The 57671-nt window shown below is 61.1% G+C and carries 42 protein-coding genes and 2 pseudogenes (2 of these 44 running past the window's edge); 25 read left to right on the top strand and 19 right to left on the bottom strand.

What is annotated here, in order from left to right:
- From ACSQ8V_RS26335 to ACSQ8V_RS26350, 4 genes are all read left to right on the top strand, one after another.
- Nucleotides 1-893: the 3' portion of an efflux RND transporter periplasmic adaptor subunit gene (locus ACSQ8V_RS26335; protein WP_436207646.1), read on the top strand. Its footprint begins 295 nt before the window's first position; 893 of the gene's 1188 nt are visible here — the last part of the coding sequence; the start codon falls outside the window, past its left edge; it ends in the stop codon at nt 891-893.
- A gap of 21 nt (nt 894-914) precedes the next feature.
- The gene (locus tag ACSQ8V_RS26340; RefSeq protein ID WP_436207647.1) at nt 915-4187 is read left to right on the top strand and encodes an efflux RND transporter permease subunit; all 3273 of its coding nucleotides are present in this window, start codon (nt 915-917) and stop codon (nt 4185-4187) included.
- Nucleotides 4188-4197: 10 nt separating this feature from the next.
- On the top strand, nt 4198-5709 hold the full coding sequence (locus tag ACSQ8V_RS26345; RefSeq protein WP_436207648.1) for an efflux transporter outer membrane subunit: 1512 nt from the start codon (nt 4198-4200) through the stop codon (nt 5707-5709).
- 88 nt (nt 5710-5797) lie between these two features.
- Entirely contained in the window at nt 5798-5977 is a 180-nt protein-coding gene (locus tag ACSQ8V_RS26350; RefSeq protein WP_436207649.1) for a hypothetical protein, read from the top strand.
- 267 nt (nt 5978-6244) lie between these two features.
- Here the strand turns inward: ACSQ8V_RS26350 and ACSQ8V_RS26355 are convergent, their stop codons facing one another.
- Nucleotides 6245-7156: a LysR family transcriptional regulator gene (locus ACSQ8V_RS26355; protein ID WP_436207650.1), complete on the bottom strand. Its 912-nt coding sequence runs from the start codon at nt 7154-7156 to the stop codon at nt 6245-6247.
- Between the two features lie 342 nt (nt 7157-7498).
- Here ACSQ8V_RS26355 and ACSQ8V_RS26360 point away from each other — a divergent pair, with 342 nt between their 5' ends.
- Nucleotides 7499-7960, top strand: coding sequence for a hypothetical protein (locus ACSQ8V_RS26360; protein ID WP_436207651.1), 462 nt, complete (start codon nt 7499-7501; stop codon nt 7958-7960).
- A gap of 140 nt (nt 7961-8100) precedes the next feature.
- Here the strand turns inward: ACSQ8V_RS26360 and rhaS are convergent, their stop codons facing one another.
- The 6 genes from rhaS to rhaM form a co-directional block, all read right to left on the bottom strand.
- A complete protein-coding gene (gene rhaS, locus ACSQ8V_RS26365) occupies nt 8101-9126 on the bottom strand; it encodes a rhamnose ABC transporter substrate-binding protein (protein ID WP_436207652.1) in 1026 nt (341 codons plus the stop codon).
- A gap of 80 nt (nt 9127-9206) precedes the next feature.
- Nucleotides 9207-10211: an ABC transporter permease gene (locus tag ACSQ8V_RS26370; RefSeq protein WP_213765636.1), complete on the bottom strand. Its 1005-nt coding sequence runs from the start codon at nt 10209-10211 to the stop codon at nt 9207-9209.
- Nucleotides 10204-11244, bottom strand: coding sequence for an ABC transporter permease (locus ACSQ8V_RS26375; protein WP_213765759.1), 1041 nt, complete (start codon nt 11242-11244; stop codon nt 10204-10206). Before ACSQ8V_RS26375 ends, ACSQ8V_RS26370 begins: the two co-directional genes overlap by 8 nt.
- The gene (locus ACSQ8V_RS26380) at nt 11244-12767 is read right to left on the bottom strand and encodes a sugar ABC transporter ATP-binding protein (RefSeq protein ID WP_436184570.1); all 1524 of its coding nucleotides are present in this window, start codon (nt 12765-12767) and stop codon (nt 11244-11246) included. Before ACSQ8V_RS26380 ends, ACSQ8V_RS26375 begins: the two co-directional genes overlap by 1 nt.
- A gap of 10 nt (nt 12768-12777) precedes the next feature.
- Complete coding sequence (locus ACSQ8V_RS26385) at nt 12778-13668, bottom strand: amidohydrolase family protein (RefSeq protein ID WP_436207653.1); 891 nt, start codon at nt 13666-13668, stop codon at nt 12778-12780.
- Between the two features lie 38 nt (nt 13669-13706).
- Nucleotides 13707-14021: an L-rhamnose mutarotase gene (gene rhaM, locus ACSQ8V_RS26390; RefSeq protein WP_213765633.1), complete on the bottom strand. Its 315-nt coding sequence runs from the start codon at nt 14019-14021 to the stop codon at nt 13707-13709.
- Nucleotides 14022-14169: 148 nt separating this feature from the next.
- Here rhaM and ACSQ8V_RS26395 point away from each other — a divergent pair, with 148 nt between their 5' ends.
- The gene (locus tag ACSQ8V_RS26395; protein WP_213765632.1) at nt 14170-15120 is read left to right on the top strand and encodes a LysR family transcriptional regulator; all 951 of its coding nucleotides are present in this window, start codon (nt 14170-14172) and stop codon (nt 15118-15120) included.
- On the opposite strand, the gene ACSQ8V_RS26400 is transcribed toward ACSQ8V_RS26395, so the two are convergent.
- From ACSQ8V_RS26400 to ACSQ8V_RS26415, 4 genes are all read right to left on the bottom strand, one after another.
- Nucleotides 15107-15889, bottom strand: coding sequence for an SDR family NAD(P)-dependent oxidoreductase (locus tag ACSQ8V_RS26400; protein ID WP_436207654.1), 783 nt, complete (start codon nt 15887-15889; stop codon nt 15107-15109). The two genes, ACSQ8V_RS26395 and ACSQ8V_RS26400, sit on opposite strands and share 14 nt — an antisense overlap.
- A 25-nt stretch (nt 15890-15914) precedes the next feature.
- Nucleotides 15915-17093 (bottom strand): L-rhamnonate dehydratase, encoded by a 1179-nt coding sequence (rhmD, locus tag ACSQ8V_RS26405; protein ID WP_414968958.1) that lies wholly within the window; start codon nt 17091-17093, stop codon nt 15915-15917.
- Between the two features lie 61 nt (nt 17094-17154).
- Complete coding sequence (locus tag ACSQ8V_RS26410) at nt 17155-18462, bottom strand: MFS transporter (protein WP_436207655.1); 1308 nt, start codon at nt 18460-18462, stop codon at nt 17155-17157.
- 59 nt (nt 18463-18521) lie between these two features.
- Nucleotides 18522-19274: an SDR family NAD(P)-dependent oxidoreductase gene (locus ACSQ8V_RS26415; protein WP_213765629.1), complete on the bottom strand. Its 753-nt coding sequence runs from the start codon at nt 19272-19274 to the stop codon at nt 18522-18524.
- A 386-nt stretch (nt 19275-19660) separates the two neighbouring features.
- Here ACSQ8V_RS26415 and ACSQ8V_RS26420 point away from each other — a divergent pair, with 386 nt between their 5' ends.
- Nucleotides 19661-19930: a GlsB/YeaQ/YmgE family stress response membrane protein gene (locus ACSQ8V_RS26420; RefSeq protein WP_213765758.1), complete on the top strand. Its 270-nt coding sequence runs from the start codon at nt 19661-19663 to the stop codon at nt 19928-19930.
- Nucleotides 19931-20284: 354 nt separating this feature from the next.
- On the opposite strand, the gene ACSQ8V_RS26425 is transcribed toward ACSQ8V_RS26420, so the two are convergent.
- The 4 genes from ACSQ8V_RS26425 to ACSQ8V_RS26440 all read right to left on the bottom strand — a co-directional run bounded on the left by ACSQ8V_RS26425 (nt 20285) and on the right by ACSQ8V_RS26440 (nt 26317).
- Nucleotides 20285-21328, bottom strand: a complete 1044-nt coding sequence (locus tag ACSQ8V_RS26425) for a substrate-binding domain-containing protein (RefSeq protein ID WP_436207656.1) — start codon at nt 21326-21328, stop codon at nt 20285-20287.
- Nucleotides 21329-21473: 145 nt separating this feature from the next.
- The gene (locus ACSQ8V_RS26430) at nt 21474-22745 is read right to left on the bottom strand and encodes an SfnB family sulfur acquisition oxidoreductase (protein WP_436207657.1); all 1272 of its coding nucleotides are present in this window, start codon (nt 22743-22745) and stop codon (nt 21474-21476) included.
- 1093 nt (nt 22746-23838) lie between these two features.
- Nucleotides 23839-25671: an FUSC family protein gene (locus tag ACSQ8V_RS26435; protein WP_436207658.1), complete on the bottom strand. Its 1833-nt coding sequence runs from the start codon at nt 25669-25671 to the stop codon at nt 23839-23841.
- Nucleotides 25672-25879: 208 nt separating this feature from the next.
- A complete protein-coding gene (locus ACSQ8V_RS26440; RefSeq protein ID WP_213765625.1) occupies nt 25880-26317 on the bottom strand; it encodes a hypothetical protein in 438 nt (145 codons plus the stop codon).
- 883 nt (nt 26318-27200) lie between these two features.
- On the opposite strand from ACSQ8V_RS26440, the gene ACSQ8V_RS26445 reads away from it, so the two are divergent.
- Complete coding sequence (locus ACSQ8V_RS26445) at nt 27201-29306, top strand: phosphocholine-specific phospholipase C (RefSeq protein WP_436207659.1); 2106 nt, start codon at nt 27201-27203, stop codon at nt 29304-29306.
- 87 nt (nt 29307-29393) lie between these two features.
- Here ACSQ8V_RS26445 and ACSQ8V_RS26450 read toward each other — a convergent pair whose 3' ends face one another.
- Nucleotides 29394-31061, bottom strand: a complete 1668-nt coding sequence (locus ACSQ8V_RS26450) for a hypothetical protein (RefSeq protein WP_436207660.1) — start codon at nt 31059-31061, stop codon at nt 29394-29396.
- Here ACSQ8V_RS26450 and ACSQ8V_RS26455 point away from each other — a divergent pair.
- Entirely contained in the window at nt 31060-31410 is a 351-nt protein-coding gene (locus tag ACSQ8V_RS26455) for a hypothetical protein (RefSeq protein ID WP_436184579.1), read from the top strand. The genes ACSQ8V_RS26450 and ACSQ8V_RS26455 overlap by 2 nt on opposite strands.
- A gap of 1003 nt (nt 31411-32413) precedes the next feature.
- Nucleotides 32414-33265 carry a PA4780 family RIO1-like protein kinase gene (locus ACSQ8V_RS26460; RefSeq protein WP_436207661.1) on the top strand — a complete coding sequence of 284 codons (852 nt, stop codon included), beginning with the start codon at nt 32414-32416 and terminating at the stop codon, nt 33263-33265.
- Between the two features lie 1093 nt (nt 33266-34358).
- Here the strand turns inward: ACSQ8V_RS26460 and ACSQ8V_RS26465 are convergent.
- On the bottom strand, nt 34359-35213 hold the full coding sequence (locus ACSQ8V_RS26465) for an NAD-dependent protein deacetylase (RefSeq protein ID WP_436208018.1): 855 nt from the start codon (nt 35211-35213) through the stop codon (nt 34359-34361).
- A 225-nt stretch (nt 35214-35438) separates the two neighbouring features.
- Here ACSQ8V_RS26465 and ACSQ8V_RS26470 point away from each other — a divergent pair.
- Nucleotides 35439-35642 (top strand): annotated as a pseudogene (locus ACSQ8V_RS26470) (ArsR/SmtB family transcription factor); the annotation flags it as partial.
- A gap of 229 nt (nt 35643-35871) precedes the next feature.
- Here the strand turns inward: ACSQ8V_RS26470 and ACSQ8V_RS26475 are convergent.
- Nucleotides 35872-37182: an MFS transporter gene (locus ACSQ8V_RS26475; RefSeq protein WP_436207662.1), complete on the bottom strand. Its 1311-nt coding sequence runs from the start codon at nt 37180-37182 to the stop codon at nt 35872-35874.
- Between the two features lie 107 nt (nt 37183-37289).
- Here ACSQ8V_RS26475 and ACSQ8V_RS26480 point away from each other — a divergent pair, with 107 nt between their 5' ends.
- From ACSQ8V_RS26480 to ACSQ8V_RS26535, 12 genes and pseudogenes are all read left to right on the top strand, one after another.
- Nucleotides 37290-38210: a LysR substrate-binding domain-containing protein gene (locus tag ACSQ8V_RS26480; protein WP_436184583.1), complete on the top strand. Its 921-nt coding sequence runs from the start codon at nt 37290-37292 to the stop codon at nt 38208-38210.
- A gap of 117 nt (nt 38211-38327) precedes the next feature.
- The gene (locus ACSQ8V_RS26485; RefSeq protein ID WP_436207663.1) at nt 38328-39863 is read left to right on the top strand and encodes an FAD-dependent oxidoreductase; all 1536 of its coding nucleotides are present in this window, start codon (nt 38328-38330) and stop codon (nt 39861-39863) included.
- Between the two features lie 7 nt (nt 39864-39870).
- A pseudogene (locus ACSQ8V_RS26490) lies at nt 39871-40489 on the top strand (UdgX family uracil-DNA binding protein).
- A gap of 15 nt (nt 40490-40504) precedes the next feature.
- Nucleotides 40505-40876 (top strand): DUF3175 domain-containing protein, encoded by a 372-nt coding sequence (locus ACSQ8V_RS26495; RefSeq protein WP_213768796.1) that lies wholly within the window; start codon nt 40505-40507, stop codon nt 40874-40876.
- Between the two features lie 185 nt (nt 40877-41061).
- Nucleotides 41062-41511, top strand: a complete 450-nt coding sequence (locus ACSQ8V_RS26500) for a hypothetical protein (RefSeq protein WP_436207664.1) — start codon at nt 41062-41064, stop codon at nt 41509-41511.
- Nucleotides 41512-41683: 172 nt separating this feature from the next.
- Nucleotides 41684-44071, top strand: coding sequence for a phosphoketolase family protein (locus tag ACSQ8V_RS26505; protein WP_213768794.1), 2388 nt, complete (start codon nt 41684-41686; stop codon nt 44069-44071).
- Between the two features lie 4 nt (nt 44072-44075).
- On the top strand, nt 44076-45218 hold the full coding sequence (locus ACSQ8V_RS26510) for an acetate/propionate family kinase (protein ID WP_436207665.1): 1143 nt from the start codon (nt 44076-44078) through the stop codon (nt 45216-45218).
- Nucleotides 45219-45372: 154 nt separating this feature from the next.
- Nucleotides 45373-46362 carry a cytochrome c oxidase subunit II gene (gene coxB / locus ACSQ8V_RS26515; RefSeq protein WP_436207666.1) on the top strand — a complete coding sequence of 330 codons (990 nt, stop codon included), beginning with the start codon at nt 45373-45375 and terminating at the stop codon, nt 46360-46362.
- Between the two features lie 20 nt (nt 46363-46382).
- The gene (ctaD, locus tag ACSQ8V_RS26520) at nt 46383-48353 is read left to right on the top strand and encodes a cytochrome c oxidase subunit I (protein ID WP_436207667.1); all 1971 of its coding nucleotides are present in this window, start codon (nt 46383-46385) and stop codon (nt 48351-48353) included.
- The gene (locus ACSQ8V_RS26525; protein WP_436207668.1) at nt 48346-48945 is read left to right on the top strand and encodes a cytochrome c oxidase subunit 3; all 600 of its coding nucleotides are present in this window, start codon (nt 48346-48348) and stop codon (nt 48943-48945) included. The genes ctaD and ACSQ8V_RS26525 overlap by 8 nt, the downstream gene beginning before the upstream one ends.
- Nucleotides 48946-48955: 10 nt before the next feature.
- A complete protein-coding gene (locus ACSQ8V_RS26530; RefSeq protein ID WP_436207669.1) occupies nt 48956-49351 on the top strand; it encodes a hypothetical protein in 396 nt (131 codons plus the stop codon).
- A gap of 5 nt (nt 49352-49356) precedes the next feature.
- Nucleotides 49357-50646, top strand: coding sequence for a c-type cytochrome (locus ACSQ8V_RS26535; RefSeq protein ID WP_436207670.1), 1290 nt, complete (start codon nt 49357-49359; stop codon nt 50644-50646).
- A 34-nt stretch (nt 50647-50680) separates the two neighbouring features.
- On the opposite strand, the gene ACSQ8V_RS26540 is transcribed toward ACSQ8V_RS26535, so the two are convergent.
- Nucleotides 50681-54868: a CheR family methyltransferase gene (locus ACSQ8V_RS26540; RefSeq protein ID WP_436207671.1), complete on the bottom strand. Its 4188-nt coding sequence runs from the start codon at nt 54866-54868 to the stop codon at nt 50681-50683.
- Between the two features lie 354 nt (nt 54869-55222).
- Here ACSQ8V_RS26540 and ACSQ8V_RS26545 point away from each other — a divergent pair, with 354 nt between their 5' ends.
- Together ACSQ8V_RS26545 and ACSQ8V_RS26550 are read left to right on the top strand one after the other, a co-directional pair.
- Nucleotides 55223-57541 carry an ATP-dependent DNA helicase gene (locus tag ACSQ8V_RS26545; RefSeq protein ID WP_436207672.1) on the top strand — a complete coding sequence of 773 codons (2319 nt, stop codon included), beginning with the start codon at nt 55223-55225 and terminating at the stop codon, nt 57539-57541.
- Between the two features lie 82 nt (nt 57542-57623).
- On the top strand, nt 57624-57671 hold the 5' portion of the coding sequence (locus ACSQ8V_RS26550; RefSeq protein WP_436207673.1) for a recombinase family protein. It continues 567 nt past the right edge of the window; the window shows 48 of its 615 coding nt (coding positions 1-48); its start codon is at nt 57624-57626; its stop codon lies beyond the right edge, outside the window.

Below are 57671 nucleotides of genomic sequence, written 5' to 3' on the forward strand. Positions count from 1 at the left end.
AGAAGGGCGACCCGCTCTTTACGATCGATCCGCGCCCCTACGTTGCGGAAGTCGACCGCACAGCCGCGCAGCTAGCCGCTGCTCAGGCGCGGGCCACCTATACCTCGACTGACGCGGCGCGCGCTGACCGGCTGCTGGCGGATAACGCAATCGCCAAGCGCGACTACGACGAGAAACAAAACGCCTCGCGCGAAGCCGCGGCCGGTGTGAAAGCAGCGAAGGCGGCACTCGAAGCCGCGCAAGTCAATCTCAGCTACACCACGGTGAACGCGCCCGTATCCGGGCGCGTTTCGCGTGCCGAACTGACGGTGGGTAACGTGGTGTCGGCAGGCGCCAACGCCCCGCTGCTGACCACGCTCGTCTCCGTGTCGCCGATCTACGCATCGTTCGATGTCGATGAACAAACATACTTGCAATATCTCGGCCGTGACCGCAATGCCAAAGTGCCGGTCTCCCTGGGTCTTGCGAACGAAGACGGCTATTCGCGCCAGGGCACGGTCACATCAGTCGACAACCGGCTGGATACCTCGTCAGGCACCATCCGCGTGCGCGCCAGCATCGACAACGCCGACGGTTCGCTCGTTCCCGGCCTCTATGCACGCGTGAAGGTTGGCGGCGGTGAAGCGCACCCCGCCATCCTGATCGACGACGCGGCGGTCGGCACGGACCAGGCGAAGAAATACGTGCTGGTGGTCGATGGCGCGGGCAAGGTGCAATACCGTGAAGTCCGCCTGGGCGGCCTGCACGACAACCTTCGCGTGGTCATCTCGGGCTTGAAACCGGGTGAGCGCATTGTCGTGAACGGTCTTCAGCGCGCCCGGCCGAACGACACCGTGCGGGCCAACCTGGTCAACATGGCCGACGCCGCGAAGTCAGCCGCGTCAGCGACATAACAGGCTACGGAGAAGCTCATCATGAACATCTCAAAGTATTTCATCGACCGGCCCATCTTTGCGGGCGTGCTGTCGGTGGTGATCTTGCTGGCCGGCATTATCGCGCTGACGAAATTGCCAACGGCGGAGTACCCGGAAGTCGTGCCGCCTTCAGTGGTCGTCCGTGCGCAGTATCCGGGAGCCAACCCGAAGGTCATCGCGGAAACGGTTGCTTCGCCGATTGAAGAACAGATCAACGGCGTCGAAAACATGCTGTACATGCAGTCGCAGGCGAACAGCGACGGCAACATGACCACGACCGTTACGTTCAAGCTCGGCACGGATCCGGACAAGGCGCAGCAGCTCGTTCAGAACCGCGTCTCGCAGGCCATGCCGCGTTTGCCGGAGGACGTTCAGCGACTCGGGGTGACTACCGTCAAGTCGTCACCGACGCTGACCATGGGTGTGAACGTCGGCTCGCCGAACGGCCGCTACGATCTGAACTACCTGCGCAACTACGCGCTCATCAACATCAAGGACCGCCTTGCACAGGTTCCCGGTGTGGGTGAGGTCGTGATGTGGGGTGGTGGCGATTATTCGATGCGTGTCTGGCTCGACCCGACCAAGGTGGCCAGCCAGAACATGACCGCTACGGACATAGTCAAGGCGATCCGCGAGCAGAACGTCCAGGTTGCGGCCGGTATTGTCGGCGGCGCGCCGATGACCACGAACGTGCCGCTGCAGCTCAGCGTGAACGCGCAAGGCCGCCTGAAGACCGAAGACGAGTTCCGCAAGATTATCCTGAAGACATCGCCCGATGGTGCGGTGACGCATCTGAGCGATGTTGCCCGCGTGGAAATGGGCGCGGCGGACTATGCGCTGCGTGCGAGCCTCGACGGCAAGCCCGCCGTGCAGATCATTATCTTCCAGCAGCCGAACGCGAACTCTCTGCAGATCTCGACCGACGTGAGACGGATCACGGCGGAACTGCAAAAGGATATGCCGGACGACGTCAAGGCCGAGATTGTCTACGACCCGACGCAGTTCGTGCGCGAAAGTATCGACGCGGTGATCCACACGCTCTTCGAGGCGATCGTCCTCGTGGTGATCGTGGTGATCGTGTTCTTGCAGACGTGGCGCGCGTCGCTGATTCCGCTGCTCGCAGTGCCGGTGTCGATTGTCGGCACGTTCTCGCTGATGCTCGCGTTCGGCTTCTCGATCAACGCACTATCGCTCTTCGGGATGGTGCTTGCTATCGGGATCGTGGTCGACGACGCCATTGTGGTGGTCGAGAACGTGGAGCGGAACATTGCTGCCGGGCTCACGCCTCTGGAGGCATCGTATGAAGCAATGCGTGAAGTCAGCGGACCGATTGTCGCTATCGCGCTCACGCTGATTGCCGTCTTCGTGCCGCTCGCCTTCATGTCAGGCCTGACCGGTCAGTTCTATAAGCAGTTCGCGATGACCATCGCGATTTCAACGGTCATCTCCGCGTTCAATTCGCTCACGTTGTCGCCCGCGCTGTCCGCGCTGCTGCTGAAAAGCCACCACGCGCCGAAGGACTGGCTCACGCGGTTCATGGACCGCATCCTCGGACCGTTCTTCAACGTGTTCAACAAGGTCTTCAATCGCGGCTCGGAAGCCTACGGGCGTGGCGTGGGTGGCGTCATCAACCGCAAGTTTGCAATGATGGTGGTGTATGGCGTACTGCTCGGTGGCACGGTCCTTCTCGGCAAGATCGTGCCCGGTGGTTTCGTTCCCGCACAGGACAAGGATTACCTCGTGAGTATCCTGCAGTTGCCGAGCGGCGCATCACTCGACCGCACGGCGAAGGTCGTTCATCAGATGGGCGAGATTGCCCGCAAGCAACCGGGTGTCGAGCATACGCCGGAATTTCCAGGCCTCAACGTGACCGGCCTGATGAACTCATCGAGCAGCGGTCTCGTGTTTCCGGTGATGAGTCCATCCAAGCATCGCGGCAAGGACGAATCGGCGAATGCCATTGTCGGCAACCTGAACAAGGAATACGGCGGCATCAAGGACGCCATGATTGCGACGTTCCCGCCTCCGCCGGTTTCCGGCCTGGGCACGATCGGCGGCTTCAAGCTGCAGATCGAGGACCGCGGCGCGTTGGGTTACGAAGCGCTGAACAAGGCTACGCAAGCATTCCTCGCGGCCGCTGCGAAAGCGCCGGAACTTGGACCGTCGTTTTCAAGCTATCAGATCAACGTGCCGCAACTGAATGTGGAACTGGATCGTGAGAAGGCCAAGCAACTCGGCGTCAGCGTGACCGACGTGTTCGACACCATGCAGATCTACCTCGGCTCGCTGTACGTGAACGACTTCAACAAGTTCGGCCGGGTCTATCAGGTGCGCGCTCAAGCCGATGCGCCGTTCCGCGCAACGGCCGACAGCATCCTCGAGTTGAAGACGCGCAATGCCGCCGGCGACATGGTGCCGTTGTCGTCTCTCGTGAAGGTCACGCCGACCTTCGGCCCGGAAACCGTGATTCGCTACAACGGTTTCCTTGCAGCCGACATCAACGGTGGTCCGGCACCCGGCTATTCCTCCGGGCAGGCCATGGCCGCAGTCGAGCGCATTGCCGCACAGACGCTGCCGCGCGGCATCAAGTTCGAGTGGACCGACCTCACCTATCAGCAGATCCTCGCCGGCAATGCAGCGCTGTGGGTGTTCCCGATCAGCGTGCTGCTCGTGTTCCTGGTGCTCGCTGCAATGTACGAGAGCCTGACGTTGCCACTCGCAATCCTGCTGATCGTGCCAATGAGTATTCTGTCGGCGCTGTTCGGCGTGTGGCTAACACAAGGCGATAACAACATCTTCACGCAGATCGGCCTGATGGTACTCGTGGGGTTATCGGCGAAGAACGCGATCCTGATTGTCGAGTTCGCGCGCGAGCTGGAAATACAAGGCCGCACGATTGTCCAGGCTGCCATAGAAGCATGCCGCTTGAGGTTGCGCCCGATTCTCATGACGTCGATCGCTTTCATCATGGGCGTGATTCCTCTCGTGGTGTCGACGGGCGCGGGTTCGGAAATGCGTCGCGCCATGGGCATTGCCGTGTTCTTCGGCATGCTGGGCGTCACCCTGTTCGGTCTTCTGCTGACTCCCGTTTTCTACGTGCTTCTGCGTAAGCTCGCCGGGGGCAAGCAACTCAAGGACAAGCATGGCAAGCGCCCGCATATCCATGGCCCCCACGATCATGGTCCTGACGGCGGCGGCACGGGCGGCTCGCATGGCACGGCTGTGACGCCAACGCCCCTGCCCGAGATTCCCGAACCCGCACTGCAGGACTAAGGAGACCATCATGCATAGATTTCTTTCGATGAAAAAAGCCTTCACCGGCTCGGTCCTGCTGGGCGCGTTGCTGGTCCTCGCCGGCTGTTCGCTGGCTCCGACGTACGAGGTGCCGTCGACGCCTGCAATCGCGACGTTCAAGGAAGCGCCGCAAGCAGAATTGAAACCGGATGAGCGCGGTACGTGGAAGGTCGCGCAGCCGTCTGAAGAGGTAGCGCGCGGTCAATGGTGGACTGTCTTCCAGGACCCGAAGCTGAACAATCTGGAAGAGCAGGCGCTGGCGGCAAACCAGAACCTCGCAGCGGCGGCCGCACGCGTGAAGGAGGCCCGTGCGATGAACCAGGCGGCACGCGCGGGGTTCTTCCCGTCGCTGGACGCCGGCTTCGGTCCAACGCGGCAGAAGGTATCCGCTGCGTCGCTCTTCGAGCCGGACGGCACCAACGTGCCGCAGCAGACCCTCTGGCGCGCACAGGCGAGCGTGTCGTATGAGGTGGACCTGTTCGGTCGCGTCACGTCGACGGTCGATGCGTCGAAGGCCGACATGCAGCAGAGCGAAGCCCTCTTCCGCTCGGTGCAGTTGGCGCTTCAGGCGGACGTCGCGCAGAACTACTTCGCGCTGCGTGAACTGGACGCGGAGAGCCAGGTGTTTGCGTCGGCGGTCGACTTGCGGGAGCAGGCACTCAAGCTGGTTCAGCGCCGCTACACCGAAGGGGAGATTACCGAACTCGATGTGTCACGTGCGCAGTCCGAGTTGGCAACGGCCCGCTCGGACGCGATGACGGTCCAGCGCTTGCGGGCGACATCCGAACACAGCCTCGCCGTGCTGCTTGGCAAGGCCCCTGCGGAGTTCTCGATGGCCGCTGATCCACTCAAGCCGGTGACCCTGCGTATACCGCCTGGTTTGCCGTCGTCGCTGCTCGAGCGTCGACCGGATATCGCCGCCGCCGAGCGTGCGATGGCCGCGGCGAATGCCAGGGTTGGTGTGGCGAAGGCCGCGTTCTTCCCGTCCCTCACGCTCACGGGCGCGGGCGGTTTCGAGTCAGCGACAATCGGTGATCTGTTCAAATGGAGCAGCCGTGCGTTCCTGCTTGGGCCGCTTGCGGGCACGTCGCTCAACATCCCGATCTTCGATGGCGGCCGCCGCAAGGGCAACCTCGCGAACGCGCGCGCCGTTTATGACGAGGACGTGGCGAACTACCGTCAGCAGGTGCTGACTGCGTTCCGCGAAGTGGAAGACAACCTGTCCGATATGCGCATTCTCGAGGACCAGACAAAGACGCAAGCAGAAGCCGTCAATGCCTCGGCTCGCGCGGCGCAGTTATCGCGGACGCAGTACACGGAAGGTGCGGTCAACTACCTCGACGTAATAGACGCCGAGCGTACGGTGCTGCAGTCCCGTCGCGCCGCGGTGCAGTTACAGGGCGTGCAGGCTGCGGCGACGGTCAACCTTATCCGCGCGCTGGGTGGCGGATGGGGCGATGCAATGGCCGCCACCGATGTTCCGTCGCTCGCCCAGAAGTAGTAGTGGACGTGATGTCATTGAGCAAACCGAGCGCCCATCCGGAGTATCGGATGGGCGCTCGGTCACTTGAAGTATCGGGAGTAGAGAGATGAAGATTCAAATGCCTCACCAGAGCCTGACAACGCCGCTTCACTGGCTTCATCGTGCGATCTGCCGACAGGTGAGAAGCCGGCTTCGCATCGGCTCCCTTGCGCTGGCGCAGGCACGAGTCCTGAAGGTCGCCATTGCGCTCTTTGCGGCCGTCACGAGCGCAATCGGGCGTACATGACCGCTTTAGTTACACAGAGTGCGTCCGCGAATCGGACAAAGTTCAAGTGGGGATAGCTGCGTACCGCCGCAATTTAATCGGGACTCCGCTTGATGAGAGCGAAGTCCCTGGCCCAGGGTGTGGCAACATCGAGGAGATAGGGTTGGGCATAGATTACCCGCGGCGCGTTGCGCGTTAAAGCCCTTATCGGCGAAAAGTCTTTTCGCTCTTTTTGAACAGAGATCGCGCCCTCCTGATCATGCTGCGCGAGAGCTTGCGACAGCGGTCTTATCCCGCGGTTTGCTGCAGCGTTTCCGCCAGATGATTCACGACCGCGCGGGTCTTGGCTGCCATCTTCTGACCGAGAGAAATGATCGCGTGCACCGGTGGTCCATCGACGTCTGCTTCCGGAAGCAAATGAACCAGCTTGCCCGACTTGACGTACGGCAAAGCCACCCGGTCCAGGATCTGCGTGATCCCGAAACCGGTCACCGAAGCTTCCACCAGGGCCTGACCATCGGCAAGCACAAGTATGGGCACGGGGGACAGTTCGCGCACGGTGTCGCCGTGCCGGACCGTCCACCCACGCAAACGCCCGGTTGGTCCCCGGAAGACTATAGCGTCGTGGCTGGCCAGATCCGCCAGCGTCTTCACGTCGCCGCTACGCTGCAGATATGCAGGAGACGCGTAAAGTCCGAGCCGCAAATCACACAGCTTGCGTACGGTCAGCTCACTGTCCTCCGGGAGTGCGCCTATGCGCACGACAACGTCCCAGCCCTCGCCGATGGGGTCGGACATCCGGTCGGTCAGCGCTATCTCCAGCGTAAGCTTGGGATGCTTCGCGCGAAGATCGATGAAGCTCGGCAGCAGCAGTCGCCCGAAACCCGCCGGCAAGTCTATTTTCACGCGGCCCACAGGCTCGGAGCGCCTTGAAGCGAGTTGCTGCTCGGCTTCGCGAAGGCCGCACAGTGCTTGCTGTGCGGCAAGCAGGTAGGTCTCGCCGTCTTCGGTCAGCCGCACGGCGCGCGTCGTGCGCTGGAAGAGCCGGGTGCCGAGCCGGGCCTCGAGACGCTGCACGGCCTTGCCGACGTTGGACTTGCTGCTGCCGATCTCTTCTGCAGCGCGGGTAAAGCTGCCGCTCTGCGCGACCGCCACAAAAACCGCGATCTCGGCCATGGGTGCATCGACGCGCTCACTCATCACTTAACCCGCTTAGAAAAGTTGAAAAATAATAACCTGATTAGTGGCAGACATCTTGCCGGTTGCTCAAGATAAAAGGGCCGCCTCACCCTGAGACGGCCCCTCAACTCGTGCAACGTGGAATCTGTCAGGCGTTCACCGCTACATCGACAACAGCTTTCTTTTCGGAATTTGTGTTTGCATCCGGTTCGTCGTCCTGCGCCGGCGTGCGGCTCAGAAAGGCAAACGTAGTGAACGCGGAGAGCAGCGTGATAACAATCAGTACGTGCAGCAGGCTCGTGAACGCGTCCGCGTAGCTTGTCGAGAGTGCGTGACGGCTGACTTCAGGCGGAAATCCGTCGCATGGCGGGTCCGGACTTCGCTGTCTCGCTGCGTATCTCACAGTGGAAGGTTCAGGACTTCCAAGCGAAGAACTTCAACACGCCGGCGGAACTCGAAGAATTCGCCCGCATCATGGTCGATGCAGGCGTAGACGTTTTTCATTGCTCGACGCGCCGCTTCTGGGACACCGAGTTCGAGTCGGACCAGAACCTGACTGCCTGGACGAAGAAGCTCTCGGACAAGCCGACTATCACGGTTGGCTCCGTCGGTATGACAGGCGAGCACATTGACACGCTCATGGGCGAAGGTAGCAACGTGGCTTCGCTTGACCATTTGCTGCAACTGATGGACCGCGGTGATTTTGACCTCGTTGCGGTCGGACGCGGCATGCTGGTCGATGCCGACTGGGCCAACAAGGTTCGCGAAGGCCGTATCGATCAACTGAACAACTGGAACCCGGACGTACTGAAGTCGTTGGCGTAAAGCGCTATATGAATTGCAGCCTTCGCAGATTCAATCCTGCCGGCGTAAACCGCAGACGGGTACCCAATCCACGATTGGGTACCCGTCTTTAACTACGCCTTTCTTCCCACCCATACTTTCGTTCTTCGGCAGACTTCGCTCTAGAAATTGAAGTTGTCGATATTCGAAGAATCAAACGTGGTCGGCGGTCCAAGCACGACTTCGCCACTCTTGCCCACCGTGCGCTTGCCCAGCTTGCCTGCGTCGAAGCTGTCGCCTTCCTTGCCCGTGATCGTGCCTGAAGCAAGATTAGCCGCCGCGTACGCCGCGAGGTAGCCGAGTTGACCCGGGTCCCACAACTGGAACGCCTTCACCGTGCCGTTCTTGATGAACGCGCGCATCTGGTTCGGCGTGCCGAGTCCGGTGACCATGACCTTGCCCTTGGCCGGCGACGTCGAGATATAACGCGCCGCCGCTGCAATGCCCACGGTCGTGGGGGAAATGATGCCCTTCAGGTTCGGATACGCCTGCAACAGACCCTGCGTTTCAACAAACGATTTCTGGTCGTCGTCGTTACCGTAGGCAATCTTCACCAGCTTCATCTTCGAATATTCCGGCTTCTTCAGTTCCTCCTCCATCCACTTGATCCAGGTGTTCTGGTTCGTGGCGTTCGGCGTAGCCGAGAGAATCGCGAACTCACCCTCACCGCCAATCAGCTTCGACATCAACTGCACCTGCCCCCGTCCGATCCCTTCCGAGTTCGCCTGATTGACGAAAATCTGGCGGCCGTCGGGCGCGGTATCCGAGTCGAACGTGACGACCTTCACGCCCTGCGCCATCGCTTTCTTCAGGTACGGAACAACCGCGTTGGCATCGTTCGCGGCAATCACGATCGCATCCTGGCGCTGCGTGATCAGCGTGTTGATGTACTGAACTTGCGACGACGCACCCGCATCCGACGGCCCGACCACCTTGCCCTGGCCGCCCATCTCCTTGATCGCCGCCAAACCGCCGTCATCGGCAATCACTTCGTACGGGTTGTTGATCTGCTTGGGCAGGAACGCTATTTTCAGGTCTTTTTTCAAGTCCGCGGCGTTCGCGCTGACCGGAATCAACGCCGCCGCGGACACCGCGATCAGCGCGGCGCATAACGCCGGACCGCGGATGGACTGGAAGGGTTTGAACATGCTTGTGTCTCCTGATGTCGCGCGCTGCTCCGGTTCAATGAATGGCCGGAGTCTTCACGCTGGTTTTAAAAAGCCAAGCTTCAGATAAGCGTCTGCGTCATCAAGCGCTTTTCGCGCATGACACGCCAACGTGCAACAAGATTCGGAATCAGCACCGACGACAACAACAAACCACCCGTCACAATGGTCAGCGTCTCGCTCGATACATCCGAGAGCGTCAACGCATTGCGCAACACGCCAATGATCAGCAACGACAGAAGTACGCCGATCATGGACCCGCGTCCGCCGAAAATACTCACGCCGCCGAACAGCACTGCCGCGATCACCGACAGTTCGAAGCCCTCGCCGTTGTCACCGCGAGCGCTGGTGAAGCGCAACGTGTAGACCACGCCCGCAAGCGCGCTCATCGCGCCGGACAGCATGAAAAGCTTGAGCTTCGTCCGCGCCACGTCGATGCCGGAAAACTGCGCGGCAACAGGATTCGCGCCGATCGCATAGAGGCTGCGTCCGAACGGCGTAGCTTGCAGCAGCACAGTGAAAACGACAGCCCCAATGATGACAAGGACAAACGGCATGGGCAGGAACGCCGCCACGGTATCCATCCCGAACGCTGTATAGGACGCGGGAAAATCCGCGACAGCCTGATCGCCGAGCAACACATACGCCAGGCCGCGAAACAACGCCAGAGTGCCGATGGTGACGGCCAGCGAGGGAAGATTGAAGCGCACGATCACCAGCCCGTTGAATAGGCCCGCAAGCGTTCCCGCGACCAATACAATGGCGATCACGAGCGGCATGGGCAGGCCCATGTGCCACAGCACGCCCATCAGCGCACTCGATGCACCGAGCACGGACGCCACCGACAAATCGATTTCAGCCGCGACAATGATCAATGTCATCGGCAAGGCGATCAGTGCGATCTCGGTGAAGTCGGCGAGCATGTTCGAGAGGTTGGCGCTCGAGAGGAACATGGGCGACAACACGCGCCCGAGGATCAGTCCCAGCACGAGCACGACCACCAGCATGGTTTCCCACGAGAGATGCCGGCGCCGGGTCATCGTCAATGCGGAATCGGGTTTAGCCATGATCGCGTTTCCTCATCATGCGGCGCGCGACCGAGCGCGCCAGCAATGTGTCGAGCGTGATCGCCGCGACAATCAGCGCTCCCTGAATGGCCTGCTGCCAGAATGGCGATACACGCAACACCACCAGCGCAATGTTGATCACGCCAAGCACGAGCGCACCGAGCGTCGCGCCGAGGATGGTGCCCACGCCGCCCGTGATCGCCACGCTGCCCACCACGGCTGCGGCCACCACCTGCAATTCGATACCCTTCGCCGTGCTCGCTTCGACCGTGCCGAAACGCGCCAGCCACAACACTCCCGCAAGGCCCGCGATCGCGCCGGACAACAGGAAGCCGATCATCACGCGGCGCTCTACGCGAATACCTGCAAGCCGTGCGGCTTCCGGGTTCGACCCGATCGCGTAATGCTCGCGTCCACCGCGATATTGCTTGAGATAGACGCCCATCGCGAACAACACGACCACCGCTATCAGCACGAGGTTCGGCAAACCGAGCAGCGAACCCGTCGCAATGCGCGAGAACGCATCCGGAAGGCTGGTCGCGTTGATCTGGCCGCCGTGGACCCAGGCGTAATCTGCGCCGCGCACTATATACAACGTCGACAAGGTCGCCACCAGCGAAGGCACGCGCCCGAACGTGATCAGCGTGCCGTTCACCGCGCCAATCGCAAGGCCAATGGTTATCCCCGCGAGCATCGCGACCGCGATCGGCATATGCGGGAACGTCACGAAGAGACTGCCGACCGAATACGCGCTGACACCCACAACGGACGCTACCGACAGATCGATATGCCGCATCAGCATCACGACGGTCATGCCCGCGGTGAGCAAGCCGATGATCGATACATTGAGCAGTACGTCGCGCAGATTCTGCAGGTTCAGGAACTCGGGTTTCACCGCAGCGGTAGCGGCGATCAGCGCAATTAGCACGACAAACAAGGTCGCCTCGCGGCTGCGAACAAGGTCCGCCAGCAGGTTGCGGCGTTTGGTTTTGGGCGCGTGCACGGCGGGCATGGCGGGGGAATGTCGTGTCATCATGCCGCCTTCCCCAACATGGACGACGATGCGCCGAGCGCGGCGCTCATCACGCGCTCTTCGTTTGCATCAGCGCGGGCGATGTCGGCGCTGATACGCCCTTCGTGCATGACAAGAATGCGGTCGGCCATGCCGAGCACTTCGGGCAGCTCGCTTGAAATCATCAGGACTGCCATGCCTTCGCGCACGAGTTCGGCGAGCGTTCTATACACCTCCGCCTTTGCGCCGACATCGATACCGCGAGTCGGTTCGTCGATGATCAGCACTTTAGGCCCTGTAGCCAGCCACTTTCCGAGCACGACCTTCTGCTGGTTGCCGCCCGACAGCGTGCCTACCGGCGCGTCCAGATCGCCCGCTTTGAGCCGCAGGCGTTTACCCCAGTCGGCCGCGAGCGCATTTTCACTGCGTGACGAGATCAGCCCGTGTTTGACCAGGCGTCCCAGTACCGTCAACGAAGCGTTGCGCGCAATGCTGAGTTCCAGCGCAAGACCTTGCGCACGGCGGTCCTCCGGCACCAGCGCGAGCCCCGCGCGGACTGCCGCTTGCGGCCGGCCGAGTTGCAAGGGCTTGCCCGCGATATGAACCTCGCCCGCATCCACCGGGTCGATGCCGAAGATCGCCCGCGCCACTTCGCTGCGGCCTGCGCCAACCAGCCCCGCCAGCGCCACGATCTCGCCTGCGCGAACCTCGAACGAGATGTTCTTGAACACGCCGTCGCGCGTCAGGTTACGAACGGACAGACGGACCTCGCCGGGCGCGACATCGGCTTTCGGATAGAAGGTATCCAGATCGCGCCCCACCATCTTGCTGACGATCGAATCAATGGTCATGTCGGCGGTCATGGCGTCGAAGACCTTCAGGCCGTCGCGCATGATCGTCAGGCGCTGCGTCAGCGCGAATACTTCATCCAGCCGGTGCGTGATGAAAAGAATGGCGGCGTCGCGTTCACGCAATGCGCGCACGATTGAGAACAAGCGCTCCACTTCAGTCAACGACAACGCCGCTGTCGGCTCGTCCATGATCAGCACATTCGCGTTCAGGGAAAGCGCTTTGGCGATCTCGACTACTTGCTGATCGGCGATGGACAAACCGCGCACCAGGCGTTCCGCACGCAGATTGACACCAAGCGATTGCAACAGCGCGTCCACTTCGCGATTCATTTCGTCATAGCGAATCCGGCCGATCCGGTCGCGCGGCTGACGTCCCATGTAGATGTTTTCCGCGATGGACAAATCCGCGAACAACGTAGGTTCCTGATAGATCACAGCGAGACCCGCGTCGCGCGCCTCAGCGGGATTCGCGAACGTACGCGCTTGCCCGTCGACCAGCAATTCGCCCGAGTCCGGCTGGTAAACACCCGCAAGCAGCTTGACGAGGGTCGACTTGCCTGCGCCGTTCTCGCCGAGCAACGCATGCACTTCACCCGGCCACATCGCGAGGCTGCCGTCACCGAGCGCACGCACGCGGCCAAACGACTTGCTCGCGTGCCTTAGCTCAAGCCGAGGCGGATTGTTATTGCCCATACCGTCTCCTTCAGATGCGATAAATACGTTCTGCGTTGCTTTTGAAAAGCGCGTCTTTTTCTATATCGCTCAGATCTTTTATGATCGACGCATACGCGTTCCACAACCCTTCATACGTGGCGAACAAACGGTCGACCGGAAAATTCGACGCGAACATCGCGCGCTCGCAACCGAAGGTGTCGATCGTCTCCAGCACATACGGGCGGAAACTTTCGACGCTCCATTGATGATCGAACATGGCGAGCCCGCTGATCTTCACCGCTACATTCGGACATGCAGCGAGCGCACGCAGCCCGTCACGCCATGCACGAAACCCTTCCACCGAAGAACGATCCACAAACATGCCGGCATGATTCACGATGAACTGCGTGTCGGGATGTTCGTGTGCAAGTTCAGCCGCTTCTTTCATCTGCGATGGGTAGAGCTGCAGGTCGAACGACATCGAATACTTCTTCAGCAAGGCGAAGTTCTTGCGCCATTGCGGTTCACGCATGTAGTGCCGGCCCACGTAGTCATAAAGTGGATTCGCATGAACGTTGAGTATCTGCCGAATACCACGCGTATTGGCGAATGCAGCGTGCCCTTCGAGCACTTCCTGAGCGTTGTCCGCCGACAGATCCGCGCCCGCCACGATCGCGTTTGGTAACCCGTGGCCCTCGTTATCGGCGACATGTTGCAGCCAGCGCGTTTCTTCCACCGGATCGGCGGGATCGTGATTGGCATCTACATGCACGAGTTTCAGCACCTGGATCGGCCCGGCGTCCCGCAACAAATCGCCGATCAGATAGTCATGCTTCAGCTCGCGCGCATCGCCGACGAACGACTTACCCGGGTTCGCCAACCATGGATAGTGATGCGTCTTCAGATCCCAAAGGTGAATGTGCGGATCGACAACCTGCATGGATATGTCCTCGTGCCGCAAAGGCTGAAGCAAAAGCGTCAGGGTAGATGGAAGACCGGCACGAGCGCGGCTTGCACCGGGGAGCGGTCAGGGTTTGTTTCCATCAGGTCGGCCATGCTGTCCCACCATTTGCGCATGATGGGCAGGTCGGGCAAGGCGTCCATGGTGTGGCCGCGCTCACGCTTGAGCGTGGCGAACAGGTGCCCGGTGGGTTCGTCGAGGAAAATCCAGTAATCGCGGACTCCGGCGTGACTTAACGCCTCGGCCAGCTCGGGCCATATGTCGCGATGACGCCGCTCGTATTCATCGCGCCGGCCCGGTTTGAGGGTCATCCTGAACGCAATCGTCTCCATTGCGGCTTGCCTTTTATGGTGTTGAAACCGGTTGAATCCCGGCTTTCGCGTTACGACTATAATTCGCCGACCGATAACATGACAATCCGAAGTCAGGATCAGCCGATCGCAAAACCGAATCGCTTAATGAACACACGATGGACGCCCGATGACCCAGAACGTCTCCCAGATTGCCCTCGTCAACCGCCTGAAATTCAAGCATCTCGCGCTGCTTGTTGCCCTCGATGACGCCCGCAACCTGCATCAGGCCGCCGAGACGATCAATGTCGCCCAGCCGAGCGCCAGCCGCATGCTGAGCGACATAGAAGAAGCGTTTGGCTTCCTTCTGTTCGAACGCAACGCGCGCGGCATGCAGCCCACGCCGCTCGGTGTCGCCACGCTCGCCTATGCGCGCCGGTCGCTTGCCGACCTTACGCGCTTCGCCGCCGACCTCGAAAGCAAGCGGCGCGGTGGTCATGGTCAGCTGACCGTCGGCGCGATCATGGGCGCGGCGCCCGACGTGCTCGCCATGGCCATCGCTGAACTGAAAAGCGAACGGCCGCTGCTCAACGTTCGTATTCTTGGCGAGACCAGCGACCAGGTGGTGCAATTGCTGCACCGCCGCGAAGTGGATCTCGCGCTCGGCCGTCTCACCACGCCGCTCCAGCATAACGACTTCGACTTCGAACCGCTCTCGCGCGAGGCCATGCGGCTGGTTGTGCGCGCCGCGCATCCGCTCGCCCACGAAACCACGCTCTCGCTCGACGCGCTGATCTCCTGGCCCTGGATCCTGCAACCGATCACCAGCCCGGCGCGCGCGTTGTTCGAAGAAGAGCTTGCGCGGGCCGGGCTTGCTTCGCCCTCCAACGTGGTCGAGTGCGCGTCGATTTTCGCTACGCTTCAGCTTCTGCAGAACAGCGACGCCGTCGCCATGCTGCCGGAGTCCGTCGTACGCGATTACCTGCGGGCGCATTTGCTGATCGAACTGCCCGTCGAGATCGGCAAAAGCCTCGCGGGCTTCGGCTTGTTGCGGCGCAAACATGAAACGCTCAGCGAACCTGCCGAATACTGCATCGCTTTACTACGCAAATACTCGGCCGGCTCGTTCACTGAAGGTTGACGAACAGGCCGCCATCCACCAGGAGCGACGCCCCCGTAACGTAACGCGCGCGATCCGATGCGAGAAACGTCACGCACTGCGCGACGTCGTCGGGTTCGCCCAGGCGTCCCAACGGAATGCGTTTTTCGAAGTACGCACGCTTCTCGGTATCGGCGAGATCTTCCGCGTTCAGGTCCGTTGCGATCGTGCCGGGCATCACCGAATTGCAGCGGATGCCGTAAGGCCCGAGCGCAATCGCGCATGATTGCATCAACGAATGAACGCCCGCCTTGGTCGGCGTGTAATGCGTCTGCATGCCCCCACCAACAAGCGCGCTGATCGAACTCGTCGCGACGATCGCGCCGCCGGTACCTTGCAGTTTCATCTGGTTGGCAACGGCCTGCGTCACATAAAACGCGCCGTTCAGATTGACGCCGATGGTCGCTTCGTACACCGACGCAGGCATGTCGAGGAACGAGTGAAATGGACAGATGCCGGCGTTGCTGGCGAGGACGTCGACATGACCGAACGCGTCAACTGCCTGTTTCACAAGCTCCAGTCCCGTCTCGCGTTGCGCCACGTTTCCTTCGACTGCGATCACTCGCCGGCCAAGCGCCTCTATCTCGCCAATCACCTCTTGCACGGCCGACAACCGTCCATACGAGCGGTCGTTGTCGCCCCAGTAGTTCAGTACGACGTCCGCGCCTTCCTTCGCGCACGCCACAGCAATCGCGCGGCCAATGCCTCGCGATCCGCCCGTGACAATCACCACTTTGTTGTCGAGCAGCACGGTTAAACCTCAGTGTTTCAATGTTTCAGTGTGTATAAGGACGCACAAGGGTACATTCCGGATTGAGCCGTACGCCAAAACCCGGCGTCTCCGGCACCTTCATCCGGCCATTCGCGGGCACGGGTTCATCGAGCAGCAACGGATTGAACATGGGCACGACTTCGTCGGCTTTCGGCGCCATCATCAGGAACTCCGCGAACGGCGAATTGTGCCGCGTCACCACGAAGTGATAGCTATAAACCGATGAACCATGCGGCACGACCAGCACGTTATGGGCATCAGCGAGTGCGGAGATCTTGATCAGTTCCGTGATGCCGCCGCACCAACCCACATCCGGCTGAACCAGATCGGCACAGCCCATTTCAAACAGCATGCGAAAACCCCAGCGCGTGGCCTCGTGTTCGCCGGTCGTCACCATCATGCCGCGCGGCACCGAGCGCCGCAGTTCGGCGTAACCCCAATAGTCGTCGGGCGGCAACGCTTCTTCAAGCCACTTCAGGCCGTATTCCTTCGCCGCGTGTGCGAGGCGCGTTGCGTAGTTCAGGTCGAGGCTCATCCAGCAATCGAACATCAGCCAGAAGTCGTCGCCTACTTTCGCGCGCATATCGGCTAGCTTTGCGATGTTCTTCGCGAGCCCTTCCTCGCCTTCCGCAGGTCCGTGCTGCAACGGCATCTTGCCGCCGATAAAACCCATTTCCTTCGCCAGGTCAGGACGTGCGCCGGTTGCATAGAACTGCAGTTCGTCGCGTACAGGTCCGCCTAAAAGATGAAACACCGGCTCCTTGCGAACCTTCGCGAGCAGATCCCACAAGGCAAGATCGACACCCGAAATAGCATTCAGCACAATGCCTTTGCGCCCGTAATAGAGCGTGGCGAAATACATCTGGTCCCACATCTTTTCGATGTCGGTTACCCGTTGCCCTTCAAGAAACCGCGCCAGATGTTTCTCCACGATAAACGCCCCGATCTCACCGCCGGTGGTGACCGCGAAGCCGACCGTGCCGTCGCTCGCTTCAATTTCGACAACCAGCGAGCCGAGTACATTGATGCCGAACGACTGGCGGCTTTGCCGATACTCGGGGTAACGCGCCATGGGCGTGGAGATATGGTCGTCGATCCAGTGATCGGCGCCCTGGTCGTGATAATCGGCGCCGCCGCCGCGAACGGTGAACGCGCGAACGTGGCGGATGGTAGGCATGGACATGATCGGACTCCGTTAAGGTTCTAATATTCAGGACGCTTTGGCACGCTTGTCGTGAGGCTTGTCATACGGATACGCGGGGATACGCGGGCGCATGTGCAGGCCGCACGAACACGATGATTGCCAACGCTGCAAGCACGGCGACGAATCCGAGCAACACGAGGCCGGCACTCGTCGATACATACGCGCGTTCCGCCGCCGTGCGCACCATCGGCGCAACGAAACCGCCGAGGCCACCGAGCGAATTGATCAGCGCGATGGCTCCGGCCGCAGCGGCGCCGGTCAGGTAATGCGTGGGAAAGGTCCAGAACAGCGGTTGTGCTGCGATCAGGCCACTCGCCGCGAAACACAACGCGATCAGCGAGATCACCGGTTGACCTGCGAGTCCCGATATCGCGATGCCCGCGCCGGCCATGACCAGCATCAGCACGGCGAGCCATCGATGCTGACCATGGCGATCCGCATACCGCGGCACCACCCACGTAACAAGCACCGCACATAGCCACGGGATGGCCGTGACGAAACCGACCTTCGCACCCACGTTCGCGCCAAGCAATGCGGCCACTTGTTGCGGCAGATAAAAGATCACGCCATACACGGACATCTGAATCAGGAAATACACCGCCGACAGGATCAGCACCCGCGGATCAATCAATGCGGCAAGCACACCGCGAGGTCCGTGCGCCGACGCTGCCTGTGCATCGTGGGAGAGTCGCGAGAGCAGCAGCTCACGTTGGGCGGTATTTAACCAGCGGGCCTTGGATGGATCGTTGTCGAGATACCAGAATGCCCCTATGCCGACGATGGATGCAAGAACGCCTTCCACCAGGAAGAGCCACTGCCAGCCTGCAAAACCGAGTGCTCCATGCAGGTCGAGCAACGCGCCGGACAATGGGCTGCCGAAGATGAAGGCGAGCGGCGCGCCGAAATAGAACACGCCTAGCGCCCTCGCTCGCGCCGATTGAGGAAACCAGCGCGTGAGGTAATAGACAATGCCTGGGAAGAAACCTGCCTCAGCCACACCAAGCGCAAAGCGCAGGACATAGAACATGGTGGCCGTATGCGCGAAGGCCATCGCTGCGGAAACAAGCCCCCATGTCACCATGATCCGGCACATCCAGAGCTTTGCCCCCACGCGATGCAGCAGCAGATTGCTCGGCACTTCAAACAGCGCGTAGCCGACGAAAAACACGCCCGCTCCGAAGGCAAAAGCCGCATTCGACAGACCCGTATCGTGCTGCAGCGCTTTTTGCGCGAAGCCGATATTTGCCCGGTCGAGAAACGCCAGCATGTACATCAGCAACAGGAACGGCAGCAGCCGACGCATCACGCGCGCGACGACGGCGTCCTCCGCGGTAGCGGTATCGCTCATGCGTGTCTCCAGATATTTTTATGTAGCGGGCGCGCTTGTAGGGGCACCCGGGAGCGGCTTCAGTACGTCGCGCGACCACCGGACAGATCGAACACCGACGCCGTGCTGAAAGCGCAGTCTTCCGAGCTGAGCCACAGAATCAGGGAGGCCGCTTCTTCCGGCAGGAGGAAACGATTCATCGGAATCTTCGACAACATGTAGTCGATATGCTGCTGCGACATGGAATCAAAGATCTCGGTCTTCGCAGCCGCCGGCGTCACGGCGTTCACCAGGATGCCGCGCGTGGCGAGCTCTTTGCCGAGCGACTTCGTAAGCCCGATCAGGCCAGCTTTCGAAGCGCTATAGTGCGACGCATTCGGATTGCCTTCCTTGCCTGCCACCGACGCAATATTCACGATCCGGCCATAGCCTTCCTTCAGCATGTGCGGCACGACGGCGCGGCAGGTGAGATACGGGCCGATCAGGTTCACATCGATCACACGGCGCCATACGTCCGGCGCCAGCTCCCAGGTCGTGCCATTGCCGCCGGTGATGCCCGCGCAGTTGATCAGCACATCAATCTTTCGATGCGCTTCCAGCGTCTGCTGCGTGGCTTGCTCAACCGATGCCTCTTCCGTCAGTTCGACCACGGCGACGCTGACCTTACCGGCCTTCGCGAGCTCACCGCGGGCTCGCTCAAGGCGTTCCGCATCGATGTCCCATAGTGCGACTTCAGCGCCCGAAGCGAGCGCGCGTTGCGCCACTGCATAGCCAATACCGCGTGCGCCACCGGTGATCACCACGGTCCGTCCGGCCAGATCGATCTGGTTCATCATGTCTCCTTTTGTCTTTAGGATGATTGTTTGTTTCGACACCGTGTTTCGGCGCCTGCTTAAAGCCGCTGATGACTGAACTATAGGGGTGTGCTCATAGCAAAACAATCCGACTATTCGATGGTCCGATAGCAAAAGTGGATCACAAACTGGTAGAGGGACCATTCGGGTACGGGTTTAGCCCGATGACGTCTGCCGACGTTAAGCGCCAAGCTGGTGAATCGGTCGTTCTTGCCGCATCGTTCTTGCAGGCATGCGGTTTGCATCAGCCGAGATGTCCATTGATTCAAGGGGAACATGGAAACCGCAGCAATGACACCCCCCCGAAGTATCGTTATCACCATGCCGGTAGCCCGCTACGCGGATTTCACCTGACGGAGAAAGCTATGGAACCTGTTTCGCACGGAATCATCTTCTGGCTGATCATTGGCGCAATTGCCGGCGCACTCGCTGGCCGGATCGTTGATGGAGGCGGCTTCGGAATTATTGTGGACATCATCGTCGGCATTGTCGGCGCGTTCATTGGCGGCTGGCTGGGCGGCGTGCTCGGCCTGCACCTGGGCGGTGGCATCATAGGGTCGCTGATCACTGCGTTGATTGGCGCCGTGATCCTGCTGCTCATCCTGCGGCTCTTTAGTCGCGGGCGAACCGTTTAGCCGGGAACACAGGTGGCCGGTGCTTTAATCAGGCCGGGAGGTAGCCACCACAGTTCGTTTGAACAAAATCCCGCGCAGGCGAGTCGCCTGCGCGGGATTTTTATTTTGACGCAAGGACAGCCAGCGGGTTGCCCAGTTCCAGGAGCTGATCGCGGAAAAAGCCCGACGCCCTCATCGAGCAGCTTGGCGCTGCTGACCGTGCTCGAACCGTGGCTCAAGAAAACCCGCGCTCTTTACCGTAGACAAACCCACACAGATCGACATCCTCACCGAACTTCATTGCGTGGGTCACGAATGAAATCCGTGTCGAGGAGTAGATGATATAAATCATCAGGATAGCGAATCAACTATTCTTTAATCACGAATCTCGGGAATCCAGCCCGCCTTGGCCACATCTGCCTGCCTGAAATCTGCAAACCGGGACTCAAGATCCGCAATCGTGCGGATATCATTCTTGACGAGGTCGTCGCGCGTGATCAATGCGGGTTTTATTTCAATCCTGTGCCCCGGGTCCTGGCCCGCTACCAGCAGCGCCGCCGCTCGCACCGAAACTTCTCCCACTACGGCCGGATTAGTCGCGGCAGTGGCGACCCACGGACTCCCGGGCGCCCGGATAGCCTCTATATCAGCCGTCGATATATCGGCGCTATAAATCCGGACCTTCGAGGCAATGCCCGCCTCGTCGGCCGCCAGCTTTGCGCCGCGAGCGAACTCGTCATAGGGCGCGAACACCACCCGCACATCTGGATGCGCCCGATAAGCCGCCGCAGCCTGGTTGGCAACGGACTGTGCAATCGGATTATCCACCGTGCCGAAGCGCGCCTCCTCCCGGACCTTCGGATGCGCGGTCTTGAACGCCTTCCAGACCGCGTCGCGCCGGTCAAGCGGGGCAAAACCCGGCACATAGACGTACGCGGCGGCAAACGCATCGCCGTTATCTTTCACTGCCTGATCGAGCAACAATGTCGCGAGATCGTGGTCACTCTGCTCGATCTGCGGAACCTTCGGATTGCCGAGGTCAACGTCAAATGCCACCACCTTGATGCCTTTATCGAGCGCCACCTGCACCACGTCCTTCAAGGACTCCGGCAAACCATGATTCACGATGATGGCGGAAACGCCCAGGTTGATCGCCTGTTGAATCTGGTCACGTTGCTGGGCAGCGTCCTGACGGCCCTCGTAAATGCGCAGGTCGATGCCAAGCGCCTTGGCCTGCTTTTGCGCACCCGCCTCATACGCCTGAAAGAAATCGCCGGTCGAAAGATAGTTGACCAACGCGATCCTGACGCCGCCTTTATTGAAAGGCGCGGGAGCATTGGGTAAGCCACCTGCTGCATAGGCGGTGATGCTGCCAGCAAGCAATGCGGCGGCGAACAAACGGCCGATAGGTTTAAGCATGAAGGATGGTTTCCGTTTCCGTGGAGTGAGAGCGTGGGGACAACGCTAAGCTGAAAACGCGCAGCGGCAAGGCGCCGCCGCACGGCTTGGCCGATTACGCGAGGGCCGCGCTGTTTTATGGCGCTGTTTTATGGACAAACCGGTTTCAGTTCCACGGGTGGCGCGCCGGCTTGACGCCATTCAAGTAGTAGTTGCCCACAAGGTGATATTTCCAGCGCACTGGGTCATGCAGCGTATGCGTGCGTGCATTGCGCCAGTGGCGGTCGAGGTTGTGCGCAGCAAGCGTCGACTGCGTTCCCGCCAGTTCGAACAGCTTTTCGCTGGCGAGCAATGCGATCTCGGTGGTCAATACCTTTGCTTCGCCGACCGCCACCGACGCACGGGCGATATCGTCTTCGTCTGGCGCATGCGCTTGTGTTGCAATGGCGTCCAGCGTACGCGCCGCGCGCTCAAGCAACGCCTCGGCCGCGTGCAACTGAATGTGAAGATGACCCACCTCGCGGACCACAAGCGGATCGTCGCTTGCGCGCTCCACGCCGCTATCGATCCACGGACGCGAGCGCTCGCGTACGAATTTCAGCGTGTCGTCGACAGCAGCCCGTCCGATACCCGCATCGATAGCCGCCTGGATGATCTGGGAAATCGGGCCATTGAGCGTCGGCTGGTCCGATACGCGAAATGCCGGAAACACGTGGGATGCTGCAACCCGCACTTGGTCCGCGATAACCGTGCCGCTTGCTGTGGTGCGTTGGCCGAAGCCCGACCAGTCGTCGATAACCTGCAAGCCCGCCGTACCTGCTGGAATGTAGGCGAGCCAGCCACGGCGTTCGTCGTCGAGACCGAGGACCGGCACGTAGTGCGCGAACAGCGCACCGGTTGAATAGAACTTCGTGCCCTGGACGACATACTCGTCACCCTCGGCCGTGACGCGTGTCTTCAGGTCGAGGACGTGCTTTGTTCCCTTCTCCGAAAAGCCGTTGCCGAAACGCTTGCCCTTCAATATCTCGCCGAAAAAGAATTGCTTCTGCTCGTGGGTTCCTGTTAGCGCGATGACATCGACGAGGCCCAGATGGTTCTGGGGCAGCTGTGCCAGCGACGGATCGGCGGCGGCGATGATCTTGATGACTTCGGTCAATGTCACATAGGACACGCCGGTGCCGCCGTACTCTTTGGGAACGGTGATCGCCCATAAGCCGGCTTGCGAAAACCAGTCGATTTCCTCATGGGGTAAGCGTCGCTCGCGATCGCGGTCGCTGGCATGTTCGGCCAGGCGAACGGCCACTTCGTGGGCGCGCGCAATGGCTTCGGCATCGTCACGGATGATATGTGCGGGTGCTTTCTCTGAGGATCCGTCTGAAGATCCGCCTGGATGGATTGATGCAGGACGCGTCGCTGTATTTTCCGGAATGGCTGACATGCTTACCCTTTTGTGTGTCGGATCGACATCAATCTAGCAGCGCCATGAGCGGGTTCAAACCGAACGATAACGCTAAGGACATCAAGGGGTCGCTTCTAGGCTTAGCTCTATCAGTTCTTAGGGTTTTGCTCGCGCCGGTGGACGGGTTTTGGGTTTCTGGAGCATTGGTCGGACTTAGCGGGTGGGGTTCGAGGTTTTGGGGTTAGCGGTCGGGGTCAGTGCCGGGTTGGTGCTTTCGGCCGTGGTGGTCTGCGAGAGTCGGATTTTCTCTTTATCACTATTAGCCACTGTGCGTGGCGGCACGTCATTTCTTTGTCCAAAGCGACAAAGAAACGAAGCAAAGAAAACGCTTTCAACCACGCTACCCTAAGTGTCCACAGCGTGCAGTTTTGATTCATAGGTGCCCCAAAAGCACGGTGCTCGCCAGAGCTGAGGATGTTTGAACCCCTCCTTCTCGCGAATCCTGACACGAACACGCTTCGCCCCGTACGCTCTCGGGCAAGCACGATTGACAAGGACTCCAAATGGCCTAACACGTATTTACGGTCGCGGTATTTTGGTTGGCTGCCTGGTCTACGTGGTCGTATTCGTGGATCGCAGCCTGATCCGTAGCAGCTTGACGTGAATTACCGCTTCGAGTTTTAGTGAATTGGCTACCTGCCCCATACGATTATTTTCGTTGGTTACTGCCTTAAGCGCCTTTGGATTTTGAAACGTCGTGGGTTGGCGGCGTGGTTCGACGAGAGTACAAATTGATGGTTGGTCGTCCGCGGATAGCGCGGGGTGTCCCTTGGGCAGGTTCAATCACTGGTGGCGAAGCGTGTGGGTATCCGTGTTCGGAGAAGGAGGGGTTCAAACATCCGTCGCTCTGGCGAGCACCGTGCTTTTGGGGCACCTATGAATGAAAACTGCACGCTGTGGACACTTAGGGTAGCGTGGTTGAAAGCGTTTTCTTTGCTTCGTTTCTTTGTCGCTTTGGACAAAGAAATGACGTGCCGCCACGCACAGTGGCTAACAGTGATAAAGAGAAAATCCGACTCTCGCAGACCGCTAAGGCCGAAAGCACCAACCCGGCAATGAACCCGACCGACCGCTAACGCGCAGCAACAACCCCCCGTGCAATTGCCGCTTCCGAGTCCTGCATACCCCGCCGCCCGGACCGCGCCGCAAACAACACCATCGCTCCGGCGAGGCGCGCACGGGCCTCATCAATTGGTGCAACCGCCCCCCCTCGCGCCCTCTCCCGCGCCAGTTCGCGCGCCGCCTGAACGCACGCAAACAACGGCCCGACCGCAAGTTCCATCTGCGTGTTCCACGCAAACACCCGCTGCGTTTGCAACGGCCGCAACGCGACCCTCAACTCATGCCAGCGCCGGTCGAGCGCGCGCATGGCCGTCAGCGGATGGAGCTCAAGCCCATCAACACTCGTAGCGCAAACACGCAAGACCTCATCGAGGGCATCAAGCACACCGGTCACCTTGACATCGACGTGATGCGACGTGCGCAGCGGCATCATCGATACCGCCACGGCTATCGACACAATGCAGCCAACGAACACTTCCTCCACCCGCATCTCAATCAGCGGTCCAATGGCAAAGCCCAACTCGCCATAGATCAGCCCAACCAGCACGGTGATGAAAAACACACCCTGCCCATACAAGGTCAGGATGAAGTACGCCCAGCCGAACACGCACGCAGCCATCGCGGCAACCAGCAGCCACGGCGCGCCATGAAGCGCGCCCACGAGCGCTGCACTGACAGCCACGCCCGCAAGCGTGCCAAGCACGCGCTCACCGGTCTTGCGGATCGTATCGCCGCGCGAACGCGTCCCAAGAAACACCACGAAGGTCGTAATGACGGCCCAGAACCATCGCTCCGGCGACACCGAATGACCGATCAGCATGGCGATCAACGCAGCCGTCGTCGCGCGGCAAGCGGGCAGCCAGGAAAGCGCATCGCGCCAAACGAGCGCAGCGCCAACCGGCCGCTTCACGCCTGTCTTCGCCGCGCGCGCAGTAGACGCCACCGCGTCACGGCCTGCACGCGATAACCGCCGAAGGGCAATCCGCAAACGAACATCGCTTCGATCAAGCCGACTGGCATCCACAGCATGCTGGGCCGCCGCAACCTCGACATCGATCAGGCACGCCCGCAGTCGCTGCGCGCCCGGAAGGTCGAACAGGCCAAGCTGCTCTTCAACCGCGAGCGCCGCTTCGTTTAACAGCGACAAATGACGTATCGCGCCGGGCGCATCAGCGCGACGATCGGCGAGCACGGCCGTGGCACGCTGCATCACCGCGCTCAGCGCGCGGCGCAACGTGGCCTCGGGCCGGGTCGGCACCAGCACCCGACCGGTGAACGCCACGCAAGCAAACGCGATCGTCGACAACCCGAGCATCGCAAACACGTGCACGAGCGTCGGATGTAGATACAACCCTAGGTAGAACGAAACAACCGCTGTCATCGCGCCGCCAAGCGCACGCGGACCGCATGCCTGAACCAGCATCGCCGCGAACAGCACGGCAAGGAATGCGGCATCTGCCATGAGCGGCCAGGCCGCCAGCGTGCTTGCCGCGATCAGGCTCGCGGACCCCGCGCCATAGATAACAGCAAGTGACCCGAACCAGGCACGCGGCGTGGCATCGCGGAGAAACAGCGGCACGACCATCGCGAACAGCAGCGCAAAAGCGGCGAGGGTCGGCGGCCGATGCGTATGAACCGTCCAGCCGATCGTCATTACGCCCGTCAGCACGCAGGCAATCACGCTGCGAAGCGCGGTGTGAAAACGCAGAAGTCCAGGATCGGCGCCGAGCAGGCGGGTGAGCAGACGAGAGGAAGGGGAGACGGCGCCACGGGTGGTGGCCCGGTGGTTGCGCGCGCGATGGAAACCTCGCGCAAGGGAGCATAGGGATGCTGCAATGGACATGTGTAATACCCGGGACAAGTGTCGGTAGCGGCTCGTGGCCGGTTCCGATACGACGAGTCCACCTCGCGGCGAACCCTCCTGTTTGGTGCGTCAGGCAAAACGTTGGACCGGGATCACCAGACCAACGCAATGCATGCGACGCACGCGAAGCATGTTGCCGCCTCGCGTATACCCGCATATTACCGTGTCAAAATTCCTGGACCGGGGTTTACCCGATTTGCGCGGGCCGCCGCATTTCATTGACGGCGCCGCACGCCTCCGCCACGACTTGCGCAAGCTCGGCAAGCTGGGTATCAGCGGTCGACGTTGCCTCGGCCAGCGACAGGACCGCCGCTTCGAGGTCCGCGGCGGCGCCTTCGTTATCGGAGAAAAATTTCAGCGGCAAGGCCGCAAGCGCTTCGGCATTCGCCGACGCCTGGTCGGTCAGCGCGCACAGCCGCACCAGGTTCTCGCACAAGGATTCAAGGGCGTCAGCCGCATAACGGCAAAGGGCGGCATCGCTTGCGGGATCCTGGGCCATCCCGTTCAGCGTGGCTTGCGACTTCTCGACTTCACGTGCGAGCGCGTAACTCTGGTCACGTGCGGCCGCGAGGCGCACCGCGTAGTCGCTTAATTGCAAGACCCGCTGCGCCGTATCGGTAAACATTGTGTCCTCCTGTGTCGTCCGGTCGACCAGATGCGTTTTTGGATCAACTGAATCTGGTGCGACCGGACCGCAACAATGTTGTTATGGTCCGGCCGGCGTTCCTCGTCGAGCACACAGGAGCCGCCGTTGCGGGACTTCGGATAACAGCCAGTGACAGTCGATTGGCTGCCTCTGCCCACTTCTTTACGGCATGTAAATCGTAAGCTTTAACGAATTTTTCATAACCATCTGCCTTTCCACAACGGCGGCATGGACAAACCTTGGGCACTGTCGAAACGACCGGCAAATCCTGTTAGCCACGCGACTTACTCCCTCCCTATTGATTAACACTCCCTACTTTATTCAAACAGTTTAATTACGTTTTAATTACGATATGGATATTATTTCGATTATTTAATAAATCCTACACGTGTAATTTCTATCCTCTGGCGTGTCCTTTCCCGACGTCATCCGCATGCGCATGGCGCCGTCACGCAAACCGTCCAGAGGACGCTTGTGCTCAGCAGATTACTTGGTCTCGACTGGCTGTGCGGCGCTGTGCTTGCGTGCACGATGCTCGCCGCATGCGGTGAGCACGATCAACCCGCAGCATCCACGCCGCAGCAATCCTCAGCTTCCCCGTCTTCATCACCCGCTTCTTCGTCTTCTTCCCTTCAGCAAGCCGATGCGTCCGCCTTGACCGGATCATCAGACATACAACGCTGGGCTCTGCAGCAAACCCAGCCGGCAACAGAGACACCCAGTCTTACCCAAGCCGCCCCGCCCGCCGCCGCTTCCGATCCCTTGTTGCCCCCGGTTATTCACGAGGCCGAGTAACACAAGGCGACACGAAAGCGGCCGGCGGGCCCGATCAAGCCTCCCCCACCACGACCGACAGAGACCCATGAACTTAAAAAGCCGACGTGACTTTCTCAGGGCCGCCGCACAGGCAGCCGGTTCCGCCACCGCACTAGGTATCGTGCCGGCTGGCATCCGCAATGCACTCGCCATACCCGCCAATAACCAGCACGGCAGCATCCAGGACGTCGAGCATATCGTCGTGCTGATGCAGGAAAACCGCTCCTTCGACCATTACTTCGGCACGCTCCAGGGCGTGCGCGGTTTTGGCGATACCCGCGCCGTGCTGCTTCCCAACGGCCAGCCGGTCTTCAACCAGCCTATTGCTGCGGGACTCGGCGAAGTGCTGCCGTTCCGCCCCAGCGCGCCCGACCTCGGCAACCAGTTCATCCAGGATCTGCCGCACGACTGGACCTCGGGAAAAGGCGCTTACGACCAGGGACGTTACGATCAGTGGGTGCCATACAAAGGTACGACCACGATGGCGTATCTGACCCGCCAGGACATTCCGTTCCACTATCAGCTCGCCGACGCCTTCACCATTTGCGACGCGTACCACTGCTCGATCAACTCATCGACGGACCCGAACCGCTATTACATGTGGACCGGCTGGGTGGGCAACGACGGCAAGGGCGGCGGCCCGGTGATCGACAATGCCGAACTCGGTTATAGCTGGTCGTCGTATCCGGAAGTGCTCGAGAGCGCGAACATCTCGTGGAAGATCTATCAGGACATCGGCATCGGACTCGATGCAAACGGCTCGTGGGGCTGGACCAGCGACGCGTACATTGGCAACTATGGCGACAACTCGCTGCTCTACCTGAATCAGTATCGCAATGCGCAGCCCGGGAGTCCGCTGTACAACAAGGCGCGCACCGGCACAAACGCGGCAGCCGGCGACGGTTATTTCGACATCCTCAAACGCGACGTGCAGAACAACGCGCTGCCGCAGGTTTCATGGATCGTCGCGCCCGAAGCGTTCTCCGAGCATCCGAACTGGCCGGCCAACTATGGCGCGTGGTACGTCGACCAGGTGCTGCAGATCCTGACCTCGAATCCGGCCGTGTGGAGCAAGACGGTGCTGCTGATCAACTACGACGAAAACGATGGTTTCTTTGACCACGCCGTGCCGCCGTTCCCACCCTCCTCCCCCGCTAACGGCAAATCCACGGTCAGCACGGTCAACGAGATCTTCCCGGGCAGCAGCAGCTATCAGGCGGGTCCCTACGGCCTTGGATCACGGGTGCCGATGCTGGTGGTCTCGCCCTGGTCGAAAGGCGGTTACGTGTGCTCGGAACTGTTCGACCATACCTCGGTGATTCAATTTATCGAAACGCGTTTTGGTTCGCGCGCAAACGTTACCGAATCGAACATCACGCCGTGGCGCAGGGCGATCTGCGGCGACCTGACATCCGCGTTCAATTTCAAGAACCCGAACGCCGCATTGCCGACCTTGCCGGACACGAGCGGCTACGCCCCCACGCAACAGATTCGTCATCCTGACTATGTGCCGGTGCCGCCCGCGGTTCAGGCCGTCCCGAAACAGGAGCCCGGCGTGCGCCCCACCCGCGCGTTGCCCTACGAGTTCTTTGTTCACGCACAGATGAATACGGGCAAAGGCGTCACCTTCGACTTCATCAACACGGGCGATGCCGGCGCGACCTTCCTCCTGTACACGGCTAACAGTCAGACCGCGCCGAGCTGCTATACCGTCGAAGCCGGCAAACGCCTGCAGGATCAGTTCCCGCTGACCGCAACCAATACGTACGACTTCATCGTGTATGGTCCGAACGGGTTCCTGCGCCGCTTCACTGGCACGGCGGTCCAGCAAAGCTGGTGGAATGACAAGCAGGCGCTGCCGGAAGTCGCCGAGGGTTACGACGTCGCCAATGGCAACCTGCAGTTGCGCCTGAAGAACCAGGGCACGACGAGCTGTACGTTCAGCGTAGCGAACGCCTATACGCCCGGCACGGTCATCACGCGCCAGGTGCGTGGCGGCGACACCGAAAGCCTCTATCTCGACCTGCGCGCGTCGTATGGCTGGTACGACCTGAGCGTCACCATCGCCTCGGACACCAGCTTCGTGCGGCGTCTTGCAGGACACGTGGAAACCGGCAAGAGCAGCATGTCCGACCCGGCACTCGGAAGCTGAAACCGGCGGTATCAATAAAAACGCTGCTGCGAGTGAACCCGCAGCAGCGTTTTTTTATTCAGCACACGTTCAGCACACAAGCAGCCTTCAGGTACCCAGATACCCCAGCGGCACCGTCGAGTTCGATTGCGCAACGCTCGCGTTCTTCGACACCACGTACATCGGCATCTCAGTCAGGTTCAGGGTGACTACGCCGTTGCTGTAAGCCACCGTCGACGCGTTGCCCATCCAGTCCAGCACCTGCACCGTACCGCTCGTTCCCGCCGCGTCGACGCTCAGGTTGTAGCTCACGCTATAGCTCTGGCTGAAGCCGGTGCTCGCGCTCCATACCGCGTTGTTGTGGGTCCACAGTGCGGTAATCGGAATGCCCGTGCCGCGCTGCTGGAATCCATAGGCATAGACACCCGACGGCGTGCCGTTCACCGGCCCGAGCGTGGTCGTGCCGTCAAGCACACGCGTCATTGCCGCGATCGCCAGCGCGGCCGGCTTCGGACTGATGTTCGTCGCACCGTACGCGCCCTGCGGGTCAGCCAGGTCGAAGAAGGTGCCGTAACCCGGTTCGGCCGGATAATCCGCACCGTAGAACACGTAGGTCTGGTCGGCGCCTTCGCCAAGCATGATGATGTGCGTGCGCGCCACCACCGCGCCCTGCGCGAACAGGACATTCGAGGTCGGATAATTGGGACCGTACGACGTACCAAGATCGTAGCTGATCCCCGTTTCCGTCACGAACAGCTTCATGCCGGGCTTGTAGTCCTTCTGCATTTCCTGGCGCAGGCCGCGCATCTCGTTCATCAGCGCGTTAGCGGCATTCGCGGGACTCGGGTCGGTCGCAAGACGCTCGGGCGGATGCGACGGCGACGTGCCTGCATCGTAATAACCATGCGTGGCGATACCGTCCAGATACTGGGCCAGACCCAGCGGCGCCATGGTTTGCAGGCGCTGCGTGGTGAGCGCCGGAAACGCGTCGGTGGGACCCATCACGACGGCATTCGGATCAGTTGCGTGGAGGCCTGTATAAACCAGTTTGTATAGCTGTACGAAATTTGCGTTCGTATCCAGCCAGAACTGGTTCGGCTCCCAGGTCACCTGATAGTAATTTTTTGCCATTGCGGGCAGGTATTTCTGCCGCATCGCTTCGGTTTCCGTACCGACCTGGCTCATGTACGTCTGGTACCCCGCCTGGTCGGTGGGCAGATAGGAGCTGTCGTTGAAGGCGGCGGTCGGGCTGTCCCACGCGGGAATCCCGTCGAGCCGAACTAGCCGCATGATCTGGCCTGACGCGTAACCGGTGTCGGTTGTGGTGGCGCTCGGAGTCCAGCTATTCGGTCCGTTCGGCTCCGTGGCCGACAGTTCGCGGTCATCGATGGTCGACGTGATACCCAGCGCATTGAGCATCGCGGTCCAGCCGTTGAACCCTTGCATGCCGAATCGATGCTGTTCCTGGTGTGTATAGGTCGGGGTCGGCACGCTCGCGGTCACATTGGGCAGCACCCCAAAGGTTGCAATCCCGGTCGGGCGCGTACCGGCCGTCTGGACGGCGCCGCCCGCTTTGGCGAGCGTCGCCGATACCGCGAAGTAACCGGCCAGCGTCGACGTGCAACTGAGCGTCGTGGTGCTGGAGCCGGCCGGTGCGGGGAAACTGCCGCTGGCTACTGTGTTGCCGAGGCTGTCATTGACGGACCACGCGAGTGTGTCAGCGGCCGACGGGCTGGCGGTAATCGCGAGCGGAAACGTGCTGCCCGAGGCAAACATGCGCGTGCCGTCGGTGCTCGGCGTGTCGGCTGTAATGACGCCGCTGGAGGACGAACTGGTTGCAGTAACCGGCGACGCGCACGTCATGCGCAGCGCGGCGCTCGCGACCACGGAAGGTGACACGACAGCAGCGGGGCTTGCCGCCCCCGAAGAACCCGTGGTGCCGGCAGCAGTGCTTGCCGTCGTACCGGCTGTCGTACCTGCCGTCGTTCCCGACGTGGCAGCGGCCGTCCCGCCGGATCCGCTGGAAGAGCCGGTTGTCGCCGCGGTGGAACTGGAGCTGGCGGGATCGCTGGACCCTCCACCGCCGCATGCCGCCAACGCTAGCACAACTGAATATATTGAATAACTGAGTAAAGGATGTGTTTTCATTTGAATGGCTGCCTGATCGTAGCGATGGACCTGAACCGGGCAAACCTTCTCCCCCAAGCGCCCTGGAGGAACTCGGTAACGATTGAATCAGGAGGAAAGGCTGGCAGGGTCGCTGGCAAAATCCGCCAAAACGCCGCGACTGAAAAAGAACGTATGTTCTGCCTACTTGTCGGAATGAATGTTACACAGACGAAACGTTTTGAGACAGTAAAAAAGACGTAACACGTTGTAACGTCTGATTATTAATCGGTAATTTCGAATATCATCTAATTAAACAGGACCAATAAAAGCGCTTTAAATGGTTGTGCTGATATGGATAGCAATGTATTAATGGATTGATTAGACAAATACTAAAATGCCCTTTCAGAGTTGCGCATCAAAATAGAAGCGTTTTTCGATCCGTCCTCGATATGCGTATTGAACCCCGATTCGCAATGCTGCAAAGGGGCGGCGATGGCGGAATCGGCCGGGTGTACTCCGGGATATCGGCTCGCACGACGGAATAAACAATTCGCACGGAAAAGCTTTGGGAAATCCGGTTTAAATTCCTAAGCTGGCAATGTGCTTAGCCTGCAAACGCGGCGTCCGATGGCGTCCCTGCTATGTGAGTGGAGGCGTGAAGGGGTTGGGGGACATGCGTTGGCTTTGTTTGCAAAGCCAACGCGGCTGATTCGGGCGGCTGATTCGGCGGCTGATTCGAGCAATCGGCCAGCACAATCGCCCAACGCAATCGGCCAGGGAACCGCAAGACAAAGAGCAAGCTGGAGCAGACGCCGTGCGGGCGCTTTCAGCGCAGGGTTGGCGGGATGAATGAGCCGGCGAAAACCGGTCCCTCCCGAGCGTGCGCAACCCGCGCGCAACCGTTTCTGCCCGGGCAAATCCGCGTTGCCTTTATAATCCGCCATGATTCCAATTTTCTGCCCCCCCGCCTGCCATCCTCTTTGCGGCTTCCGCGAAGTCCTCCCCTATGCGGTGGCCGTATGAAAACGCCAAAAAGGCTGCTGCCGTTGCTCGAAGAAGGCTTGATCGACGAAGTGATCGGCCAGTTGATGAGCGGCAAGGAAGCGACCGTTTATGTCGTGCGCAGTGGCGACTCCACGCGTTGCGCGAAGGTCTATAAAGATGCGAAGCAGCGCAGTTTCCGGCAGGCAGCTTCTTACCGGGAAGGCCGCACGGTGAAAAACAGCCGGCAAGCGCGCGCGATGGAAAAAGGCACGCGCTACGGCCGCCAGATGCAGGAAGAAGCATGGCAAAACGCCGAAGTCGACGCACTGTTCCGCCTCGCCAATGCCGGCGTGCGTGTGCCGCAACCTTACATCTGCACGGATGGCGTGTTGCTGATGGAACTGGTGGTAGATGCCCAGGGCGATGTCGCGCCGCGTCTGAATGACGTGGACATGAGCCACGCACGTGCGCTCGAGCTGCACGAACTGCTGCTGAGTCAAGTCGTGCGCATGTTGTGCGCCGGCATGATTCACGGCGACCTGTCCGAATACAACATCCTGCTGGCTGCCGACGGTCCGGTGATCATCGACTTGCCACAGGCCGTGGATGCCGCCGGCAATAACGAAGCGGCAGCCATGCTGCAACGTGACGTCGATAACCTCGCGACTTACTTTGGGCAGTTCGCGCCGGAATTGCTGAAGGCGAGTTACGGTAAGGAAATGTGGGCGCTATACGAAGCGGGCCTGCTCACTGTTGATACAAAGCTCACGGGTCACGTGGAAGTCGACACCACTCCGGTGGATCTTGAAGCTGTCATGCAGGAAATTGAAGACATCAGGCTTGAAGAGGAAGCGCGGGTGAGACGCGAGCAGGAACTCGATAGTTAGTTTTTCGCTCGCGCCGGTGGACGGGGTTTTGGGGTTGATGGGCGGGGGTTGTCGGGCTAGCGGTCGGGGTTGGTCGGTTCTGGGGCTAGCGGTCGGGGTCAGTGCCGGGTTGCTGCTTTCAGCGTTAGCGGTCTGCGAGAGTCGGATATTCTCTTTATCACTGTTAGCCACTGTGCGTGGCGGCACGTCATTTCTTTGTCCAAAGCGACAAAGAAACGAAGCAAAGAAAACGCTTTCAAACACGCTACCCTAAGTGTCCACAGCGTGCAGTCTCTATTCATAGGTGCCCCAAAAGCACGGTGCTCGCCAGAGCGAAGGATGTGTGAACCCCTCCTTCTCCGAACACGGATACCCACACGCTTCGCCACCAGTGATTGAACCTGCCCAAGGGGCACCCCGCGCTATCCGCGGACAACCAACCATCAATTTGTACTCTCGTCGAACCACGCCGCCAACCCGCCGGGTAACGAGGCCCCAAAAATGCATGAGGCGGTAACCGACGAAAATAACCGCGTAGGCGCGCAACCAACTCACAAAAAACCGAAGTAGTAGATGAGCATCAAGCGGTGATCCACGAATATGACCGCGCAGACCAGCAGCTAATCCGTCAAAAAACCGCAGCCATATATACATGTGATGCCGCGCCGGTTCCTTGGCAATGGTGCTTGCCCGAGAGCGTACGGGGCGAAGCGTGTTCGTGTCAGGATTCGCGAGAAGGAGGGGTTCACACATCCGTCGCTCTGGCGAGCACCGTGCTTTTGGGGCACCTATGAATAGAAACTGCACGCTGTGGACACTTAGGGTAGAGCGGTTAAAGCGTTTTCTTTGCTTCGTTTCTTTGTCGCTTTGGACAAAGAAATGACGTGCCGCCACGCACAGTGGCTAATAGTGATAAAGAGAAAATCCGACTCATGCAGACCACTAACACTGAAAGCAGCAACCCGGCATTGACCACGACCGCTAGCCCCAGAACCGACCAACCCAGCATTGACCCCGCCCACTAACACCAGAACCGACCACCCAACATCAACCCCAACCACCATCCCCACCCCACCAAAACCCCCAAAACCCGTCCACCGGCGCGAGCGAAAAACTAACGGTTGAGGTCGCTCGCCAGCGCATCGAGCGTCGCCCCGCACGGTGCTTCGACCTTCAGTTGCAATAGCGCGTCAGCGCGCGTCTTTCCAAGATTGACCGCCGCTATCGGCTTGCCGGCGCGCGCGGCCCACTCGCAAAAGCGAAATCCCGAATACACCATCAGCGACGAACCAAGCACGAGCATGGCATCGGCTTGCTCTAGCGCGGCAGCCGCCGCGTCCACGCGGGTCCGTGGTACCCCTTCGCCGAAAAACACGACGTCCGGCTTGAGCAAGCCGCCGCAGCGCGTGCAGCCCGGTACATGAAAAGCGGCGAAATCATAGCCTTCGAGCTGCGCATCGCCGTCCGCCACCGGCAACGCAGCCAGGCCGACGAAGCCCGGGTTATCGGCGATAAGTCGTGGCTGGAGCGCCGCCCGCGAAGTCTCGTCGCCGCATTCCATACACCGCACCCGGCCGATATTGCCGTGCAATTCGATCACGTCCGTATTGCCCGCGCTCGTGTGCAGTCCATCGACGTTCTGCGTGACAAGCCTTTCGAACAACCCCAGGCGCTCAAGCCGGGCAACCGCGAGATGCGCTGCATTCGGTGCGGCACCCGCGACCAATGGCCAGCCGATCATGCTGCGTGCCCAATAGCGTTTGCGCGCAAACTCCGAGCCCATGAAGTCTTTCAGCAAAATAGGCGCTCGACCGGTACGCTGCCCTTCAGTGTCCCGGTAGCAAGGTATTCCGGATTCCGTACTAATTCCAGCACCAGACAAAACGAACAGCCGCGGATGCCGTTCGACAAAATCGTAGAGTGGGTTTGAAAGCGTTCGAGACGCGTAGTCCGGCAGATTTTTCATCATCGGAATAGTAGCGGCAACACGCTTTTTCTGCTGGAGCGCGACTCGGTCCGGCGGGTTTGCACCAAAGCAATGATTCGGATCGTCGAAATACAGTCCAAAACCTGTAGACGAATGCCCACGCTCCTTCCGTACCTTGACATTCCGGCCGTCTGTTTCAACCATAACGAGCGGCTAGCAAAGCACTGATCTCACGAACCATCAAGCGCGCGCGGGAGCACCGACCTCATTAACTCGACCTTCGCGGCGCTCTCCGATCCAACCCGGCGGGCAATCCTTGCGCGGCGTGCCCGAGGCGAGGCATCGATATCGGTATCGGAACTTGCAGAGCCGTTCGACATGACGCCCACCGTTGCGTCCAGGCATCTCCGGGTGCTTGAGCATGCCGGGCTGATCGTGCGCGATCGTGACGCGCAACGTCGCCCGTGCCGGCTCGCCGCAGCGGCCTTTTTGCTCATCAACCGTAGCTGGACGGGGTCGCCAATTCCTTGCCGCAGCAGCATGCGCCACGAGCCCGTTCGGCTAACCGACATTTTGAAAGATGCGAGCGAATGGTTCGATTCGTATCGGCGATTATGGGAAGCCAGCGAAGGCGGTAGGACACGATCAACCACCCTCCTCAAACCGACCAGGCCCGCAACCAAACCCATTCCGAAACCCTTCACGACACCCGCGCCGCCGGCTTCACTGACCTCCTCACTGACTTCACCGGTTTCGGAAACAGCGGATAAGCAACCAGTGCACAGACAGCCGCAGCGATCCAGACAACGCCCCATGATCCGATCGCGAGCAAATGCGGAATGCACAGCGGCGTCAGGAACAAGCCGAGATAAACGGCGGTATTGACCATCCCGAGCGCCGTGCCCGCGCGATCCTTTCCGGCCAACGTCGCGAGTTCCGTGTAGGCCACCCCATGCCACGCGGACACGCAGATTCCGGCGAACGCGATCAGCACCATCAGCAACGCTTCCGGCAACCGGTGACCCGACGCCACCGCAGCGCCCAGCACCACGAACGACGCCACCGCGACTAGCGTCGATCCGCGCAAATACGCCCGCCGGTTGCCGCGTTTATCGGTGAAACGGCCGCTTGCAACGCGCATGATCATTGCGCCGAGCTGGACGGTGACCATCGTCGCGGTAATACCCGCTATGCCGACATGCCCGAAGTCATGCAAAAACACGGTGGCGAAAGTCACCACCGCGAACTGTGGAACGCACAAGATGCCGATGCCGGCGACGACACGCCAAATCATCCCGTCACGCAGCGGACCGACCGCGGGCACGGCCGGCATAGGCGAACTCGCATTCGAACCGGCATGCGCTGCGACAGGCGTCTTCGGCGGCTCATGCAGCCAAAGCCAGGTGAGCACACCCGAAACCGCGCACATGGCCGCCAGCACGCCGTAGACCGGGCGGAATCCTCCGGTGGAGGCAAGCCAGGGCAGGATCAACGCGCCCAGGCCACCGCCAAGCGGTACGGCGGTCTGGCGAATGCTCATGGCAAGACCACGTTCACCTTCCTGGAACCAGCTCATGACCGCCCGCCCGCTGGATCCATTCACGCTCCCGCCGACCAGACCGACCAGGCACATCGACATCACCAGCCACAACAAACCCGGAACAGCCGCATGCGACGGCACGACGAACAGCATCATGGAGAGCAACGCGGCGGCGGTCGTGGCCAACCCGGTCAGCAAGATGGGGCGGTCTCCCCAGCGATCGGTCGCCACACCCCACGGCAATTCCGAGAGCGCGGCGCCCAGCCCCATGGCCCCAAGCGCCAACCCAAGCGCTGCGTTGCCGAGGTGATAATCGGCGCGCAGCCAGACGGCGGTCGTGGGAATGCCCGCGGCGGCAGCCGAAAAACTAACGTTCGCGGCTACGCCGACGCCGAGCACCTTCCATCGGTGCGACGCGCCCAGTTCGCGCCGCACTGCTGTCGGCAAGGGGATTGCGCATTGAGTTTCCATGCTTTTCTCTCTTGAATGCTTTCGATGAACCCAGTGTCGCGGTTTATCATCATCCTGAATATCAAGTAATATCGAAACAATGATTCGACGAAACAGGACGATCAACCATGTCGCAAACCAATTTCGATGTCGCTTCACTACGGACCTTCGTGGCCGGCATGGAGCTGGGAAGCTTCGCGAAGGCGGCGGACCGCGTCGGGCGCTCGACCTCGGCCGTCAGCGCGCAGATCAAGAAGCTGGAGGAGCAGTCGGGCGCGCCGCTGTTCAAGAAAGCCGGGCGCAACCTGGCGCTGACCGAAGCGGGCGAAACCATGCTGCGGTTCGCCCGCAGGCTGGTCGATCTCAACGACGAAGCCGCTGCCGCCGTGCGCGGTCCCGACCTCGAAGGCTGGATCAGGCTCGGGCTGCAGGAGGATTTCGGCGAAGTCATGTTGCCCGACGTCCTGGGCCGGTTCTCGCGGGCGCATCCGAAAGTGCGGATCGAGGCACGGGTCGCGCGCAACACGGAACTGCTCAGCCGGATCGATTCGAACGACCTCGACCTTGCCCTGATCTGGGACGACTCGGTTTCGTTAAGCCATGAACTTCCAGGCAGCGACCGGCACGAGATGATCGCCGAGCCCGCGATGTGCTGGATCGGTTCATCGACCTTGCCATGGAATCCTGATCCAGCAGAACCGCTGCCGCTGGTCGCGTTCGATCGCGCCTGCCTGTTTTTCAGCGCCGCCACGGAGGCGCTCGACCGCGCGAATATCCGTTGGCGGGTGGCGTTCACGAGTCCGAGCCTCTCCGGCCTGTGGGCCGCCGCGGCAGCAGGCCTTGGACTGACCGTGCGCACGCGCTATGGCTTGCCCGCTTCCGTCAGCGCGTTCGAAGGCCGGGATCTGGGATTGCCGGCGCTGCCGACGGTGCCGTTGTCGCTCGTGCGCGCATCGGCCACGTCCACGCCGCCGGTGCAGCAACTCGCGACGCTCATTCTTCAATCCGTACGCGGCGGGTCGGCATCGCTCGGCCGGATCGCAGCGTGAGGGACGCTTCGTTCACAGGATTCACAGGAAAAAGATAGTAAAGGTCATTCACGCATCGCCCAAACTCGACGGCCCGCTTTTTGCTGAAGGCTGAAGAACGATTGACGGGAGTGCGACATGGCCGGTTCCATGCAACAAGCAGCACGATTCGACGATCTTCGAGAGGACCGCGGCACGCGCGTCAGCATTGCCGACACCGCCATCCTGCTGGTCCGGCAAGGCGCCCAGGTCCATGCGTTTTCAGCGGATTGCCCGCATGCCGGCGCGCCGCTCGAGCAGGGCGCGATATGCAATGGACGCATTGTTTGTCCATGGCATAAAGGGACGTTCGCGGTCGCCGACGGCAGCCTGATCGAGCCGCCGCCGCTAACCGGTTTGCAACGCTATCCGGTAGTCATTGAAAACGGCAACGTACTTGTTTCACCGCACGCGCAAACCGGGCCCGCGCACACGCCGGCCGCAGACACGCGCACGATGGCCGTGATCGGCGCGGGTGCAGCGGGCGCGGCCGCCTGCGCCACGCTGCGCGAAGCCGGCTTCGATGGCCGCCTTGTGCTGATCGGACCCGAGCACGGCATGCCCTACGATCGCACGGCGCTCAGCAAGTTCGTGCTTGCCGGCGACATGCCGCCGGAGAAAATTCCCCCGCTTTTGCCCGACGATTTCCTTTCGACACAGCGCATTGAACGGGTTGAAGCGTACGTCGTGAAACTCGATGCCGGCACGAAGCAAATCCACCTGTCCAGCAACCTCACCCTGGATTACGACGCCGCGCTGATCTGCACAGGGGGTATCCCCAAGCCGATGGATGTGCCCGGTTCGAACTTGTCCGGCGTTTTCCTGCTGCGGTCGCGAGACGATGCAGAGATGATTCTTGCATCACTCGAAGGCGCGAGGAAAGCGCTGATCGTGGGGGCAAGTTTCATCGGACTGGAGGTGGCTTCGTCGTTGAGAAAACGAGGGATGGACGTCACGGTCGCCGCGCCGGGAAAGGTGCCGCTGGGCTCGCAATTCGGCGATGAACTAGGCCGGATGTTTCAACGACTGCACGAGAAAAACGGCGTGGTCTTCCGCATGCAATCCAAAGTCATAGGGTTCCTGGGCGATGACATCGTGAGCGAAGCGGAATTCGATAATGGCGAGAAATTGCCGGTGGACGTGGTGATCATCGGCACCGGCGTGCGCCCTGCTACCGACTTCCTGCACGGCGTCGAGCTGGCGGATGACGGCGGCATTCCCGTGGATTCGTCAATGCATGCCGCACCCGGTCTCTATGCCGCCGGTGACATCGCGCAATTCCCCCTGCCGCGCTCGGACAAGACACTGCGCATAGAACACTGGCGCGTCGCCCAGCAACACGCACGTGTCGCCGCGCTGAACATGGCCGGCGGCGACGAGCATTACACGGGCGTGCCGTATTTCTGGACCTATCACTTCGGCAAGCGCCTCGAATATCTCGGCCATGCGAGCGAGCACGACGAAGTCGTGATCGATGGCGATCTCGATGCTCAGGCGTTCATCGCCTATCTGATGAAGGATGGCCAAGTTGCAGCGGCGGTAGCATGCGACCGCGAAGCCCCTGCCGCGCGGCTGGCGGAAGCCATGCGCTCCACCTTGACGCTGGCGCAAGCGCGCAGCGCCGCTGCCGGTTGATGCAGTCATGGCGACCCGGCCCATAGGCATTCGTCCGGACCAGCAACCGGAGCATCTCGATCAATGCCGCCGCTGCGTGTTGTGGGAGGCGGCCACGCAAGCTGTTCCAGGTGGCGGGTCCACGGCATGCGCCGCTGATGCTCGTGGGCGAACAACCCGGCGATCAGGAGGACCTGCAGGGCAAGCCGTTTGTCGGTCCCGCGGGTGCATTGCTGGATAGAGCGCTCGATGAAGCCGGCGTGGACCGCGGCCAGGTGTACGTGACCAACGCGGTCAAGCATTTCAAGTGGGAACCGCGTGGCAAGCGACGCTTGCACAAGACCCCGGCGCAACGCGAAGTGGAGGCGTGCCACTACTGGATCGAACGGGAGTTGGCGGAACACGATCCCAAGGTTGTCGTTGCGTTAGGTGCGACCGCATTGAAGTCCGTACTGCAAAAATCGACCGTGAAATTGCAGGCGTCGATGGGGGACGCGATCGAACACGACGGGCGTCTGGTCATCGCGACCTTTCATCCATCGTATGCGCTTCGATCCCCCGATGCCGCGACGCGCGAGAGTGCGTATCGCGCGATCGTTGAGGCTTTCAAACACGCCCATCGATTGATTCAGAAGCACCCTAAATAGCCCGGGAGGGAAGACATGGCGACCGCATCCAGCAGCAACGGCAAGCGCAAGACCACGCGTCAGAAACATGCGCGCGCAAAGCCAAAACCGAAGCAGCATTCAAGCCGTTCGAACCCCAAGCGCTGGTCCCGCCACGTGGTGGAAACGAGCGATGCAATGGACATCGAGCATGCGATTTTCAAGGAAGGCAGCGCCCAGGAGATCGCCGATTCGCTGAAGAAATCGTCCACGCGCAGCAACCGGCGCAAAGGCACGCCGTTCCAGTCCGCCATGTCGATGCTGAATTTCTACATCAATCGCGCCGGACGAAACTTGCCGAAATCGCGTCGGACCATCCTGGATAACGCCAAGAAACGCCTGCGCGAAGCGTTCGGCCGAAAGCCATGATTGCTGGGTGAAAATACCGGTGGAATACATCGGTGGAACGCGCCTTGCTACTGCACAAAATCACTGCGCTTCAGGCATGCTCAGGCGATGCGCATTGCCGGTCACCAAGGAGGCGCCATGCCCGACAACATCGATCTCAATCCCGGAGACGAAACTCCGCCAGGCACGCCTGGATCGCAAAACTGATGGCAAAACGTGCCGTCCTGGCCAACGGATTGTTCGCCGCCGCCGAGGCCACGCTGATCGGCCTCTACGACGGCGGCGTGCTTTCCCCGGCCGTGCTACAACGCGTCATAGTCGGCTTTGCAAACAGCGCAATCGACTGGAACTCCCCGCCCCGGCTTCGTACTGTCGACAATAAGTCGCTGCACGAAGTGGTCGCCATGACCATGATGCCGGGACGAACCTTACGCAATGCATCGAAGGAATTTTTTGCGGTGATCGGGCATATTGGTGGTATCAATACTGGAAAGCACGGCGAACCCGAAGGCGAGCCCGACAGCGATCTGATCAACCAGTTATCAGGCGGTCGTCGCGGCAGAAGAGCGGCTAAAACCGCGCGCAAGACAGCACCGGCCGTCGGGTTCAACCCGCTCCTGCATGCAAGCTCCCCGCGTACAAACCGCCAGTCATAGCATTGCCTTTGATCCATGTCATGGTCGTGACTGACCGTGATTCCGCCGCACGCGGCACAATGCAGAATGCCTTGGCGCCCGCATGCCTTAGTCTTAGTAGGAGCGACCCGCAAGAGTGACCCGCCGAATCGAGTGACACCGCCTTCCAACCACCGGATACAACGGACACGATATGGATACACAGGCAACGCCCCGCTCCCTTCCCCTTTCCCCCGATGAATTGCGCAAGATCGACGCTTACTGGCGCGCCTGCAATTATCTGTCGGTAGGCATGATCTATTTACGCGCCAACCCGCTCTTGCGCGAACCGCTCAAGGCGGAGCACATCAAGCAGCGCTTGCTCGGACATTGGGGTTCGGACCCCGGTCAGTCGTTCACCTGGGTGCACCTGAACCGCCTGATCATGAAGGACGACCTGAACGTCATGTATGTCTCGGGGCCGGGGCATGGCGCACCTGCAACCTTGTCGAACTCATATCTGGAAGGTTATTACTCCGAGGTTTATCCGGATCGCAGCGCCGACGAAACCGGCATGCTGCGCCTGTTCCGCGCTTTCTCGTCGCCCGGGGGCATTGGTTCGCATTGCACCCCTGAAACGCCGGGGTCAATACACGAAGGCGGCGAGCTGGGTTACAGCCTTTCGCACGGCTTCGGAGCGGCATTCGATAACCCCGACCTGATCGTGGCGGTGATGGTGGGTGACGGCGAAGCCGAGACCGGCCCGCTCGCCACCTCGTGGCATTCGAACAAGTTCCTGAACCCGGTGGTCGACGGCGCGGTGCTGCCCATCCTGCACTTGAACGGCTACAAGATCGCGAACCCGACTATCCTCGCGCGCATTCCGCAAGAAGAACTCGAAGCGCTGATGACCGGCTACGGATACAAACCGCACTTTGTCTCGGGCAACGACCCCGCCGTCATGCACCAACTGATGGCCGAGACGCTGGCGACTTGCATCGGCGAGATTCGTGCGATCCAGGCTCATGCGCGTTCGACCGGTGACACCACGCGTCCGCGCTGGCCGATGATCGTCTTGCGCTCGCCGAAAGGCTGGACCGGTCCGAAGGAAGTCGACGGCCACAAGGTCGAAGATTTCTGGCGCGCGCACCAGGTGCCGGTGCTCGATCCGGTGACCAACGCGAAGAGCCTCAAGATTGTGGAAGCGTGGATGCGCAGCTACAAACCTGAAGAACTCTTCGACGAAAACGGCACGCTGATTGAAGAACTTCGCGCAATCGCGCCGAAGGGCGACCGCCGCATCAGCGCAAATCCGCATGCGAACGGCGGCCGGCTCAGGCGCTCGCTGGACCTGCCCGACATCCGCGACTACGCGTTCAAGGTGAAAGGTCCAGCCAGCACGTACCAGTCGCCCACGTTCGTACTCGCGACCTGGCTGCGCGATGTGATCAAGCGCAACATGAGCACCTTCAAGCTGTTCGGTCCCGATGAAACCGCCAGCAACAAACTCGACGGCGTGTATGAAGCGTCGGGCAAGCGCTGGCTCGCCGAGATCAAGCCGGAAGACAGCGATGGCGGCGCGTTATCGGTTGACGGCCGCGTAATGGAAATGCTCAGCGAGCACACGCTGGAAGGCTGGTTCGAAGGTTACGTGCTGACGGGCCGGCACGGGTTATTCGCGACCTACGAAGCATTCGTGCACGTGATTGATTCCATGTTCAACCAGCACGCCAAGTGGCTGGAAAAATCGAAGCTCGAACTTGACTGGCGGGCGCCGGTACCTTCGGTGAACCTGCTGATTACCTCGCTGGTATGGCGTCAGGATCACAATGGTTTCACGCACCAGGACCCGGGTTTCCTCGATGTCGTCACGAACAAGAGTCCAGAAGTCGTACGTATTTACCTGCCGCCCGACGCGAACTGCCTGTTAAGCGTAATGGATCATTGCCTGCGTTCGCGCGACTATATCAACGTGATCGTCGCGGACAAGCAACCGCACTTGCAGTACCTTGACATGGAAACTGCGCTTGCGCATTGCACCAAGGGTATCGGCATCTGGGACTGGGCATCGACGGACCAGAACAGCGAACCGGACGTGGTGATGGCCTGTGCCGGAGACATTGCCACCATGGAATCGCTCGCCGCCGTCGAGATCCTGAAGGAACATTTCCCCGACCTCAAGATCCGCTTCGTCAACGTGGTGGACCTGTTCCGGCTGATGCCCGACACCGATCATCCGCACGGTCTGTCCAGTCGCGATTTCGATTCCATTTTCTCGCGCGAAAAGCCGGTCATCTTCAACTTCCACTCGTATCCGTCGCTCGTTCACAAGCTCACGTATAACCGCACGAATCACGAGAACATGCATGTGCATGGTTATCGGGAGCGCGGCAACATCAACACGCCGTTCGAGTTGGCGATCATCAACCAGGTCGACCGCTTTTCGCTGTGTATCGACGTGATCGATCGCGTGCCGCGGCTTCGCGATACCGGCGCTCACACGAAGAACTGGCTCAAGGACCAGATCAACGCGAGCATTATCTACGCCCATGCGGAAGGTATTGACCGCGATGAAATCCGTAACTGGGTTTGGAAAGGCTGAGACCATGACCCTTGGAATCCTGGTGCTGAACAGCGGTTCGTCGTCGCTTAAATTCGGTGTGTATCTGCCCGGTAAAACATCGGACACCACGTCGAACGGCGACGACGAAATCCCGTGGCTGAGCGGCAGCGCGAAGGGCATCGGCCGCGATGACGGCTCGCTGACCATGCGTTCATCGGATGGCGCGATCGATGTCACGCAAAGCCACGTGATGGAGTCGCAGCACGACGCGTTGCAGCGCGTGTCCGACGCGCTGCATGCGCATCTCGACCAGCCGCTGGCCGCAGTGGGGCATCGGGTAGTGCATGGCGGTCCGCACCTGACCGACCATGCGCTCATCACGCCCGAGGTGAAACAGACCTTGCGCGATGCGGTGCAATTCGCGCCGTTGCATCTGCCGCAAGCGCTGGAGCTGCTGGAGCAGGCGCAGCAGATTTTCAACGACGTGCCGCATTTCGCCTGCCTCGACACCGCGTTCCACCGGACCATGCCCGCGCGTGCCACCCACCTGGCGCTGCCGAAGCACTACGCTGGCGAAGGGGTCGTTCGATACGGCTTCCACGGCCTGTCGTACGAGTCGATCGTCGCAACACTCGGCAACGACCTTCCCGCACGCCTCGTGGTCGCGCATCTGGGCAGCGGCGCAAGCCTGTGCGCCATCCGCGACGGCCGTTCAATCGATACGACCATGGGTCTCACGCCAACAGGCGGCATTCCCATGGCAACGCGCACCGGCGACCTCGACCCCGGTGTGCTGGTCTATCTGATGCGTACCGGTTCGCTAGATGCCGACGCGCTGGAACATCTGATCAATCACGAAAGCGGCCTAAAGGGTCTCTCCGATTCGAACGATGACATGCAGGCGCTTCTGCAACGCAGCGACGCCGACGCGGAACTGGCCATCGATATCTTCTGTACTGCTGTGCGCAAAACCATCGGCGCGTATGCCGCCTTGATGGGGGGGCTCGACCGCGTGGTCTTCACTGGCGGGATTGGCGAGCACGCCGCGACCGTGCGTGAACGCATTTGCGACGGACTCGAATTTCTCGATGTTCAGTTCGACGTGATCGAGACGCTGGAAGAGCGGCAGATTGCGCGTCATTGCCGTACGTTGCTCAGGCGGGCGATCAGGCAAGCGACCGGCTGAAAGCGACTCGTCAGGGTACGTCGATTGCTGCCGGGTTCGTCGATTCACACTCGATACCCCCGCCCGGAGCACTCGATGTCAGATCCCTGCCGCCACGGTTGCAAGCCTTCGTCCTCGTCATCGTCGTCGTTAACCACGCCCAAGCTGAGCTGAGATGCCGCTCGCCGGAGTGGCATCTCAGGTGCACGTCAGCGACGGCGCACCGCTCAACTACTTCCTTCACGCGGCCGGGCCGGCTGCTGGACCGACGCTTCGGCTCGACTGGGTTTTCACTGCAATCTGCGTTGCGGTCTGCGTGATTGTCGGCGGCTTGCTGAGCGCCGCTATCCTGCGGCGGCGTCCGGACGTCCCGCCGCGGCAACTCGCTCACGGGACGAGCGGGTTACGCTGGATCGTGATCGGCGTCGGTCTCTCCGTACCCGCGCTCATCGCCATGCTGGTCTATGCGCTGTTCACGCTCGATCAAGTTGCGACACCAGCCGACACTCCCGCGCTCACAATCACGGTGACCGCTTACGACTGGTGGTGGAAGGTCGCCTACGACGACGCGCCCACCGCCTCCGCGCGTTTCGTCACCGCCAACGAGATCCACATTCCCACCGGCGAACCGGTGCGGTTCAAGCTGAAAAGCGCCGACGTGATCCACACATTCTGGGTACCCAGGCTCGCGGGCAAGACCCAGGCGATTCCAGGCCAGACCAACGAACAATGGCTTCAGGCCGATGCCCCCGGCGTGTATCGCGGGCAATGCTCGCAGTTTTGCGGCGCACAGCATGCGCATATGGCGTTCGAAGTGGTGGCCGAGAGCCGCGCCAATTTCGCCGCATGGAGCGCGCAACAAGCGCGCGTGCCGGACATGCCGAACGATGCTGCAGTGACCGCGGGCAAAGCGCTATTCCTCGATAAGTGCGCGGGCTGTCATGTGATCCGCGGCACGGATGCACAAGGCGCGCAGGCACCCGATCTGACCCATCTGAACTCGCGGCGGCTGATCGCGGCCGGCGCGCTGTTGAACAACGCACAGAATCAGCTCGCGTGGATCACCGGTGCCCAGCGCATCAAGCCCGACTCGCTGATGCCTTCCATTGCGCTGAAACGCGACGAAGCGGCGAGTTTGTCCGCGTATCTCGCGACACTCAAATAGTCATCGAGGAGCGACGCTTCATGAGCAACCTGCCTGCCGATGCACGTGTTCCAGAGAGCGGCCGCGTGCCGCCCGGGAGCGCCAGGCAAAAGCGCCTCGCCGATATCTGGGAAGCTCCGCCGGGCTGGCGAGGATGGTTGTCGACGGTCGATCACAAGAGCATCGGACTGCGGTACCTGGTCACCGCCTTTGTGTTCCTGCTGATGGGCGGCGTGGAAGCGTTGATCATGCGCGTGCAACTTGCACGCCCCAACGCCACCGTGCTGACACCCGAGCAATACAGCCAGCTTTTCACCATGCACGGCGTGACAATGATCTTCCTCTACGCGCTGCCCGTGCTGTCCGGATTTTCCAACTATTTGTGGCCGCTGATTCTGGGTGCGCGCGACATGGCGTTCCCGCGCCTCAATGCGCTTTCCTACTGGTTGTTCCTGTTCGCGGGCATCTTTCTCTATTCGAGTTTTCCGTTTGGACAGGCGCCCAATGCCGGCTGGTTCAACTACGTGCCGCTCTCGGGGCTCGAATACAACACCGGGCCGAACATCGATATCTACGCACTCGGCATGGTCTTGCTCGGCGCGTCGACCACGGTGGGCTCGGCGAACTTCGTGGTCACGCTCATCCGCATGCGCGCGCCGGGCATGTCCATTGATCGTGTGCCGGTGCTGGTATGGGGCACGCTCACGGCATCCGGCGGCAACCTGCTTGCGGTGCCGGCGGTAAGCCTTGCGTTCTTCCTGCTCTGGCTCGACCGCCAGTTCGGCACCCATTTCTTCGATGTCCTTAACGGCGGCCGGCCGCTGCTCTGGCAACACCTGTTCTGGATGTTCGCCCATCCGTGGGTCTACGCGGTCGTGCTGCCCGCCATGGGCATTGTTTCGGATGCGCTGCCGGTCTTTTGCCGCCGGCCGCTGGTCGGCTATACGCCGGTCGCCCTGTCGACGGTCGCCACCATGGTGATCGGTTTCATCGTGTGGATTCATCACATGTTCGCCACCGGCATTCCCGCGCTGGCGCTCGCGTTCTTTGGCTCCGCCAGCATGGTGATCTCGATCCCGAGCGCGGTCGCCACCTTCGCATGGATCGCGACAATCTGGACCGGGCGCCCCGTGTTCAAGGTGCCATTCCTCTATTTCGCGGGCTTTGTGCTGCTGTTCGTGATTGGCGGGGTTTCAGGCGTGATGACGGCCGCCGTGCCGCTCGACTGGCAACTCAACGATACCTACTTCGTCGTCGCACACCTGCATTACGTGTTGCTCGGCATCAACGTGTTTCCGGTTATGGGCGGCGTGGTCTTCTGGTTTCCGAAATTCACCGGCCGCCTGATGAGCGAGCGCTTCGGCAAGCTGACATTCTGGGTCTCGTTCGTCGGCTTCAACCTCGGCTTCTTCCCGATGCATATAGCCGGCCTTCTCGGCATGCCGCGGCGCATCTACACGTATTCCGGCGACATGGGCTGGAATACGGTCAACATGATCACGTCGATAGGCTCGTTCGTGTTCGCGGCCGGCGTGCTGATGTTTCTCGCGGACGTGCTATGGAGCTATAAACGCGGTCCCGTTGCCGGCGACAATCCATGGGATGCCCCGACGCTCGAATGGTCCGTTTCGTCACCACCGCCGCCCTACAACTTCGCGACCATTCCGGTGGTGGAAAGCGGCCATCCGCTCTGGGAAGAACGGCTCTTTCACGACGATCCATCCCGGGCGCGAACGCAACTCGACGAGGGACTGATCCTCGATCACGGCCGCGAGGCACTGGCCACCCGCGCGCTCGACGGACGGCCCGACGCCATCCTCAAGATGCCTGGCGACTCGTACGCTCCCTTCCTGGTCGGCTTGTTCTCCACGCTGATCTTCGCCGCGATGCTGCTGCACGTGTGGTGGCTTGCGCTTCTGATGCTGGCAGGTTTCGCCGTTTCACTAACCGCATGGATGTGGCCCGAAGCGCCTTTGGGCCAACGTGAACCCCAAGGAGAAACACTTGGCTGATGTCATCGACATGAAGCGCCCTCTGCCGGTTGGCGGCAAAGGACAAAGCGCGGGCGGCTGGTGGGGCATGTGGACGCTGATCGGGACCGAGGCCGCGCTGTTTGGTTACCTGATCTTCAGCTACCTGTACCTGTACTCGCAAGGCGGCGGCAAATGGCCGCCGGACGGATTGCCGAAGATGGGCCCGGCGCTTTTCAATACGGCCGTGCTGCTGACCAGCAGCGTGTTTGTCGTGTTGTCCGAGCGTGCGGTCAAGCATGAGCGCCGCCGCATGGCGATGCTGTGGATGAGCGTAGCGATCGTGCTCGGGGTGCTGTTCGTCGGCGTGCAGCTCAATGAGTGGCACGACCATCCGTACGGACCCTCGGCGCATCTCTACGGCTCGCTCTATTTCACCATCACCGGCTTCCACATGCTGCATGTGGTGGCCGGGCTCGTGGTGCTGATCCTGCTGCTTGCCTGGACCGCGCTCGGGTTTTTCGACGATCGCCGCCATACCGTCCTGAGCATCGGCGGCATGTACTGGCATTTCGTGGATATCGTCTGGCTGTTTATTTTCACGACGCTTTATATCAGCCCCTACGTGCTCTAGGAGACACGCCGTGACGGCACGCCGCGAACGCATCCTGTATGCCCTGCAGCAGATCTACGCGCTGCTCGGTGCACCGCTCGCGTGGATCGTGCAGATCTGCGTATGCGAAGCGCTCGCGGCGCAGGCTTGTTACCCGGCGCAGGACCCGCTCGTGCATCCGGACCTGCACGCGTTGGGCGCTTACATTGGCGCAGTGAGCCTGGTGTGTCTGGCGGTGGCGCTGGGCGGCCTCACAGCCGCGTGGCGGGGTTGGCGGACCCTTCGCCAGGGATCGGGCACTAACCCCGACCGCAGGGCCGGGAGATTCCTGTTTCGCGTCGCCATCCTGTCGAGCCCGATGTTCGTTCTCGGACTGCTCGTGACTGCGATGGCCGCGTTGATCGTCTCGCCTTGCAAACCGTGGTGACGCCGATGAAACGTGCCACCGCCCTTCTCGCTTGCCTCGTTGCATTGACGGAACAAGCGCACGCACAGCCGACCGCTCAGACGGCTCAACCCGATCAAACGTTGATCGCACGCGGTGAATACCTGGCCCGAGCCGGCGATTGCGCCGGCTGCCATACCGCACCTCAAGGCGGCGCGCCGTTCGCGGGCGGGTTGGGCATGGCGTCGCCGTTCGGCACAATTGTTAGCAGCAATATTACGCCCGACAAGCAATACGGGATCGGCGAGTACACCTACGACGACTTCGCGCGGACGCTGCGCGAAGGGGTCGCGCGCGGCGGCAAGCATCTGTATCCAGCGATGCCGTACCCGTCGTTTTCGAAGATCGGCGACAACGACATGCAAGCGCTTTACGCCTACTTCATGCATGGCGTGCAAGCGGTCTCGAAGCCGCCGCCGCCCACCCGCCTGCCGTTTCCTTTTAACCAGCGCTGGGCGCTGGTGTTCTGGAACCTCGCCTTCGCGCCGAACGAAGCGTATGCGCCGCATCCGGAGCACGACGCCCAGTGGAACCGCGGCGCTTATCTCGTGCAGTCGCTGGGACACTGCGGCGCATGCCACACGCCGCGTGGTCCCGCGTACGAGGAACGCGGTTATACCGAGTCGTCGGAACAGTATCTGACAGGCGGCGTGAACGATCACTGGTTCGCACCGAACCTGACCGGCGACAGCGGTTCAGGCCTCGGCCGCGTGCGCGAACAGGAGATCGCGGCGTTTCTCAAGTCAGGGCATGGCGGCGGACTGGTCACGTTCGGCAGCATGGTCCAGGTGGTGGAAGACAGCACCCAGTACATGAACGGCGACGATCTGAACGCGATCGCGCATTACCTGAAAAGCTTGCCGCCGCGGCGCGCATCGGGGGCTTACGTGCCGCAGTCCCTCGCTGCACGGCAGACTACCGCCGCCACACGCACGGGCAACATCGAACGTCCTGGCGCGGGGATCTATCTGTCCTTCTGCGCGAAGTGCCATGGAGCAGAGGGAGAAGGCACGCCGCAAAAGTATCCGAAGCTCGCGGGCAACCCCGCCGTATTGAGCGCCGATACCACCTCGCTAACGCGGCTGATGGTCGAAGGCGGCAATTCTCCCGCCACGAAACAAGGGCCGCCGCGCAAGAACATGCCAGCTTACTCGGACAAGCTGACCGACACGGAAATGGCACAAGTGCTGACGTTCATCCGCACGACGTGGGGCAATAACGCGTCGCCCATCACGACACGCGACGTAACGCAGTTGCGCGCCGACATTCACAAATAGCGCGCTTGAAGCAGTCCACCTTACCCATCAGTCATCAGCCATGTTCATGCCTGCCGCCATGTGCGCCGCGCCAGAAGAACACCTGCTCGGCGGCGGCAATCAGCGCGTCAAGAGAAACCGGCTTGGTCAACGTCAAGTCAAAACCCGCCCCGCGTGCACGCTGGTCGCCGGCGCCGGCCGTGTAGCCTGTCAGCGCAATGGCGGGCAATTGGGCCAAGCGGGGATTCGCCCGCACCTGGCCAATGAATTCGTAACCGTCCACGCCGGACATGCTGATGTCGCAGACCAACAGGTCCACGTGGTTGCGTTCGAGCAGCGCGAGGGCGTCCTCGCTGTCGTGTGCGGTAGCGACCAGCGCACCTTCGAGTTCCAGCAAAGCCGCGAATGCACTCGCGGTCTCGGAGTCGTCGTCGACGACCAGCATACGCACGCCCGCCAGCGATCCGCTGCGCGCGTCCGGCAGATGCTTGCCCACGGGACGGCCATCGACCAGGGGCAGCCAGACGCTCATCCGCGTGCCGTGCCCCGCCCCGTCCGAATGGGCGAGCACGCGTCCCGCATGCATCTCCACGAGTTGCCTGACCAGCGCCAGGCCAATGCCCATGCCTCCGCCGGTCTTGCGGCGGGCTTCGCTTCCCTGGGAGAACATCTCGAAGATATGCGGCAACAGCGATGCATCGATCCCCAGCCCGGTATCCGTTACGTCAATGCGCAACTCGTCCTCCTCGCACGTGAGGCGAACGCAAACCGAGCCGCCCCGCGGCGTAAACTTCAGCGCGTTGCTCAACAGGTTCCACACGATCTGGTCGAAGCGTACGGCGTCCACCTTGGTCCAGACCGGTTGATCCAGACCCTCGAACGACAGCGCAACGCCCCTTGATGCCGCGTCAGCCTCGATCGCATCGGCAATGGTCCGCAGCATGGCCGCGACGTCGCCCGTCGCCAGGTTCAGCGCCAGCTTGCCGGTACGCACGCGCGACAGGTCCAGCAAGTCGTCGATGATCTTCGCCTGACCCAGCACGGCCCGCTGGATCGCGTCCGCCGCGAGCTGGATGGCCGGTACGCCGCGCGCCTCGGGGATGCGCGGCAACATCTCCGCCTTCACGTGAATCAGGTTGAGCGGGTGCTTCAATTCATGCGACAGCACGGCCAGGAAATCGTCCTTGAGCCGGTTCGCCGCCTCCGCCTGCGCCCGCACCGCACGCTCCTCCGCGAGTTGCGACTGCCGCGCGTCTTCCTGTGTCTTGCGGTCCGTGAGGTCCCTCACTATCTTCGCGTAGCCCGTGAATTTCGGATCGGACAATGGTGTCACCACGCCGCTGCAATACACCTTGCGGCCGCCCTTTGCGACATGCCAGCGATCGTCGTCAGCCCGCCCGTCGCGTTGCGCGGCCTCGCGTTCAAGCGCCGGCAGGCGCGCTTGCTGATCCGCCACCGTAAAGATCACGTCGATGTTCTGCCCGATCGCTTCCCCTGCCGTATAACCGAAAACGCGCTCGGCGCCGGCATTCCAGCTGACGATGCGGCCCTCAAGGTCCTGCACAAGAATCGCGAAGTCGTTCGTCGTCTGCGCCGCGAGCCTCAGGCGCTCTTCGCCCGCCCGCACGTCCGCTTCCGCGCGGCGGCGCGCCGTGGTTTCAACAAGACTGAGCACCGCGCCGTCAATCCGATCATCCGCCGTCCGGTAGGGCAGCACACGCGCGAAGAACCAGCGGCCGTCGGAGGTGGCGACCTCACGCTCGGTCAGGCGCAATGACTGGAACGTCGCACTCACGTCGTCGGCCAGCTCGGGATAAACGAGCCGGTGCGTGATGTCGAACAACGAGCGCCCGACATCCGCGCCGATCAGGTTGAACACCGTGGCCGCGCTCGGCGTATAGCGTTTGATGCACATCGCGCGATCGACGAAGATAGTGGCAATGTCCGTAGAGGTAATCAGGTTCTGCAGGTCGTCATTGGCCTTGCCGGTTTCCTCTATCTTCGCCTGCAGTTCCGCGTTGACCGTGATGAGTTCCTCGTTCACCGACTGCAACTCTTCCTTGCTGGTTTCGAGTTCCTCCGTCGCCGATCTCAACTCCTCGTTGATCGCCTGCAATTCCTCATTCGACGCCTTCAGCTCTTCCGTCGACGTCTCGTACTGCTCTATCGTGGTCTGCAGTTGCTCCTTGCTCGACTGCAGCTCTTGTTCGAGTTGCTGCATCACGGTGTCATTGCCCGTCTGATGCTCCACGACCACCTTGCTTTCCGTCATCGCTTCCTGGACCTCGTCGAACAGCACGAGGAGGAAATCGGCGTCGGTGGCGGCGTCATGGAACGGGCGGACGGTCATGTTGACGTATGAAGGGTGACCGTCGCGCTGCAGCTTGACGCGCCGGGCCTCCACGCTATTGCCCGTCTGCGCGGCCTGGAACAGCGCGGTACGCAGGTCGAGCCGCAGTTCGGGCAGCACGACGGCAATCATGTTGCTTGAGGGTTCGCCTCCGACATACCGCAGGAAACGTCCCGCGTTGTCCGACATATGCACGATCTTCGAGTCGCGGTTCACAATCACGCTAGGCGCCGCGTATTGCTCGAGCACACGCTGGTGTAACGCACTGAACGAGAAATTGCGGCGCCCCGGGAGTAGCGCGGACCCCGCCTCTTCGTCGCGCGCGTAACGCCCTTGCATCAATAGCAAGGGGGACCCCATCGACGGTCGGTTCGACGGCTTTACCGCTTTCGCCCGGTAGATCCGGTTCTTCTTGTCGACCACACTGAACAGGTCTTCCACCGAGTCCGCCGACTCCGAACTGCCCAGGAACAGATACCCGTTGGGGCACAACGCGTAGTGGAACATCTCCAGCACCTGGTTCTGCACGCCGCGGTCGAGATAGATCAGGAGATTGCGGCAGGAAACCAGGTCGAGCCGCGAAAACGGCGGATCGCGCAGTACGTTGTGCATCGCGAACAGTATTTTCTCGCGTACGCTTTTCACCACCTCGTAGCGCGAATCGGTCTTGACAAAAAATTGCCGCAGCATAGAGGGGCGGACGTCGGTCATGATCGACTCGGGATACAGTCCGGCTCGTGCGCGCGCAACCGCGCTTTCGTCAATGTCCGTGGCGAACACCTGGATACTGGCTGAGGAATGCAACGCATCGCGTTGCTCGGACAAGAGCATGGCAAGCGAATACGCTTCCTCGCCTGACGAGCATCCTGCGACCCACGCGCGAACCTGGTCGCCTTCGGCCCTGTTGTGAAACAAGGCCGGCAGCACGCCGCGCTCGAGCGACTCGAACGCTTCCCTGTCGCGGAAAAAACCGGTCACGCCAATCAGCATGTCCTTGAGCAAGGCCGCGGTTTCGCGTGGGTTTTCCCGCAGCAGGTCGCGGTAGGCAATAAGGTCCGGCACGCCGTTGACCTGCAGGCGCCGCTCGATCCGGCGCAGCATGGTCGCCCGCTTGTAGAAACGGAAGTCGTGGCCGGTGCGGGTGCGCAGCGTCGCCAAAATGGCCTGCAACGCAAGTTCGGCCTCACTCTGGCGGCCGGCCCGGTCGGCCGGACCAGGCGTTGCCGGTTCCAGTTCGGGCAGGGCGATGCGCTTGGCGTTGTTCCATATGTCGAGCAGCCGTTGCGGCATCTCGACCACCGGCAGCACAAGGTCGACCTGGTCTGTCAGGATCGCGTTCTGCGGCATCTCCGCGTATTCGGCGTCGTTCGGCTCCTGCGCGAGCGTCACGCCCCCCTTTTCCTTCACGCTGGCAATGCCGACCGCGCCGTCGCTGCCCGTACCGGACATCACGATGCACATCGCGCGCTGGCCATGCGCATCGGCCAGACTCCGGAAAAACCGGTCGATAGAGACCGGCCGCCCCGCCGTGGGCTCGGCATTACGCGCGTTCAGGTAACCGTCGGCCATCGTCAGGTTCTTGCCCGGTGCGATGACATAGACATTGTTCGCTTCTATCTGCGTCGGCCCGTTGACCTGCGACACGCGCATGCGGGTCACGTTCTGCAGCACCTTGTCCGCACTGCTGACATGCTTCGCCGACAAGTGCAGGACCACGACAAACGCCATGCCCATGTCGGCTGGCGCGTTCTCGAAGAAGCGCAGCAGCGCCTGGACGCCCCCTGCGGAAGCACCGATCCCGACAACAGGGAAACCCAGCGAACTCGAGCTATGAGCCTCGCCCGGTGCGTCCTCTCCCGCCGGCGGCACCGTTGATGTTGTAGTTTCGCTCACTCCAGGGGCCTCGGTTCGGGGTGCTTTGACAGATTAAAGATACCACTATGCGTCCGAACGAACGCGCTTTACAGCGGCCGGGCGAAGCGTCACGCGGTACCCACGCGCTCGTGCTGCGCCGGGAGATTCGATCATGGGTTTTTACCTGCGGGAATACAGGCGGCGCTCATTATATTCACGCGGCATTTCTTCGGGACATGCGAGTCCGTAATTTATTGTGTACGTTGCATGCCTGCCGTCGCAGCGGCGTGAGCGTTACCTTCACCCGTTCCAGGCTGCGGCCACCGGCGTTCCACGCGATGTTTCCGGCTGATCGCATCGTGATAATATTTACTGTATATCCATACAGTAAATATGCCCGACCAGCCCGTCTACACCATCGCGGTACGCGCATTGTGCGAGTTCACCGCCAAGCGCGGCGACCTCGACCTGCGCTTCACGCCTTCGCCCACCGCGCAACAGGGCATGGCCGGGCATAGGCTCGTCACCGCCCGTCGCGGCGAGCGTTATCAATCCGAGTTAAGCCTCTCCGATACCTTCGGTCCCCTGCTTGTACGCGGACGCGCAGACGGTTACGACCCGGGCCTGAACCAGCTGGAAGAGATCAAGACGTACCGCGGCAAGCTCAGCGCGATCCCTGACAACCATCGGCATCTGCACTGGGCGCAAGCGCGCATCTACGGCTGGCTGTGCTGCAAAACGCTAAACCTGCAGGAGATCCGCGTTGCCCTCGTCTACTTCAATATTGCCAGCGAGAAGGAGACCGTCTTCACCGAACTGCAATCCGCCGACGCACTCTGCGACCACTTTCGCGAGCACTGCGCGCGTTTTCTGGATTGGGCGCAACAGGAACTCGAACATCGCGCCAAACTGGACGGCGCGCTGGCGGAAATGGCTTTCCCTTATCCGTCGTTGCATCCCGGACAACGGGAACTGGCGGCGGCAATCTACCGTTGCGCGCTGCACGGACGCAGTCTGCTGGCGCAAGCGCCAACCGGTATAGGCAAGACGCTGGGCAGCTTGTTTGCGCTGTTGAAAGCATGGCCTGCTGCACAGATCGACAAGATATTTTTTCTCACCGCGAAGAGTTCAGGCCGCCAGCTTGCTATCGATGCCCTCACCACGCTCGGCCGCGGCGCACCGCTGCGCGTGCTCGAACTGGTCGCGCGGGACAAAGCTTGCGAGCATCCCGACCGAGCCTGCCACGGCGAATCCTGCCCGCTCGCGCGCGGCTTTTATGACCGCTTGCCCGCCGCACGACAGGCCGCGCTCAAGGCGGCGCAACTCGACCGTCGGGTATTGCGCGAGGTTGCCCTTGAGCACAACGTCTGTCCGTACTATCTGAGCCACGAACTGGCGCAATGGAGCGACATCATTGTCGGTGACTACAACTATTACTTCGATACCCACGCCATGCTGTATTCCCTCTCGGTGTCGAGGGAATGGCGCGTCGGCGTCCTGGTGGACGAAGCGCACAACCTGGTTGAACGCGCCCGCGCCATGTATTCGGCGACGCTGGATGAAGCGCGTTTTCGCAACGTGCGCCGCACCGCGCCGCCCCCGCTGAAGCGCGCGCTCGACAGGATCGCCCAGGAATGGAAAATCATTTCGAGCGAGCAGGCAACCGATTATGACGTGCACGCCGACCTGCCCGGACACTTCATTGAAGCGCTGGAAAACATGATCGCGGTAGTGGGGGAATTGACGGAGTTGGTGGGCGCGCAACCCGCGGGGCCCGATCGCCTCGATCCCGACATGCTGCGCTTTTACTTCGATGCCATCCATTTCGTGCGAATTGCCGAGCGCTTCGACACCCACTCGCTCTTCGATACCACCCTGTCCCCGCACTCTTCCACGCGGCGCAACACCGTTCTGTGCCTGCGCAACCGCGTGCCGGGGCCGCACCTGAAATCGCGTTTTTCCCGCGCTCATTCGGTCGCGCTGTTCTCAGCGACGCTCACGCCCATGCATTTCCATGGCGACATGCTGGGTCTTCCCGAAACCTGCCTGCAAATAAATGTGGAATCGCCCTTTCATGCGGACCAGTTGCAGGTGCGGGTCATAGCGAATGTTTCCACGCGGTTTCATGATCGCAAGCAGTCCGTACCGTTCCTCGTCGATCTTATCGCAACTCAATACCGGCGCGCGCCCGGCAACTACCTGAGTTTCTTCAGCAGCTTCGACTACCTCGATCAGGTCGCCAGCGCGCTGCTTCGCGAGTACCCGGACATTCCGGTGTGGACGCAATCGCGTTCAATGAGCGAAGCGGACCAGCAAGCTTTTCTCGCGCGTTTCACACCAACAGGCCGTGGTGTCGGCTTCGCCGTGCTCGGCGGAACGTTCGGCGAGGGTATCGACCTGACGGGCACGCGGTTGATTGGCGCGTTCATCGCGACGCTTGGACTGCCGCAACTCAATCCGGTCAACCAGCAAATGAGAGTGCACATGGACGAGGAGTTCGGCGCCGGGTACGACTACACGTATCTGTTTCCCGGGCTGCAGAAAGTGGTACAGGCTGCAGGGCGCGTGATTCGAGGACAGACCGATGAAGGGGTGCTGTATCTCATCGACGACCGCTTTGCCCGCGCCGACGTGCGCCGCCTGCTGCCTTCGTGGTGGCGAGTGGAAATCGTCCGGCACACCACGGAGGCGCGTCGCCCGACAGTTTGCTAACATGGCCCAAGCCGCTGACCGGCGTGGCCGGCGCCGTTGCCGGCGGGCCGTGCAAGGCATTATTGGAGTTGGAGCGCGCCTCGTGACCCTCATTGTGTACGTCAATACCGCCGGCAATCAGGACGGCCGC

Source organism: Caballeronia sp. LjRoot31 (assembly GCF_964253885.1).
GTDB lineage: Bacteria > Pseudomonadota > Gammaproteobacteria > Burkholderiales > Burkholderiaceae > Caballeronia.

Bases quoted from the DNA above. Each gene is read 5' to 3' on its own strand.
- ACSQ8V_RS26495 (WP_213768796.1), top strand. From the start codon at position 40,505: ATGGCGACCGCATCCAGCAGCAACGGCAAGCGCAAGACCACGCGTCAG.
- ACSQ8V_RS26475 (WP_436207662.1), bottom strand. From the start codon at position 37,182: ATGGAAACTCAATGCGCAATCCCCTTGCCGACAGCAGTGCGGCGCGAA.
- ACSQ8V_RS26465 (WP_436208018.1), bottom strand. From the start codon at position 35,213: ATGATGAAAAATCTGCCGGACTACGCGTCTCGAACGCTTTCAAACCCA.
- ACSQ8V_RS26340 (WP_436207647.1), top strand. From the start codon at position 915: ATGAACATCTCAAAGTATTTCATCGACCGGCCCATCTTTGCGGGCGTG.
- ACSQ8V_RS26380 (WP_436184570.1), bottom strand. From the start codon at position 12,767: ATGGGCAATAACAATCCGCCTCGGCTTGAGCTAAGGCACGCGAGCAAG.
- ACSQ8V_RS26500 (WP_436207664.1), top strand. From the start codon at position 41,062: ATGGCAAAACGTGCCGTCCTGGCCAACGGATTGTTCGCCGCCGCCGAG.
- coxB (WP_436207666.1), top strand. From the start codon at position 45,373: ATGCCGCTCGCCGGAGTGGCATCTCAGGTGCACGTCAGCGACGGCGCA.
- ACSQ8V_RS26425 (WP_436207656.1), bottom strand. From the start codon at position 21,328: ATGCTTAAACCTATCGGCCGTTTGTTCGCCGCCGCATTGCTTGCTGGC.
- ACSQ8V_RS26360 (WP_436207651.1), top strand. From the start codon at position 7,499: ATGGCGGGTCCGGACTTCGCTGTCTCGCTGCGTATCTCACAGTGGAAG.
- ACSQ8V_RS26535 (WP_436207670.1), top strand. From the start codon at position 49,357: ATGAAACGTGCCACCGCCCTTCTCGCTTGCCTCGTTGCATTGACGGAA.
- ACSQ8V_RS26415 (WP_213765629.1), bottom strand. From the start codon at position 19,274: ATGAACCAGATCGATCTGGCCGGACGGACCGTGGTGATCACCGGTGGC.
- rhaM (WP_213765633.1), bottom strand. From the start codon at position 14,021: ATGGAGACGATTGCGTTCAGGATGACCCTCAAACCGGGCCGGCGCGAT.
- ACSQ8V_RS26430 (WP_436207657.1), bottom strand. From the start codon at position 22,745: ATGTCAGCCATTCCGGAAAATACAGCGACGCGTCCTGCATCAATCCAT.
- ACSQ8V_RS26395 (WP_213765632.1), top strand. From the start codon at position 14,170: ATGACCCAGAACGTCTCCCAGATTGCCCTCGTCAACCGCCTGAAATTC.
- ACSQ8V_RS26345 (WP_436207648.1), top strand. From the start codon at position 4,198: ATGCATAGATTTCTTTCGATGAAAAAAGCCTTCACCGGCTCGGTCCTG.
- ACSQ8V_RS26510 (WP_436207665.1), top strand. From the start codon at position 44,076: ATGACCCTTGGAATCCTGGTGCTGAACAGCGGTTCGTCGTCGCTTAAA.
- ACSQ8V_RS26460 (WP_436207661.1), top strand. From the start codon at position 32,414: ATGAAAACGCCAAAAAGGCTGCTGCCGTTGCTCGAAGAAGGCTTGATC.
- ACSQ8V_RS26480 (WP_436184583.1), top strand. From the start codon at position 37,290: ATGTCGCAAACCAATTTCGATGTCGCTTCACTACGGACCTTCGTGGCC.
- ACSQ8V_RS26435 (WP_436207658.1), bottom strand. From the start codon at position 25,671: ATGTCCATTGCAGCATCCCTATGCTCCCTTGCGCGAGGTTTCCATCGC.
- ACSQ8V_RS26485 (WP_436207663.1), top strand. From the start codon at position 38,328: ATGGCCGGTTCCATGCAACAAGCAGCACGATTCGACGATCTTCGAGAG.
- ACSQ8V_RS26545 (WP_436207672.1), top strand. From the start codon at position 55,223: ATGCCCGACCAGCCCGTCTACACCATCGCGGTACGCGCATTGTGCGAG.
- ctaD (WP_436207667.1), top strand. From the start codon at position 46,383: ATGAGCAACCTGCCTGCCGATGCACGTGTTCCAGAGAGCGGCCGCGTG.
- ACSQ8V_RS26370 (WP_213765636.1), bottom strand. From the start codon at position 10,211: ATGGCTAAACCCGATTCCGCATTGACGATGACCCGGCGCCGGCATCTC.
- rhaS (WP_436207652.1), bottom strand. From the start codon at position 9,126: ATGTTCAAACCCTTCCAGTCCATCCGCGGTCCGGCGTTATGCGCCGCG.
- ACSQ8V_RS26445 (WP_436207659.1), top strand. From the start codon at position 27,201: ATGAACTTAAAAAGCCGACGTGACTTTCTCAGGGCCGCCGCACAGGCA.
- ACSQ8V_RS26450 (WP_436207660.1), bottom strand. From the start codon at position 31,061: ATGTTTGCCTCGGGCAGCACGTTTCCGCTCGCGATTACCGCCAGCCCG.
- ACSQ8V_RS26505 (WP_213768794.1), top strand. From the start codon at position 41,684: ATGGATACACAGGCAACGCCCCGCTCCCTTCCCCTTTCCCCCGATGAA.
- ACSQ8V_RS26410 (WP_436207655.1), bottom strand. From the start codon at position 18,462: ATGAGCGATACCGCTACCGCGGAGGACGCCGTCGTCGCGCGCGTGATG.
- ACSQ8V_RS26375 (WP_213765759.1), bottom strand. From the start codon at position 11,244: ATGACACGACATTCCCCCGCCATGCCCGCCGTGCACGCGCCCAAAACC.
- ACSQ8V_RS26385 (WP_436207653.1), bottom strand. From the start codon at position 13,668: ATGCAGGTTGTCGATCCGCACATTCACCTTTGGGATCTGAAGACGCAT.
- ACSQ8V_RS26455 (WP_436184579.1), top strand. From the start codon at position 31,060: ATGCGCGTGCCGTCGGTGCTCGGCGTGTCGGCTGTAATGACGCCGCTG.
- ACSQ8V_RS26355 (WP_436207650.1), bottom strand. From the start codon at position 7,156: ATGAGTGAGCGCGTCGATGCACCCATGGCCGAGATCGCGGTTTTTGTG.
- rhmD (WP_414968958.1), bottom strand. From the start codon at position 17,093: ATGTCCATGCCTACCATCCGCCACGTTCGCGCGTTCACCGTTCGCGGC.
- ACSQ8V_RS26350 (WP_436207649.1), top strand. From the start codon at position 5,798: ATGAAGATTCAAATGCCTCACCAGAGCCTGACAACGCCGCTTCACTGG.
- ACSQ8V_RS26420 (WP_213765758.1), top strand. From the start codon at position 19,661: ATGGAACCTGTTTCGCACGGAATCATCTTCTGGCTGATCATTGGCGCA.
- ACSQ8V_RS26440 (WP_213765625.1), bottom strand. From the start codon at position 26,317: ATGTTTACCGATACGGCGCAGCGGGTCTTGCAATTAAGCGACTACGCG.